Source organism: Actinoplanes awajinensis subsp. mycoplanecinus, assembly GCF_001509495.1.
Classification (GTDB): Bacteria; Actinomycetota; Actinomycetes; order Mycobacteriales; family Micromonosporaceae; genus Actinoplanes; species Actinoplanes palleronii.
Map to the genome: position 1 here is coordinate 1 of NZ_LLZH01000333.1, position 42907 is coordinate 42907.

A 42907-nucleotide genomic window follows, 5' to 3' on the forward strand; every position below is an offset into this window, starting at 1 on the left:
CAGAAGTTGACGAACGCGGTCTGCAAATGCCGCAGCGCTTGCTGCAACGGCACACACGACACCTCACGCAGGAACGCAAGGTCCTCGGACTTCTTCCACACGGTCAGCATCGCGCTGGTAGCCGGATAGTTGACCCGTTCCTGGCGCACCGTCCACGCCTCGGTCCGCGCCTGCAACGCCATGTTGTACACCAGCCGGACACACCCGAACGTCCGGCACAGCTCAGCGGCTTGCTCCGGACTCGGGTAGAAGCGGTACCGGAACGCCCGCTTCACCACCCTGGCCATAGCAGAAATCTATCAACCCCGGTAGTGGATCTTCCGACCACCCGCAGCGGCTGGATGCCCATCCGCCTCGACGACGGATCGGCTTTCCCTGCCCTGCTCCGCAGGCGTTCCGTTTCCTCTCCCGCCTGAAGGCCGGAGTATCCACGAAAGGAATCCGATGACCGAGATGGTACGGAGCCGGTGGGATCCTAATTAGGAGAGCGCGCGAGCGAAGCGTCCGTCTCCGTCGGGTCATGTGGGCCGCTATTGGGCGGCCAGTACCGGTACACGCGAACAGGCCCTCCCTGCGGGGAGGGGCCTGAGCTGCGCTTCGGCCGTCAGTCCGAGGTCCGGATCTGCTCCAGGTAGGTCAGAGGCTCCTGGCGGAACTCCATGAGCTCCCGCAGCGCGTCCTTCTCCGCCGTGGTGATCCCGCCGTGGTGATCACGACGTCCTCCTCCGACAGGGCACCGACGAGCTCCGGGATCGCCAGGGCCCAGGCCCCGGCGCCGCCGGCCTCCAGGATGAACGACCGGTGATTCGGGCTGATCCTGGGTGCGAGCTGGTCGGTGATCTGGCGGCTGTACCAGTAGAAATCGTTGACTTCCATGGGTCTCCCACAGATGCGGTGGCTAGGCCGCCGGCCCCGGTTGCCCGGGGCCGGCGTTGTCGAGGAGAGCGCGGGAGCTAAATGTGATCCGTGATAGTTACGGATAGAAGGAAGCTCCCGCATGACCTCGACGGTCGCTACGCCGGGATCAGCTCACTGAGCCGATCCAGCGCATAGATCTCCGAACCTTCCGGCAGCCCGTCCGGCGCCTCGATGCCGACGAACGTCACCGGCTCGTCCGGCAGCGTCCCGTCCCACACCCGCACCTCGCCGCGCTCACGCCACCGGTCGACGAGGTAGGACATGGTCAGGTACTGCCGCTCGACCAGCGCCCGCACCCGGTCGGCCGTGGAGAACGCGTTGCCCTCCACCCGGTTGAACGACACCCGGCCCCGCAGGTACAGGTGCAGCCAGATCGCCTCCCAGCCGTCCGGGCCCATGGCGAACACCATCGGCAGCGCGACCCGGCCCGGCCCGCGCATCTGCGAGCGCGCCCGGACGGTCCGGGCGTCGAACGGGGCGCCGCGCTGCTTCTTCGTCCGGGTCTGGTAGCCGAACATCGACTCGGCCACCTCGTCGAACGACTCACCGGAGTAGATGTTGACCTGCGGGACCACGTACCGCCCGGCGATCGTCAGCGGCACGTCGATGAACTCGGTCGCGCCGTCCGGGGCGTCGGTGATGTCACCGGAGTGCACCGCCCCGCCGTGGTGGTAGTTGGTCCAGGACACCTGGCCGGCACTGCGGAACTCGTCGTCGAGCAGCAGCACCGACAGGTCGAAGTCGGTGGTCCGAGCGGTCTGCCGCCAGTACGTGAAGAAGCGCAGCAGCTCACCGGAGACCACGGCGCGCGACCCCCGCGGCAGCACCGCGAACCCGCCCTCGGCCGCCTTGCCGGACAGCGGCAGCGCGACGTCGAGCACGTCCGGATCCACGAGCAGCGGGCGGTCCCACACCGGCAGCCGGGCACCGATCTCGGCGTCCAGCCGTGCCGACAGGCCGGCGACGAGCTCCGGCGGCAGCGGCGGTCGCTGGTCCGGGCCGATCCAGGCGTTCCGCGAGCGGCTCGCGTACATCCGGGCCGACCCGCGCGTCAGCCGGTTGCCGACGTGCTCCCGCAGCGAGCACAGCACCCGGCCGGACGCGGTGCCGAGCGCACCGGTGACCGCGTCGACCACCGCGTCCCGCTCGGCCGCCGACGCGAGGCGCAGCAGCCGGTCCGCGGACCGCAGCAGCAGACCCGGCGCGGCCGACAGCACCGCCGCGGCCGGCGCGATCTCCCCGGCCCGGACGGCGGCTTCGGCCCGACCAGCCAGGGTGGACACCTTGCGTTCGCCGCGCGCGACGGTGAAGACCTCCTGCGCGTGCGGCCACTGGGCGTATTCGTGCGGGTGCAGCCGTTCGCCGAGCCGCTTCCAGCGTTCCGCGTAGCGCGCGACGTCACCGAGCTTGGCCGGGCTCGCGCCGACGACCTCGTTCAGCGCGGTCAGCAGGATCCGGCGTTCCCGGCGCGGGAACGCCCGGAACTTCGTCGGCGTGAGCAGCGCCGGGTCGCCGCCGGAGACCTGACAGGCCAGGCGCAGCAGGTCGGTCGTGGTGTCCACGGCGACCAGCGGCCGGCCCTGCACGAGCCGGACCCCGTTGAGCACGGCACGGTTCTCCCGCACCGGGATCTCGCCGGGCTGCGCACCGTCCACACAGGCCTGCGCCAGCTCGCCGAGGATGACCAGGTCCGCCTCGCCGAGCGGCGTCGAGCTGCCGGCCATGGCCAGGTAGAGCCGCTGCGCCTCCACCTCGGCGGTGTCACCGAGGTGCAGCACGGTCAGCCGGTCACCGGCCGAGGCGATCAGGTCGTCGTGCGCGGCCAGCAGGTCGGCGTAGGTGTGCTGGTACCTGCCGTACCCCGGCAGCTCCAGCAGGTTCACCCCACCGGTCAGGACCGCGTCGCGCAGCCGCTCGTCGCTGGCCCTGCCGCCGCCGGTGAGCACGGCCGCCCGCAGGCAGTCGGTCCAGAACTCGACGGTGTCCGGCACGTCGTGCGGGAAACCCAGGAAGTACGCGTTGTGCTGCACGTGGTCGCCGACCAGCTCGCGGACCGCGGCCACCGTGGTGACGGCGAGGTCCATGGCCGCGCCGGGCGCCAGCGCGCCGACGTGCTCCAGCAGCGCCCGCGACGCCGAGAACCCGGCGTCGAGCAGCGCCGCGTCGAGCTGCCGGGCCACCGGAGCACCGTCGCCGGCCGCACCCGTGCTCGTCGGCACGCGGAGCGTCTTCTGAATGATCAGCTTGTCGAGCACGTGCTCCCCCGTCCCGATGAAAGGTGTGAGTGGGCCGCCGGGGACTCGAACCCCGAACCTTCCGATCCCTAATGAGAAGGAAGCGCACCCATGCCCGCACGACGGCGGAGGGCGAGTGCACTACATCCCGGATGCTCTACCAGCTGAGCTAGCGGCCCTCAGGACGAGATCCTCGCACGCCCCCGACCACCCCAGCCATCGAGTTTCCCCAACCCCAAAACCCTTTTTGGGTACGACGAAAGCCGCCGACAACCGCCCCCGGCTGGCTCGCGGGGGTCCCTCCCGGCCCGCGAGACACCCCTGTGGACCAGCCGCCTCGGCCGGCTGTGGGGGCTACCCGACGGTCAGCGTGTATGTCGCGTCGACGGTGAACGTTCCGGAGGTGCCGTGCACGACGACGGTGTGCTTGCCGGGGGACGGGGCGTCGATCCGGCCCCACAGCCCGCAGCCCACGCCGGTGGTCTCGCCGGCGGTGCCGCTCACCGGGTTGTCCGGGCCGGCCGTGTACGTGACCTGCTCGTGGTCGATCAGGTCCATCGGCACGTCGGCGCCGTCGAGGGTGATGCTGCCCTTGGCGCCGGCCATGAAGTCGGCGCAGTCCGCCTCGGAGTCGCCGACCCGGTTGATCGCGGGCACGACCAGCGGCCGACCGGCCGGTACGTTGCACGCCCGCCGCACCTTGCCACCGAACGTGCCGGCCAGGAACCAGACGTCGTCGGGCTGGTTGCGCGCGCACTGCTCGCCGGTGGTGTCGGCGACCGGGTTGGTGGCCTCCGGCTCGGCGCTGGCCCACTCCCACCAGCGGGCCTGCATCGGGCGGGGTGCGGCCGCGGTGCTGGCTTTCGCCTCAGGTGCGCTGTCGGTGCTGGTGGTGGTGCCGGCGTCGCAACCGGTGAGGACGAGCCCACACAACACCATGGTGATGATCTGCCGCTGCATGACCGGCAGGATATCGATCACGGTGCCGGTGGGGTGAAGCCCTCCCACAGGTACGCGGTCAGCGCCTGCCCCGCCGCCGGCTCGTCGTCCGGGGCGGACGGTGGCGGGAAGCGCAGCGCCTCGTAGAGCGCGAACCGCTGGGTGTCGAAGGCCGCCTCGACCAGGTCGGCGTAGATCGCGGCGGCCGGTAACGCCGACGCGCGGTAGATCGCCACCGCGGCCAGCAGCGCCGGGAACACCAGCCACCAGACCAGGGTCGCCCAGACCGTGGCCGCGACCGCCCACAGCACGGCCCGCCCGGCCGCGTCGAGCTGGGCCCGGGCGCCGGTGATGTCCTGCCGGGCCGTTTCGGACAGCAGGGGCCACAGTCGTGGCCAGGCGACGACCGGGTCGAGGCCGTACCGGCGGGCGGTGCGCAGCTCGGCGGCGCGCAGCGTGTTGCCGAGCAGGGTCGGCATCAGCGCGTCCTCCGGCGGCATCCGGTGCAGCCGTCCGGCCAGCACTCCCTCCCGGGTGCGGTCGTGCGCGGTCCGTTCGCCGGTGCGCCGCAGCCGGCCCCACTGGTCGCGCCAGCGGCGGCGGCGACGGCGGGCGAGTGCGACCAGCCGGTTCCACAGCCAGCGCGGGCGACCGGCCGGCCAGTACCCCTCCAGCCAGCTGAGGAACGTCGGGGTGACCCGTTCGGCGACCGCCGTGCTCGCCGCGACCAGCAGCAGCCCGCCGACCAGGCAGAGCACCTGCTCGGTGCCGGTGAGCCGGGTGAACGCGTGCCCGCGGGCTCGCAGCGTGCCGGCGTCACCGGCCCAGGCCAGCGCACCGGCCAGCCAGAACACCAGGGCCGGGGTGAGCAGTCGGGCCGCCCACTGGTCGGCCAGCTTGCCGCCGAGGCCGCTGACGAACCCGGACAGCATCCTCAGGCCCGCAGCATCGTCACGCCGTGCACCGGGCAGCGCGGCACCGGCTCGCTGTCGTCGAGCCGGTCGCCGGTCTCCGGGCAGCTGATCCGCGGGCAGACGTAGCGGCCGCCGACGTCGAGTGCGGCGCCGAGCAGCGGCCGGTAGGCGGCGGCCCGTTCGCCGCGCAGCAACGACAGCGCGGCCACCCGGGTCGGCTCCCGGCGGCGCAGGACCGCCAGCAGATCCGGGCCGGTCGCCTCGCCGCGGTCGGTGCGGCGCAGGACCGCGTCGAGCTCGGTCGCGGCGGCCGCGGCCTGGTCGGCGGGCAAGAGCCGGTCGAGCTGGGACCGGACGGCCCGGGCGGCGTCGGCCACCGGGTCAGGCCCGGACATGGGATCCCCACCAGGTGAAGGCCGCCCAGTCGGCGGGCGCGGCGAACGAACGCTCGCCCGGTGACTCGATCCCGAGCGGGCCGGCCAGCGCCTCGGTCACCGCGTGCGGCCAGCCTTCGGCGGCCAATTGTCGTACCCAGAAAAGCTTTTCGGTGTTGGTGGTGTCCCGGACGAAACAGGCGGCCTCGCGCAGCGCCTGCGGCCCGGTCGTCCCGGGCCGCCACCGGTCGTAGAAGCGGGTGGTGAGCAGGAACGCGGTCAGGTCGTCGACCGCGAACCCGCTGGCCAGCACCGCGTCGGCCCCCGCGTAGAGCAGCCCGGCGGACAGGCTGACCACCTCGTCCGGCACCCGCGGATGCACGAACGCGCTCTCGCACGCGCTGGCCACCACCAGGCGCACCGGCATACCGGCCGCGAGCAGGGCGGCGACCGTCAGGACCCGGTCGCCGGCCAGGACCAGACCGCTGCCGAGCGGAGAATCCATTTCGGTACGACCATGGCAGGCGAAATGCACGACATCCGCGTCCACGGCCCGGGCCAGCACCCGCTCGGGGGTGGCGTCGGCGTCCCGCAACGGGACAGTGGTGCCGAACGCGGTGCCCGCGGCCACGGTCTCCACCGCGGCCCAGCGCAACGGCGGCTCCGATGTGGGTGCCGGGTCGGCCACGGTGAGCAGGCGCTGCCCGCGGGTCCGGTCCGTGCGCAGCACCGAGGCGCCGGGCAGCAGGGTCAGGACGGCCTCGTCGCACGCATACCGGCGGCCGGTCGCCCGGGTCGGGTCGGGCGTCCACGCGGCGTGCAGCGGGAGCGTGCCGAGCAGGCCACCGGGCAGCAGTTGCAGCACGCCACCGGCGGGTGCCCGGTCGAGCAGCGGGCCCATCGCGGCCGTCCACAGCCAGCGGGCCACCTCGTCGAACGCGTCCCGCCAGCCGTCCGGGTCGGCCCGCCGGTGGAAGTAGCCGCGGTAGAGCCGCTGCATCGCGGACGTGACGGCGTCCTCGGTCAGCTCCGGCAGCGGCAGCGCCCGGACCCCGTCGCCGTCGACGACCAGGCCGAGCGGGTCGCGGTCGGCGGGCACGAGATAGGCGAACGGGCCCACCCGGCGGGCCAGGTCGTGCAGCGCCGGCATGTCCGGCGTCCCGGCCGCGGAGCGGTGCAGCTGCTGGGCGAACAGCGACGCCCGGGACCGTTCGACGGCCAGCACGGCGCGCTCCGGATCACCGGCGCCGAGGTGGGCCTGCGCCGCCCAGCCCGGCAGCCGGCGGGCGGTGCTGAGCCAGTCCTCCTGCCCGCGCCGGTCGTCCTGCGCCGCGACCAGCCGGCCCAGCGCGTCCTGGGCGTGGCCGGCGGCCTCGACGGCGTCGCCGTGCGCGTCCCGGCGCAGCGCCGACGGCAGCCAGTTCAGCGCGCCGTTGAGGACCAGCGCGGGGTCGCGTTCGGCGGCGTCGGCGGAACCCTCGCGCCAGAGCATGACCGCTTTGCGCCAGCTGTCGTCGATCCGGGCCGTGGACCTGGCCAGGCCGTTCGCGGCGTTGAAGAGCAGCATCGCGCGCTCGGGACGACCGGCCGGTACCGCGTCGAGGGCTTCGGCGTCCAGCCGCAGCGACCGGTCCAGGTCGGCGCGGTCACCGTGCCGGGCGTACCGGATGCGCAGGTTCCGCGACACCGCGGAGATGCAGCCGGCCCGCTCCGGGTCGCCGGCCGGGAACCGGCCGATCGCCTGCTCGAGCACGCGCAGGCCCTCGGTCAGCAGCAGCTCCCGGCCGGTCAGCTCGTACAGCTGGGTCAACGCGTTGCCGAGGTTCATCGACCGGCCGGCCTGCTCCGGGTCGCCGGGCGGGGAGCGCCGCACCGCGGTGCGCAACGCCTCCACGGCCCGCCAGAGGTCGGCCGGCTCGGCTCGGTGCTGGAACCGCTCGCGCAGCAGCATGCCCAGGTCGCTGGCCCGGGGCGGGTATTCGGCGGCGTTCGCCGGGGTGGCCCGCAACGCCGTCTCCATCAGGGCCGCCGCGCGATCGAGCAGGTCGAGGCGGCCGTCACCCTCGTACCGTCGGAACGCGGCCCTGGCGAGCCGCTGCAGTGCGCCGGCCGCGGTCTCGCGCCCCTCCTTGTCCTGCTGCGCCTCGCGCACCGCCTCCTGCAGGGTCACGGCCGCGGCTTCGAGATCTTCGGTACGACCGTCCGCCGCGAACCGCAGCCGGTGCACGTCACCGAGATGGACCAGCGCCCCGGTACGCCGCACCGGGCCGATGGCCTGCTCGACCGCGGTCCGGGCGGCCGTGACGTCGTCGCCGGGTGGTCCCTGCTCGGTGCGATCACGGATCCGTAGCCGCACCTCCACCGCGTTGAACCGGAACTCGCTCGCGTCCTCACCGGACGCCTCGGCCAGCGCGACCGCCTGCTCGAAAGCGGACAGCGCGGCGGGTTCGTGCTCGTCGGCCGGCGGCACCCGGGCGTGCGCGATGCCGAGCTGGTTGAAGATCTGCACCCGGGCCTGCGGCGGCAGCGCGGACAGTCCCGGGTTCGCGGTCACCCGCTGCCACAGCAGCAGGGCGGTCCCGGGGTCCTCGGCGGCGCGGCGCCCGGCCCGGACGGCGATCCGGCACAGCTGCTGGACGGTGGGCAGGCCGGTGTCCTCGCGCAGCATCCGCAGCAGGGCACGGCGCTGGACCAGCGCGCTGAGCTGCGCCGACTCCGCCTTGTTGATCAGGTCGTCGAGGGCGTGGTCGTAGGCGCCGGCGAGCAGGCCGGCGTCGGAGGCCATCGCCTGCTCGGCCTCGTCGGGTGACATCGCCCGGACGAACCCGACGAGCGCCGGCGCCTGCCGGTCGAGCTGCCGCGCGATCGCGTTGGGCCCGGTCATGGCGCCCGGTGGCGTGCCGCGAGCATCATCCGTTGGACGTGCGGCAGCGCCGGATGGTGGGGTGGCAGGTGTCCGGCGGCGTGTTCCAGCAGCTCCAGGCCGCGCCGGCGGTCGTCCTCCGCGCCGGTGACCCGCGAGCGCAGGGTGCGGAACCGGCCGAGGTTCGCCATCACCAGCAGCGCGTCGGTCGCGTCCGCGGGATAGCGGGAGAGCAGCTCGGTGTAGTCGTCGATCGCCTGATCCAAATCGGCCGGGTCCTCGTCGAACGTGTACCGCAGGGCGATCCAGTTCGCCGAGTGCTGCCGGATCAGCAGGTCGGTGTCCGAGCCCGGGATGACGTGCGCGGCCGCCTGCCGCAGGAGCTGGAACGCCCGCTGCAGGCTCTCCGGCCGCTGGTCGATCTCGTACAGGCGGCCGTGCAGCATGGCCACGGTGACGTGCACGTCGACCAGCGACACCGGTGGCTCCCCGGCCAGCAGGTCCTGGGCGACCATCTGGTCCCAGATCGCCACACCCTGCCGGATCTCGTCGGCGTCACCGGTGCGCAGCCACGTCTGATCCGCGTTGATCGCGGCGACCACGAAGCTGTCCAGCATCGCCCGCGTCCCCTTCTCGGCCGGCCCCGCGGGCGCGGGCTCCGCCGGGGCACGGGCGCCGTCGGCCAGCCACGACCGCAGCTCGCGCAGCTCCGGGGTGATCAGGGTCAGCTGGGTCATCTCGGCGAACAGGATCAGCATCTCCAGCGCCGCGGTGCCACGCTCACCGGCAAGGTCCGGATTCTTCTGTACGACGGCGTACCGGGCGGCCGGCCCGTCCGCGGCGACCAGCTCAGCGACGGCGTGGAACAGCGGGTCGACACGGACCTGACCGTCCAGCAGCTCACGCAGCGACTTCTGCTCGTACGCGCGCATCTGCGCCACCGGATCCGCCGGCTGACGCCTGCCCCACCTCGGCATGCCGCTCACCTCCTGCGCCTAACCTCAGTGATACGCCCCTTTCCCCGGCGACACCGTCCTGAGGTCGGCAAACAGACATCGGTGCCGGGCTAGCGTTTCCCGTGGTAGCCGGCGACGTCGGACTCCGCGGTGCCGGCCCGCCGGCACACCTCCCGGACCAGATCGTCGATCCGCGCGCGGTCCGCCCGGCCGGCGTCCTCGACCAGCGGCACGGCCCAGGCGCAGCCGGCCAGCTCGAAGTGCCGCTGCCAGCCCGGCCGGGCGAGCAGCCCGGTCAGGTCGACGGCGGCCGAGCCACCCATCTCGGCGTGCCCGCCGTTGATGGACTCACCGATCACCAGCGGTCTCGCGGCGAACGGCGCGACGTAGACGAAATACACGTGGTGCGTCGGGTGCTCCGGCGTCGGCGCCTGGTTGCGGTAGGCGACCCGCAACTGCTGGCGCTCGAGTTCCGATCCGCTCACCTCCCGAGACCCGGCGAACAGGTAGTCGGCCTCGAGTGCCGGCCCGCCCGGCCACCGGACGCCGTCCCCGCCGAACGTGAGGTGCTTGAACGTCTCCGGAGAGGCGAGCTCCGCCGCGTCGAAGCCGGGCCGGTCCCGCCGCCCGGCCGAACAGTCGAACAGCCGCACCGCGCCGGAGTCGAACTCCAGAACGAGCTGCCACGTCTCGGTAGGAACAACCCGCAGCAATCTCGGCACCCGGCCACCTCCACCTGGACCACCCACCCCGAACCACCAGGCTAAACGACCACCCACCCGGCACTTCGCGCGCAACGCCCCGGCTGGTGCTGAGGGCCGTCTCGCGCCGCCCGAGACAACCCTCAGCACCAGCCGGGCGGCCTGACGCTGTTGCCCGGGCGAGGCGCGGTTCGGTCCGGTGTGGACGGCGGGGGAGCGGGCGGTGGTCGGGGTCACATGCGGTCGGTGGTTCCGGAACCGGGGCGCTACCAGCGATTTCAGGACTTCTGACGGGTTCGCCCGGAAGACGGGGTTGTGGGACGCGCGCGCCGCCGATTAGGTTCGACCGCGCCATGATCGATTGGCTGCGATGAATTGCCGAACGGGCTGTTCACCGGCTGTTTCTGTGCCCTTTTCCCGTACCGGGTGAAAGACGGGAGTGAATCAGTGACCGACGCGAGGGACGACCGTCGCCGGGTCTGCCTGGTGGTGCCGACCAACCGGGAGTGCGCCGCGACGCTCACCGAGGTGGTCGCCGAGGCCGAGTACGCCACCCGGCACTTCGACGTGGACGTGTGCCTGCTGGTGCTCGACTCCTCGGACGAGTACGAGGCGCACGCGAAGGTCCTCGCCCTCGCGCCGCTCGTCTGGCACCTCGACGAGCCGGCCCAGCGCGAGTTCCTGCAGCGCGTCGTGCACCGGGCCGCCGCCGACCGCCCCGATCTGCTGCTCGATCTGCTGCTGCCGGCCGGCGTCTCGTACGGGGCCTGCACCAACCGGGCGTTCCTGATCGCGGCGGCACTGGGCTGCGACTCGGTGCACCGGCGGGACTCCGACCTGTACTTCCAGACGTACGAGGGAAAGAAGATCTTCCCGATCCACGCGGAACTCTCCGCGCTGGGGAAGGCCGCCCGCGATGTCGTCGCGACCGAGAACCGGCTCGACGAGAGCCGCGCGGACCTGCCGGTGGCCATGGCCGGCGCGTCGTTCGTCGGTGACATGTCGGTCGACGTCGAGGACATCCGCGACCACGAGGCCTACTACGACCTGGTCAGCCTGTGGGCCGCGCCCGGCAGCACCGAGGACGAGAAGCGCGAACTGGTCGCGGAGTCGTTCACCGGCAGCGCGCCGTTCGACGGCGACCACTGGACACTTTCGGTCGTCGACCCGATGCGCGTCGACATGCACAACATCAGTTTCTCCGGGCTGCAGGAGAACGTGCCGCTGCCGCCGGCCACCGACACGATCGGCAGCGACTACTTCCTGATCCACGTCGCCGACCGGGCCGGGCTGCCCGGCCTGCTGCACAACCGGCACATCGTCAATTTCCACACCGCGGAACGCAAGAGCGACGCGGGTTTCCTCGCCTACCAGCTGCGGTTCGCCAAGTTCATCCTGTCGATGTACTACTTCCACTTCATCTACCAGCGGATGACCAACGCCAGCCCGGGTGACATCGCCGCGATCGTGCGGGCCAGCACGTGGCAGCCGCGCGAGCCGAACGAGGCCACCGCCGAGCTGATGGAGCAGGCGTACCGGCGGCTCGGCGGCCGGTTCACCGCGGTCGCCGACCGGATCGGCGCGAACCGCGACGCGCTGCTGATCGAGGCGCGCCGCGACATCGAGGACTTCGCACTGCTGATCGAAGCGTGGGCCGCGCTGATCGCGGCCGCCCGCGAGACGCCCCTGCGGCATGACTGAGATCGGTCATCTGTGGGCCGCTCTGCGCGCGGCCGACACCGACCGGATCGTCTACGACCTGACCGGCATCGAGAGCCGGTACCGGGAGCTCGGCGACGAGCTGCCCGGCGTCCGGGTCCGCTTCGCGATGAAGGCGTGCCCGGTCGACGAGGTGCTGACCGGCTTCGCCGACCTGGGCGCGGGTTTCGACGCGGCCAGTCCCGGCGAGATCCGGCAGGCGTTGCGCACCGGTGCCGAGCCGGAGCGGGTGCACTACGGCAACACCGTGAAGTCCGACGAGGACATCGCCACCGCGTACCGGCTCGGGATCACCACGTACGCCACCGACAGCGCCGAGGACGTGCGGGCGATCGCGCGGCACGCGCCGGGCAGCCGGGTGTTCTGCCGGGTCAGCACGAGCGGCGAGGGCGCGGTGTGGGGCCTGACCGGCAAGTACGGCAGCGACGACCCGGTCGCCGTGCTCGACCTGGCCCGGTCGCTCGGCCTGGTGCCCGCCGGGCTGTCGCTGCACGTCGGCTCGCAGCAGATGACCGAGAGCGGCTGGCATGACGGCCTGGCGGCCGTGGCGGGCGTGATGCGGAAACTGCTGCGGCGCGGCATCCGCCCGGACCACGTGAACCTCGGCGGTGGTCTGCCCGCCTCCGGTCATCCCGGCCTGACCCCGCCGACCGGCGAGATCTTCGCGGCGATCCGCTCCGGGATGCGCCAGCTGCGCGAGGCCGCCGGCGGCGACCTCGACTTCGTCGTCGAACCGGGCCGCTTCCTGGTCGCCGATCATGGGGTGGTCCGGGCCGAGGTCGTCCGATTGACCGTACGGCGGGAAGCGTGGCTCTACCTGACCTGCGGACGGTTCAACGGCCTCTACGAGGGTGACCGGCTGCCCTACCGGCTGGAGTTCCCCACCCACCCGGCCGGCCCGACGGTGCCCGCGATCGTGGCCGGGCCCAGTTGCGACAGCGACGACGTGCTCGCCGGGGGAGTGCCGGTGCCGGTCCCGGCCGGGCTGGCCTCCGGTGATCCGGTGTGGATCCACACCGCCGGGGCGTACGCGACCAGTTACACCACGGCCGGGTTCAACGGGTTCGCGCCGTTGCCCTGTCACACCGTGCGCGCCGAACGGGTCCGGCCCATCGACGTGCACGACTGGCCGGCGATCGGCTCGCTGGAGTCCACCGCGTACACCAAAGGGGGTCTCTCCGAAGGGCCGGAGGCCCTGCGCTCCCGCGCCCAACCGGAGACCTCGTTCGTGCTGGACACCGGTGACCGGGTCGGTGGTTACCTGCTCGCGCTGCCCTACCCGGAGTTCCGCTACCCCGACCTGCACCGGCCCGAGGAGTCCGCGGTCCGCTCGTCGAACCTGCACCTGCACGACATCGTGATCGACCCGGGCCTGCGCGGGCGCGGCTGGGGCAAGCGCCTGGTACGTCACCTGACCGAAACTGCCCGTAGCCTGTCCTATCGACGGATCTCGCTGGTCTCGGTCGACGGGACAGCCGGCTTCTGGTCGTCCCGCGGCTTCCGTCCCCACCCGCAGGTCCCCCTGCCCGGCGCCTACGGACCGGACGCCGTGTACATGTCGCATGAACTGAGGTAGGCCCGGTATGTCGTTCCGCCGCTCGCAGCTGTCGATCGCCGCGTTGTTCGCCGCGCTCGGCTTCCAGTACTCGACCTGGGCGTCGCGGATCCCCGCGCTCGCCGACCGGCTGCACCTGTCGTCGGGCGAGGTCGGCGTGCTGCTGCTGGCCGCGGGTGTCGGCGCGGTGCTGTCGTTCCCGCTGGTGCCGAGGCTGATGGCGGCGTTCGGCTCGGGCCGGCTGGCGCTCGGCGCCGGGCTGGTGCTCGTCGGCGCGCTGGCCGGGCTGGCCGTCGCGCCGGCCTATCCGGTGGCGCTGGCCGTGCTGCTCGTCGACGGGGTGGCGGTCGGCTGCCTGAACGTCGCGATGAACGCGCAGGGCGCGGTGCTGGAGAAGACGTCCGGCCGCACCACGATGGCGAAACTGCACGCCACGTTCAGCGCGGGCATCTTCGGCGCCGCGCTGCTGGCCTCGGGGGTCTCCTCGCTGACCGATTCGGTGCTGCTGCACTTCACGGTGGCCGGTGTGGTGCTGCTCGCGCTGCTGACGGCCGCCCGGCCCGGGCTGCTGCACGAGGACCTGCCGGCCACGCCGGCCACGACTGGCGGCCGGGCCCGGATCCGGCCGTCCGGCATCGTCCTCTGGCTGGGCGTGACCATGTTCCTGGCCACCATCGCGGAGGGTGCGGTGAACGACTGGTCGGCGCTCTACCTCAAGGACGTCGCGCACGCCGCCGAGCACCTGCTCCCGCTCGGCATCGCGGTCACCTCCGGCATGATGATCATCGCCCGGATGTTCGCCGACGGCTGGCGGGACCGTTTCGGGGACAAAACCGTTGTCGCGTACGGCTGCGGCGTCGCGGGCCTGGGCCTGGCGGCGGCGTTGCTCGCCGGCGGGGCCTATCCGGCGCTGGCCGGGTTCGCACTGGTGGGCCTGGGGATGGCGGCGGTGAGCCCGTGCCTGTACGTGGCGGCGGCCCACCACGGCTCGGCGGCGCTGACCGCGGCCGCCACGATGAGCACGACGGGCCTGCTGGTGGGCCCACCGGTGATCGGTTTCCTGGCCGAGGGTGTCGGCCTGCGCTGGGCCCTGGCGGCAGTGGTCCTGACCGCTTGGCTGATCATCCCGTGCGTCCTGCCGATCAAGTGGCCGGTCCGCACCCCGGAACCCGCCGTCAGCTGAGTCCGGTACCGGTGATGATCTCTTCGCCCTCGTCCATCGGCTCGTCGAAGCGGGCGTAAAACTCGTCGAGCGCGCGCGGGCTGACGGTCGCGGCGTTCGCGCCGTCACGCTGATGACGCTCGGCCAGGCGGCGCTGCAGCTCCGCCTTGTCGACCTTGAAGTAGAGCAGCCGCCACTGGGCGCCGTGCGCCTCGACCAGGTGCTTGTAGGTGTCCCGATCGGCCCGCCGCCACAGGCCGTGATCGAAGACGACGTCGCGGCCGCGTCCGATCAACCGGACGAGGCGGCCGCGGATCTCGTCGATGATCGGGGCCTCCAGCTCGAAATAGCGGCTCTCGCGGTAGTCGATGCCGAATCGGCCGTGCCGGCTGTGCATCATCTCGTCGACCGACAACCGCACCACGCCCTCCTCGACCAGCTTCCGGGCGTAGGTGGTCTTGCCGGAACCGGTCAGACCGCTCAGGAGGTAAACGACTCCCACGGAACCCCTCCCACTCGTGCTTTTGGGCCCGACGGTACTCACCTCTGATCATTGCAGCCGGGGCTCAGGCGGTCGCCGGATGTGCCGATGACCGGATTGTGCCGATAAGCAGATGGCGTGGCATACCGGCCTGGCAACTCTGCGTGATCGCAGGGGTCGTCGCCACCGCCGTGTACGCGTTACTGCCCACCGGAGAGCGGTGTCATGCCACCGGCCACGACCACACCGCCGCGGCGTGAATCACGTTGCGGCGGTGTGCGGTGCCGCGCGAGGATCACGACCATGACCTACGGAAAGGGCGCCCCGCGCCCCACACGGTGAACGCCTCGGCCCCGGACCTCTGGGGCTGGCTGGAGAAGAGCGTCGCGGCTGGCGACGTCCTGACACCCGGCGATGACGCGCGCGACCACGTCGTCCACTTCGTCCGGCTCGACCGGGACGGGCCGATGACCCGGCGCCTGCTGATCTTCACGACCGACCGCCGGGCACCGATCCGCCGGACGATCTTCGAGTTGCTCGTTCAACTGCACGTCCGGGGCTCCGGCTGGCCGCTCGTCGCCGACGCCGCCGAGACGGCCCTGAGCGACCCGGATCCGTCGGTGCGGCGCACCGCGGCGACCCTGCTGGTACACACCGCCGGCCCGGGTCGCGCGCTGGCGGCGCTGGACACCTTGACCGATCCCGCCGTCCGGATCGCCCTGATGAACGCCATTCCCTGGCACCGGCATCCAAGGCATCAGGCCACCGTGGAACGCCTGCGCTCGGATACCGTCCCGGCCATCCGGCTGCTGGCCAACTGCGCCGCGCCCGGCGTGGACGACACCGTGATCCGCGCGGACCTGGACGCCGCCGTCCCCGACCTGACCGCGCTGGGAAAGGCATCCGCGGGCGAGCTGTGGGCGCACGCGCTGACCGGTTCCGACCGTGACGATGACTGCTACACCTGGGTGCGACGCCTGACCGGCTCTGCCGAGACCCCCGAGGTCCGGCTCGAAGGTGTCCGGATGGCGGCCATCGCGATCCGTTTCTGGCGGGCCGCGCCGGTCCGGCTGACCCCGGCGCTCACGGCTCTCCTGCGGGAAAACCCCTCTCCGGTACGGTCGGCAGCGCTCCGGACGCTCACCGCCTCGATGACCGCGTCCCGCCTGGCCGCCGAGGATCTCGCGGCCCTGCTCGACGACCCGGACCTCGGCGCACCGGCCGCCGTCGCGCTGGGCGGCATCGGCGACCACCGCGCGATGCCGCACCTGGTCCGGCAGATGCTGGCCGGCGGCACCCAGCCCGGCCTCCTCGCGGCGTTCCGCACACTCGCCCGAGCCGGCGCTGACCCGGCCGACCCGGTGGCCGCCGCCCGGCACCTGCTCGCCACCACTCCCGGCTCGGATGCCCCGGAACTCCCGATGTGGGTGCTGGCCGCCTTCGGCCCGGCCGCGGCACCTGCCCTCCCGGAACTCCTCGCCACACTCACCGGCGCCGTGAACGACACCCCGAACCTCACGTGGCACGTCCTGGGCCGGATCGGCCCGGCCGCCGCGGCCGCCGTTCCGCACCTACGGGACCACGGCGCGCTCTTCGCCCTCGTACAGATCACGTCGGACCGCGCCCCGGTCGATCAGCACCTCGCCGGACTTCCGGAAGAGCTTCGTCGTGGCCGCCTCGCGGCCGTGCTGCTGGCCTGGCTCGCCGACCACGGTGGGCTGACCGTCCGCCAGCACCGGCAGCTGCGCAGTCTGTTCGGCACGCCCGGCCCGGCATCGGTGGACGTGGCCGCGACCCTGTGGCGCCACGAGGGTCCTGCAGCGGCCGCCGACCTGCTCGCGGTCCTGTCCGAACACCTCGCCGACGACCTGCTCGGTCCGAAGGCGCTGGAGGTGTTCGCGGCGATGGGCCCGCACGCCCGCCCGATCCTCGGCCGCTTGGACGAGTTCATCACCCGCCGGCACCGGGCCGGCTTCAACGTCGGCGGCCCGGACGCCGAGCTGCACGCGGACGAGACCCTGCTGACCGCCATGATCGCCGCCCGGGAGCGGATCGCGGGATGAGACACGAACGAACCGGCCCGGCGCGTCGGGGGAACGCGCCGGGCCGGTTCGGCCTCACCAGATCGGGATCAGCAGGTCGGTTCGCCGGACTGGGCCGGCAGGCTCACCGCGTTCCAGGCGGCCTTGACCGTGTTGAAGTTGGTGCAGCTGCCCGGGTACAGGTTCTTCGCGGCCTGCAGCGTCCACACCCGGTACTTGGCGTACGAGGAGCTGGACGTCTTCAGCAGCATCGCGTTGTACATGATCTTCGTGGCGACCTGGATGCCCAGGCCGGTCACCGTGGTGCCGTTGCAGGTGGAGCTGGCCGGCTGGCCGTTGCCGCTGCTGCCCTGGGCCAGCAGGTAGAACCAGTGGTTGCCCGGACCGGCCGCGGCGTGCACCTCGGAGCCCGGCGTGCTGCTCGAGTAGCAGTTGCTGTCACCGGCGAGCGACGGGTTGTACATGTAGCGGATCGGGCCGCTGCCGACCAGGTTGACCTCTTCGCCGACCTGGTAGTCGAACGGGTCGTTGGCGTTCGCGGCGTACGCCTCGGTGGCCGCGCCGATGGTGTCGGCGACGAACTCCTGGGTGCCGCCCTTCGAGATGCCACCCGGGGTCTTGTCGTCGATGCCGTGACCCAGCTCGTGGCCGACCACGTCGAGCGAGGAGATCCACTTGCCGGCGGTGTTCTTGCCGATCTGGATCTGGGTGCCGTCGTAGTAGGCGTTCTGGTCGTTCAGGCCGACCCGGATCGGCCACGCGCCGCCAGAACCGTTCTGACCGTTACGGCCCAGCCACGCCGACAGCATGGCCTTCTGCTTCTGCGCCACGTAGAGCGCGTCCACGCAGCCGGTCTCCTTGCTGGTGCCGACGCCGTTGCCCCACGCGTTGTCGGTGCCGCTGAAGACCGTGTTGGTCGCGGCGTCCTGGCAGCTCAGGTTCGTCGTCGACGGGTCCTTGAGCGAGTAGGTCGAACCGGACAGCGTGGTGTTCAGCGAGACCGAGCCGTTGATCCAGCCGGTGCCGGTTCCGGTCGCCTCGGTGACGTTCTCGTGCGTGGAGAGCACCGCGCCGGTCGCCGCGTCGACGTCGACGGTGAGCCGGCTGACACCCTCGGCGCTGGTGCCGTTGACCGTGGTCTCGTAGGCGAGCTTCGCCGCCTGGCCCTCGGCCGCGACCACGATCAGCTGGGTCGCCTCGACACCGGTGACCGTCTTGAACTGCTTCTTCGCGGTGGCGATCGCCGCGCTCTGCGACACCGCGGGGGTGGTCGAGAGCTCACCGATCGGGCTGCTCTGCGCCACCGAGGTGTACCGGGTCGCGCCGGCGGTGTCGGTGACGACGACCAGGTCGCCGCCCTTGACCGACAGGCCCTTGTAGGTGCGGTCGTAGGCCGCGTAGGTCAGGCCCTGGGAGTTGTAGACCTGCTTGCGCTGGAACGCGTCGTAGGCGCCGGCTCGCAGTGCCGCCGGGCGAGCGGCGACGACGGCGTCGGCCACGGCGACCGCGTCCACGGACGGGCTGATCGGCTGCGCGGCTGCCGGACCGGACACGCCGACCAGCGCCGAAGCGGCCACCGTGCCGACGGCCACCGCGATGCTCAAGGGGGTTCGCACCATGTTGCGTACTCCTCTCCCGCCCACGGGGGTGGTGGGCGGGCTCGACCTCCGGCGCGGCGGGGTGGCCGCTACCGGGTGAAACAGGAGTGACGCTATCTATACAGATCTATTTTCCGAAATAGGGAAAACCCTCGCATTGCCTGCGGTCCGCTCGCGGTCACCCCCTTTTTTCGGTACGGATGAAGGAGCGCCCGCCGCAGGCTACGAGCCGAGTCCCGCGGTGGCCTCGCGCGACGCCGCCGCCGCGCCGACCCCAGCCGCGCCCACCGGACCGCGCCACTCACCACGCGAGCCCGCGACCACTCCGGACCGCCGCGCGCCTCCCGGCCCTGGCTGGCTCTCGGGGGTGTCTCACTCCGTTCGACACACCCCTGAGAGCCAGCCCGGTAACCGGAACCGCGGCCGGGCCGCGAGGTGGCTGCGGTGTCGCGCGAGACCATCACGGGACGTGGCTCGTAACCTGCGGGCGGGCGCTCGGTAGTCGTACCGAATGGGGTTTATGCGAAGGCGGCGTTGCGGGCGTCGGTGCGGATGCGCTGCAGGTCGCTTGCGGACAGACCGGCCTGGGGTGCGGCGATCTGGTACTCGCCGGAGAGGGTGATCGCCGAGGTGCGCGGGTCGTCGGTGCAGAGTGCGACCGGCACGCCGGCGGCGAGCAGGCGGCGCACCGGATGCTCCGGGTAACTCGGTGCGGTGCTGGTGTGCAGGTTGCTGGTCAGGCTGACTTCGAGGGTGATCCGGTGGGCGGCGAGGTGGTCGAGCAGGGCCGGGTCCTCGACCGCGCGGATGCCGTGGCCGATGCGCTCGGCGCCCAGGTGGTTAACCGCGTCCCAGACGCTGAACGGCCCGGCGGCCTCACCGGCGTGCACCGTGACGTGCAGGCCGGCGTCGCGGGCGAGCGCGAACGCCGGGGCGAACGCGGCGGCCGGCACCCCGGCCTCGTTGCCGGCGATGTCCACGCCGCAGAGCAGGTCACGCCGGGTGAGCAGCGTGCGCATCTGTGCGTCACCGCGCTCCGGGCCGAGGTCACGCAGGACGATGCCGATCAACCCGACCGGCAGTCCGGTCTCCCGCGACGCGCTACGGGTGCCGTCCGCGACGGCGTCGATCACGGCGGTGGCGTCGAGACCCGTCTCCTGGGCGATGAACGCTGGGCTGAATCGGACCTCGAGATAGTCCAGGCCGTCGGCGGCCGCGTCCTGGACGGCTTCGCGGGCGGCCCGGCGCCAGTCGTCGAGACTGCGGAACGCGGAGGGTGCGGCGTCGACCTTGTCGAGGTAGGGGAGCAGGCCGCCGAGCGGGCCGTGCGCCACGAGCAGATCCTCGGGGTCCTCGGCGGTGGCGAGGGGGTGGCCGTAGCGGTGGGCGAGCTCGAGGGTGGTGGACACCCGCAGGGAACCTTCGAGGTGGCGGTGCAGATCGATGAGAGACATGGGTGCTCCAGGAGATCAGTTTCGGCCAAGGACGACAGCGACGCGCGGTCGCTTACTGGTAGAAGTCCTGGCGGAACGAGTGATCCCCGAAGACGGCGCCGTGGCGCGTGGCGCGCTGGCCGCTCGTCATCATCACGAGTGGAAGATTAGCAGGTGGGGGTGGTCAGGCCCGTTCCGCGGAGGGCCAGTACCAGTCCGCGATCTGGTAGTCCGGCCGGCCGGTGGTGCGCGCGTTGAGCAGCACCATGCCGCCCTCGCGGAAGAAGCGGTCGACAAGTGCCGGCATGCGGTCGCGCTGGGTCGGGTGGCGGTCGAGCCGCTGCCAGTTGGTGACCGATCGAAGCATCTCGGCATACATCATCGCGATCGGTGTCCTCGCCGTCGGCAGCGACCGTCGTTCGGCCGTCAGAGGAGACGCTCGCACCCCACCGGTGATAACACTTTCCACCGCGGCGGGTTTGGCATGATCGCGGGAGCTTCACCGCGCCGAGCGTGGGGACTTTGGGTGCGCTCCGCGCCGAAACTTCACACGCTCGGGGGTTGCGGCCGTTGTGTGGGGAGTTTGGGTGCGCTCCGCGCCCAAACTTCACACGCTGGGAGTGCTGCGGGCGGTGGTGACATCGGGGTGACGCGGGCATCGGTATCTATGTGTGCATGACGCGACACAAGCGAATGACAGCGGGGATCGGGGCGCTCGCCGTCGCGGCCGGTGCGCTCGGCCTGGCCGTGCCGGCGAGCGGGGCAGCACCGAGCGGCGGGTCGGGCCGGGTGACGTGGGGGGACTGCGTGGCCTACTCGGATGCGACGCTCGAGGCGATGGGTGTGCCGCCGGACGAGGTGCCCAGGATCCGGGCGCTGCTCGCCCGCACCGACTGCGGCACCGTGCAGGTGCCGCTCGACTACGCCCACCCGGCCGGCCGGAAGATCACCGTCGCGATCAGCCGGCTGCGGGCCACCGACCAGAAGCACAAGCGGGGCAGCATCGCGGTGAACCCGGGCGGGCCGGGTGGCAGCGGCTACCTGATGCCGCACCAGCTGACCCTGACCAGCCCGCAGTTCGCGGCGCTGAACGACCGCTACGATCTGATCGGCTTCGACCCGCGCGGCGTCGGCTACAGCACCCGCGCCGCGTGCGCGCGCCCCGGCGACGACGTCGTCCCGCCCGAGATCCCGGCCGGTCCGCTGACCGAGGCGACCGCGAAGAAGATCTACGACTTCCAGGTCGCGCAGAACCAGGCCTGCTGGGCGAGCGACCCCACGTTCCTGCGTCATCTCACCACCACCGACGTGGCCCGCGATCTCGACCGGGTGCGGGCGGCGCTGGGACTGCAGAAGATCAGCTACTTCGGCGTCTCCTGGGGCACCCTGCTCGGCCAGGTGTTCCGCAGTCTGTACCCGGGCTCGGTGGACCGGATGTGGCTGGACAGCGTGGTCGGCCCGACCGCGAACCGGCTTGACTCGCGGTTCCACGACGTGACCGCCGCCGAGGAGCGCAAGGTGCCCCGATGGGCCGCCTGGGCCGCGCAGCGGGACGCGACCTACCACCTCGGTGACACCGCCGACGAGGTGATCGCCGTGGTCAAACGGCTGAAGGCCCAGCTCGACGCGGCGCCGATCGTGTTCAGCGACCTGGATCGGGAGCTCGACGGCAACCTCGCCGCGTTCCTGGCCGTGGCGCCCAGCCCGGTGTGGCCGGACGCCACCGCGGGCCTGGCGGCGCTGTCCACGGCGACGACCGGCGATCCGGTGCCGGACGCCCTGAAATCGATCATCGGCGCGGAGCCGAACGACCCGGGAGAACCCACCGAGCCTCCCGCTGACCTGCCCGAACAGTTCAACGAGACGGCCGGCACCGCGATCCTCTGCAACGACGACACCAGCGCGCACGACTTCCCCGCGTTCTGGCGGACGTACCGGGGCTGGCAGCAGGAGTTCCCGATCGCCGGGAGCCTCGGTGTGATCACCCAGCGCTGTGCGGGCTGGCCGATTCCGGCCACCGAACCCTTCCACTTGCGGAAGTCGTCCGGCTCGCTGCAGCTGTCCGGTCACCGATGGGAGAGCCCGACACCGTACGCGTGGATAGCCCAGGTCCAGTCGACGATCGGCGGCACGGTGTTCACGGTCGAGGACGACATCCACGGCTCGGTCGCGCGGGTCCCGGAGTGCACGGAGCACCTCGAGGCGTACTTCCTCACCGGCCGCCCGGACGCCGGCGGCTGCACCGGCGTGACCCCGCCCGACACGTCGGCGTCGGTGGCCTCGGTGACGGCCGGCGACGCGCCGGTCAGCACCCGCTGGGCGCCCACCGGCACCCACTGGACCTGGCGCTGATCCGTCCCGGCCACGGTCACGAGCCACGCTTGGTGGTGATGCCGATGCCGTGCTTGCGCGGGTCGGTGCCGGACAGCGTGGTCGTGCCGGGCCGGCGGGGTGGCCTCGGCACGGTCAGCACGAACGTCGAGCCGTGCGGCTGGTGCGGGCGGTAGGCGACGCTGATCCCGCCCGCCTCGGCGAGCTGCCGGACCAGGTAGAGGCCCAGCCCGGTGCCCGGCTTGGTGATCGCGACCCCGGAGTCGGCCCGGGCGAAGCGGTCGAACAGGTGCGGTACGAACGCGGCCGGCACCCCCTCGCCGTTGTCGGTGACGTGGATGTCGACGTGCCCGGGATGCCCCATGATCCGGATGGTGACCGGCGGCGCGCCGTACTTGACCGCGTTGCCGATCAGGTTGCCGAGGATCAGGTGCAGGTGGGCCGGGTCGGCCAGGGCGATGCTCTGGTCCGGCGCCAGTACCGCGACCGTCTGGCCCGGGGCCAGTCCCTGCGCGGCGACCGCCTCCGGTACGACCTGCGACAGGTCCAGCACCACCGGCCGGGCCACGATCGCCCCCGCGTCGAGCTGGGCCAGGGTGAGGATCTCCTCGACCAGCTGATCGGCGCGGTGGCCGGTCGCGGTCATCTGTCGTACGTACCGTTGGCGGTCGTCGTCGCCGAGCTCGTGCCATTCGTCGATCAGCAGCTCGCCACGGGCCACGATGCCGGTCAACGGCTGACGGACGTCGTGGGTGAGCATGGTCAGGAAATCCGCCATCTGCGCGTTCGCCTCCTGCAGCTGCTCGGCCCGCTGCGCGAGCTCGGCCTGCTGCTGGACCCGGGTGCGTTCCAGGGCGTTGCGCTCGGTCATGTCGAGCACCTGGGTGGTGAAGAACTGCGGCTGGCCGTTCGGGTCGCGCAGCAGCGCGCTGGTCACGATCGCCTCGATGTAGTGCCCGGCACCGTGCAGGTACCGCTTGTGCACCTCGAAACCGTCGCGCCGGCCGGTCAGGCAGCTCTGCACCGCGGCGATGCAGGCGGCCAGGTCGTCGGGGTGGGTGAGCTCGGCGAACGGCCGGCCGACCAGCTCGTCGGGCGAGCAGCCGAGCATCTGCCCGAGCGCCGGGTTGACCCGCAGGAACCGTCCCCCCGGGTCGGTGATCAGCATCCCGATCCGGGAGTTGTCGAACACCTTCCGGAACCGCTGTTCGCTGGCCTGCAGCTCACCCCGGTGCCGGCGGGCCCGGCCGGCCGCCACCACGACCAGCAGCCCGACGGCGGCGGCGGTGCCCACGGCCACCCGCCCGGCCGTCTCGTTACTGTGCACCGAGGCGAAAAGAGCGTCCTCCGGTACGGCCGCGGACAGCTGCCACGGCGCCCCGGAGATGCGCATCGACACGTACCGCCACCACCGGCCACCGGAGGAGTACCGGCCCTGGTCGTGCGCGGTCAGCGCCTCGGCCAGGTCGGGGTTGGCGCTGCTCAGGGTGGGTGCGGCGCGGTCCGCCGCGTGGTTGTCGGCGGCGATCATCCCGGAGTCGTCGGTGAGCTGCACCCGGATGCCGGGCAGCGTCCACGCGGTGGCCAGGTACGCCGACAGCGGACTCCGTGCGACCGCGATCCCCCCGGAGAACACCCGCCGCCCGGACGGCGTGGTGAACGGCACCGCGAACGCGACCACCGGCTCCCTGCGGACGGCGGACGGCACCACCGGCGACACCGCCGGCTGACCGTCGCGCACCGCGGTCCGCAGGTGCGGGTACCCGATCGTCAGGTCCTGCCCGATCATGGTGCTGTCGGCCGGCACGGCGCGCAGCAGCCGCCCCTGTGCGTCCAGCAGCACCGCGGCCGGATACCCGAAGCTGCTCACCGACCGCAGGAAGTCCCGGCCGCTGACCACCGGATCGGACAGCAGCGCGGTCGCCTGCAGCCGTTCGCGCTCGATCAGGTCCGCGACGTAGCTGGTGACGAAGTCGCCCACCAGGCGCATCCGCAGGTCGAACCGCTCCAGCATCCCGGCCCGGCTCTGCGTCTGCGCCCACAGCAGCGCCGCCGTCCCGCCCGCGGTCAGCATCAGCCAGATCGCCAGGGGGACGGCCAGGAACTGCCACCACCTTCGTGGTCGCCCACCGGCCCGCACCCGTCCACCATCGTCCGGCGGCGGCGCGCCCGCAGCCCGTTCCCGTTATCGCCGTAAGAGAACGAGCCGGCCTATTCTCGACGGCGAGTACCGGCGTCAATGCGGAACGTGATCCGGCCGACCGGCCCCCGGACTGTGACTTTCCTGTGTGGATCGATTACCGAACCGGCAAAAGCTTCGTGTTTTCCCGGTCGTGTGACAGATTGATGGGGCGCATTGGCCGGTACGGGGAGGTCCGACAGCAGATGGCAGTGGATCAGAGCAGGAGCGTGCTTTTCCGTTTCGGATCCAGTGCCACCAGGAGATGGCTGCTCGCGCTGACGCTTGCCGGAGGCACGGTCATGCTGCCGTCGCCGGCCATGGCCAAGGTGCCCGACGTCCCGTCGCCGTCGACCTCGTGCGCCGGCGGTTCCGGCACCTCGACCGACCGGCAGATCGCCGGCCAGTTGCGTTCGTCGATGACCGGCCAGCGGATCGGCTCGTCGCTGACCGCCGCCCGGATCGCCTGCGCCCGCGGCATCGTCCGCGCCGTGCAGCAGCGCGGGCTGGGCCAGCGGGCCGCGGTCCTCGCGCTGACCACGGCGATCACCGAGAGCAGCCTGAACAACCACCTGTTCGCCGTCGACCACGACAGTCTCGGCCTGTTCCAGCAGCGGCCGTCGATGGGCTGGGGCAGCCCCGACGAGTTGGTCGACGTCACGTATGCGACGAACGCGTTCCTGAACGCGATGATCCGCAAGTACCCCGGCGGCAGCTGGCAGAGCGGCGAGATCGGCCCGATCTGCCAGCGGGTGCAGACCTCGGCACACCCGGCGGCGTACGCACGGGAGGCGCCCGACGCCCAGCTGATCGTGTCCGCGCTCTGGGCCGACGCGTCAACGGTGACCGAGTCGGGCACCACGACGGCGGCCCGCCCGCCCGTGGTGCCGGCCGCCTCACCGGTGCCCACCGGCCCGTTCCAGAAGGCGCTGGCCGCCGCGGCGACCTCGCTCGGCCCGCTGGACGGGCACCACGCCCTCGCGATGGCCGACTGGAACGGCGACAAGCACCCCGATCTGCTCTCGGTCAGCGGTGCGGGTGTGGCCACCGGCAAGACCGAGGTGCGCATCATCAACGGTGCGACGAACTTCGGGTCGCTGCTGTTGACCACGGCCACGGTGCTCGGCCCCACCGACGAGCGTTCGGCGTACGCGGTGGCCGACTGGAACGCCGACGGCCGCCCCGACCTGGTCGTGGTGCAGAAGTCCGGCACGGCCAGTGGCAAGACCGAGGTGCGGATCGTCGACGGCGCGTCGAACTTCCAGCAGCTGCTGGTCGACACCGCCACCGTGCTCGGCCCGACCGACGACCGCTACCAGTTCTCCGTGGCCGACGGGAACGCCGACGGCCGCCTCGACCTGGTGGCCGCGCAGACCACCGGCACGGCGAGCAAGAAGGTCGAGGTGCAGGTCGTCGACGGCGCCTCGAGTTTCCAGAAGCTCGTGGGGCCGGCCGTGATCAGCGCCGAACCGGCCCGCGACGGCCTGGAGGTCTCGGCGGCCGACTGGAACGCCGACAAGCGCCCCGACCTGGTCACCGTGCAGAAATCCGGCACGGCCAGCGGCAAGACCGAGGTCCGGGTGCTGGACGGCGCGTCCGGTCTGACCCGTTCCCTGGCCAAGGTCAGCACCGCCCAGCCCGCCACTGACGACCGCCACGAGGTGCTGCTCACCGACTGGAACGCCGACGGCCACCCCGACCTCGCGGTGGTCCAGAAGACCGGCACCGCGAGCGGCTGGGCCGAGGTCACCATCCTCGGCGGTTGACCGGTCAGTCGTTGTCGGCGGTCTTGGCCACCACCGCGAAGGCGGTGTCCAGCTGCACGTCCCACTCCTGGCCGGCCGCGTCGCGGACCTCGGCCTCGTAGGCGACACCCTGGTCGTCGGAGGCTTCCACGTCCAGGATCGTGCCGCTGCCGACCGCGGCGAGGGCGGCCTTCTCGGCCGAGGAGCGCTCGGCGGCGGTCAGCACCCGGTCGTCGGCGTCGGCGCCGTCCTTCTGCTGGGAGAGGACCTTGAGGTCCTTGTCCAGGCCGACCGACACCTCACTGCCGTCGGCCTGGCGGACCTCCACCTCGTACGCCTCGCCGCGGTCGTCGCTCTCCTCGACGTCGACGACGGTGCCGGGCACGGCCTGGGTCGCGGCCGACCCGATGCGGTCACGGTCGCTTCCGGACACGTCGGCGTTCGCGGCGGTCGCCCAGAAGCCACCGGCGCCGAGGGCGGCCACCACGGCGGCGGAGGCGACGAGGACGCGCTTGCTGCGGAGCTTGGCGGTGTTCATCAGTGGGTGCCTTCCTGAAAGGAACTGGTGGAATCGAGTACGGCCCCAGCCTGCGCCCGGCACCCTGAACCTCACCTGAACGCGGCTGAAGATCCTTTCAGGAAGCCGGCAAGCGGACCGTGAAACACGCCCCACCCAGGGCGGACTCCGTGATCGTCACGGTGCCCTGGTGCCCGGTGACGATTTCCCGGACGATCGCCAGCCCGAGCCCGCTGCCACCGGCATCCCGGTCCCGGGCCTCGTCGAGCCGCACGAACCGCTCGAACACCCGTTCCCGCTGCCCGGCCGGAATCCCGTCGCCGTCGTCCTCGACCACCAGTTCCACCGCGCCGCCGTCATCCGTCGACCGGACGGCGATCCGCACCGTGCTCCGCGCGTGCCGGGCGGCATTGTCGGTCAGATTCCGTACGACCTGGGCCAGCGCCGTCTGATCCCCGTGCACCCGCCCGGCCCCGACCCCGGCCGAGTCCACCTCCCGGCCGGACCGGCGCACCCGCCGCACCTCGGCGAGGGCCAGGTCGTCCAGGTCGACGTCCTGCTCCGGCCGGGCCGCCGCCCCGCCGGTACGGGTGAGCAGCAACAACTGCTCGACCAGCCGTTCCATCCGGGCAGACTCCTCGAGCACCGCCCCGGCCAGCTCACCCTCCGGCAGCGCACCGGGGTGCAGCCGGGACACCTCGGCCGCCTGCCGGATGCTGGACAGCGGCGAGCGCAGCTCGTGCGAGGCGTCCCCGACGAACTGCTGCTGGCGGTCCCGGGACTCCTGCAGCCGGCCGAGCATCCGGTTCATGGTCTGCGCCAGCCGGTGGATCTCGTCGCGGGACGCCGGCTCGGGCACCCGCCGGTCCAACCGTTCGCCGGTGATCTCCTCGACCTCGCGGCGGATCCGTTCGACCGGGGCGAGCGCGCGGCCCACCACCAGCCAGGTGATGCCACCGGCCACCAGCAGCACGAGCGGCACCCCGATCAGCAGGGGAGTGGCGAGCGCGCCGGTCGAGTCGCCGACCTCCTCCAGCGACGCGGCGACGATGACCGTGTAGGGGCCCGCGTCCTCGGTCGTCACGACGTACCCCTGATCGGAACCGGAAATCCGGACCTGATCGGCCTCCTCGACCGGCAGCGGCGCCGGCAGTGACCGCGAGGAGCGGACCACGGTACCGGCGGCGTCGCGCACCTGCCAGAGCACGGCGTCGTCCTCGAGATCGTCCTCGTCGTCGACGTCCGTCGCGGGCAGGCCGGACGTCGTGATCTGCGCGGCCAGCGCGGACGCGCGGTCCTCGGCCGCGGTCGCGATGCCGCCGCGCAACGATCCGCGGACCAGGAACAGCAACGCGAACGCCGCGGTGACCAGCGCGACCGCCATGACCAGCACCGCGAGCGCGGTGGTGCGCAGCCGGACCGACGCGTGCTCACCCACCGTCGCTGCCCAGCCGGTACCCGGCGCCGCGCAGGGTCTGTATCGCCTCCCGGCCGAACGGGCGGTCGATCTTGTTGCGCAGGTGCCGGACGTAGACCTCGACGATGTTCGGATCGCCGTCGAAGTCGGCGTCCCACACCGCTTCGAGGATCTGCCGCTTCGACACGACGTCGCCGGCGTTGCGGGCCAGGAACGCCAGCAGCGCGAACTCGCGGGCGGTCAGATCGATAACGGTCTCACCGCGGTGCACCCGCCGCGCGGCCGGGTCGATCCGCAGGTCACCCGCGGTCAGCTCGGTGGGCCGCTCGCGGGCGCCGCGCCGGGCCACCGCGCGCAGCCGGGCGACGAGCACCGGGAACGAGAACGGCTTGGTCAAGTAGTCGTCGGCGCCGGTGTCGAGGCCCTCCACCTGATCCCACTCGCCGTCCTTGGCGGTGAGCATCACGATCGGCGTCCAGTTCTCCTCCGCGCGCAGCGTCGCGCAGACCTGGTAACCGTTGAGGCCGGGCAGCATCAGGTCGAGCACGATCACCGCGTACGCGTTCTCCCGGGCTCGCCACAGGCCGTCGGTGCCGTCGTGGGCGACGTCGACGGCGAACCCCTCGGCTTCCAATCCGGCCCGCAGCGACCAGGCGAGCCGTTTCTCGTCCTCGACCACGAGCACACGCATCCGGCCATCCTCGCGCACGCCGCCTGAACGCCCGCTGAACGCCGCGCGGTTCCGGCCAGACCCGGTCGCTGGTGAACGGCCGGGCGGCTCAGGCCCTGGTCGCTTGTCGATAGGCGGCCGGCTCAGACCTGGTCGCGCCAGCTGTGCCAGGGCTCGAAACCGAGCAGACGGCGGGCCTTGTCGATGGAGAGCAGCGTCTCGTGGCCGCTGAGTTCCCGGGTCACCGGCACGTCCGGGAAGAACTCGGCGGCCAGTTCCGCGCTGCTCCGGTTCATCACGGTGTCGGCGTTGGCGATCACGAAGATCTCGCTGCCGGGGCGGTCGTAGCCGAGCGCGAGCCGCACCGCCTGCGCGCCGTCGCGGGCGTCGATGTAGCCCCACAGGTTCCAGATCCGCTCGCGCGGGTCGGCGTCAAACGCCGGGAACGCGGCGTAGTCGGCCGGCTCCATCACGTTGGAGAACCGCAGCCCGACCATGGTCAGCGCCGGGTTCCACCGGCAGAACTGCTCGGCCATCTGCTCGTCGAGGTGCTTCGCCAGCGAATACGACGTCTCCGGCCGCGCCTGGTACTCCTCGTCGACCGGCAGGTACGGCGGCGGCGCGTCGAACGGCAACCCGAGCAGCGTCTCGCTCGACGCCCACACCACCCGGGTGATCCCGGCCGCCCGCGCCGCCGCGAACACGTTGTAGCTGGCGGTGATGTTGTTGGCGAAGGTGGCCGCGTTCGGCGCCACCCCGGGCCCCGGGATCGCGGCGAGGTGCACCACCGCGTCCACCCCGGTGTACCGGCTGTCGATCGCGGTGAGCGCCTCGACGACCTGGCCATAATCGGTCAGGTCGACGCGGGTGTGTGGGCAGAGCGGCTCGCGCGGCGCGGCCAGGTCGAGGTTGACGACCTCGTAGTCGTGTGTCAGCAACTCCTGTACGACGGCGCGGCCCAGCTTGCCGCTGCCGCCGGTCACAGCGATACGAGGCACGTCAGCTCCCAGTGGTGTCAGTGCGTGCCGGCGCTCCACTGGTAGGGCGTGGTGGTGTCCAACGCGGTGAAGCCGAGCCGGTGCAGAATCGGACGGCTCTGGTCGGAGGCGTCCACCTGAAGGTACTCGTACCCGAGATCGGCGGCGATTCGGGCGCGGTATGCGACGAGCGCCCTGTAGATCCCCTTGCCCCGCCACGCGGCCACCGTGCCGCCGCCCCACAGGCTGGCGAAGACGGTGCCCTCCTCCAGATCCATCCGGGCGCCGGAGACCGGCTCGTCACCGGCCATCGCCACGAAGATCCGTACCCGCTCCGGCGCGGTCGTGAGCTGAGCGACCAGCCGGTTGCGCAGCGACCCGCTCGGATGCCCGAACGCCGCGTCAGCGGCCCGGATCAGCAGGTCCACACCGGCCTCGTCGACCACCGGCACCAGCCGGACCCCCTCCGGCGGCTCCGCGTCCAGCCGCAACTCCTTGATCGCCGCGACCATCAAAGTCTCCGGCTCCTCCGGCACGAACCCGGCAGCCACCAGCCGTTCGCCGAGGTCAGCAGGCTGGTCATGCCCGTAGAGCTTCCACTCGAACTCCAGGCCGCGCTCACCGAAATACCGCACCTGCTCCGCGATCGCCGCGTCCGCGGTGTCCGCGTCGAGCCCGGACCACATCACGGCGTTCCAGTCCTCGGCCGTGCCGACGTGCCGCACGACCCCACCGTCCCGCTCGATCCGGGTGGTCGGCCCGCTGGGCCGGACGTCGTGCCGCATCTGACGGTCGAAGAGCGCAAGTACCGCTTGGTGTTCCATGCGCAGAACCGAAACACCACACGCCCGACTCAGCAACATATTTATTCGGTACGACTACGGAGCGCTCGTCCGCAGGCTACGAGCCGAGTCCCGCCCGTGAGGCCGCCGCGAGACCGCTCCCTGCCCGGACTCCGGCCGCGCCTTGCGGCTCGCTCGTCGCCGCGAGACCGGCGCCGGTCGACGCCGCAGCGCGCCTTGCGGCCCGTTCGTTGCGCGAGACCGAGGCCACTCACGGCTGCGGCCGCGGCTTGCGGGGGTTGGCTGGGCTCTCAGGGGTGTCTCCCCCTCGCGGCGACACCCCTGAGAGCCCAGCCGGGAACCGGGAGGCGCGCTGCGGTCCGGAGTGGTCACGGGTGTCGCGTCGCCTCACGGGCGGGACTCGGCTTGTAGCCTGCGGACGAGCGCTCCGTAGTCGTACCACATCGGGGTTGACCGGAAGTGAACAGCTGCCTTGCGCCGGCCGGGTGGGCGTGCGCGGCTTGGGTAGATTGCGCGCCGGGGGCGAATGATCACGGGGTGGCACTGGTGGTTCGGCGCGATCAGCGGGGTGGTGGTGCTGACGGTGGCCGCGTTCCCGCTGGCTGCGCTCGTGGTGTGGGGGCTGGCGCGGCGCCGGGGCGGTGCGGCGTGGCGGAGGTCGGTGGCCGAGGTCGGGATCGTCTACGGGACGGTGCCGTGGATCTGGATGATCATGTTGCCGGGTCCGCGGGCCGGAGAGGTGTCCGGCCGGGTGAGTCTGGTGCCGGTGCGGGACCTGCTGGCGGTGCTCGATTCCCCGCCGCTGACCGTTGTGGTGCAGGTCGTCGGGAACCTGCTGGTCTTCGCGGCGCTCGGGTTCTTCGGGCCGATCCGGTTCGCGGCGCTGGCCTCGGTGCCGCGGATCCTGGCGCTGGCGGCGCTGTGTTCGGCGCTGGTCGAGATCCTGCAGCACGTGCTGCGGCTGGACCGGGTGACCTCGGTCGACGACGTGCTGCTCAACGCGGCCGGGGCGGGACTCGCCGCGCTGCTGTCCCGGCGCTGGTGGCGCGCCGGGTGACCGGTTCCGCTCAACTCCGCGCGCCGGCGGCCGATGGGCATCGACGGATGCGAAGGAGCGTCGGATGCGAGCCGCACTGGTCACGGTGTACGTCGCCGCGGCCCTGCTCGCGGCGGCCTACGCCGTGCTGTCCTGGCGCCGGCGGCACCTGAGCCCGCTGGCGACGTCACTGTCGGTCATCACGGCCGGTGGCGCTCTGTGGTCGCTGGCCCAGTCGGTCGCCATCACCGCCGCCTCGCCGGCCGTGGCGCGGGTGGGCACCTACGCGATGTTCCCGGGCGTCGCGATGATCATCGCCGGGTTCCTCTGGCACACCTCGGTCTTCACCGGACGCCGGCCCGGTCGGCTGGCCCTGCTGCTCGTGCACCCGGTGCTGCTGGTCGCCGTGGTGCTGACCGATCCGTGGCACCACGCGTTCTTCAGCTCGATCACCAGCCATCCGGACGGGGGCGTCACCCCGCACCCCGGTTGGGCCTACTGGCTGCACGCCGCGTACTGCTACGCGATGCTCGCCCTCGGCACCGCGCGCGCGACGGGTGCGATGCGCCGGGCGGTCCACGGCCACCGGCGGGTCTTCGTCATCTTCCTGGGCGGTGCGCTCGTCCCCGCGGTCGGCAACCTGGTGAGCCTCTTCGTCGCCGTGGGTGACCGGCAGGCGGATCTGACCCCGGTGCTGTTCCTGGTCACCGCGACGATGTGGTGGTGGGCCGAGCGCTCCGGCGTGCCCGCCCGGCGGCTGCCGGTGGCGTACAAGCAGGTGATCGCCGCGCTCAGTGACGCGGTGATGGTGCTGGACCCGGACGGGCAGTTCCTCGACGTCAACCCGGCGGCCGCCGAGATGCTCGCCGCGCTGAACCCCGCCTCCACCGGCGCCGTGGTGGGCCGGCCGTGGTCGGAGATCGCCGGACGGCAGCTCGCGTCCGTTCTGACCGGCACCGACGAGCAGACCGTCGCCGCGAACGGCCGGATGTACGACGTGCGGGTGGTCCGGATGCACGCCGCGGACGGCGGCAGCCCGGGCACGGTGGTCGTGGTCCGTGACGTCACGGAGCTGGAACGACTCCGCGCCGAGCTGACCGACCACGCCGTCCGGGACGGTCTGACCGGTGTCTTCAACCGCCGGCACCTGACCGCCGTGCTGCGCGATCAGGTGCACGAGGCCGGCCCGCTCTCCGCCGTCATGATCGACGTCGACCACTTCAAGGCGGTGAACGACACCTACGGCCACGCGGTCGGCGACGAGGTGCTGACCCGGCTGGCCCAGGAGATCAGCGACGCGGCCGGCCCCGCCGCCGTAGTGGCCCGCTACGGCGGTGAGGAGTTCGCGGTCATCCTGCCCGGTGTCGCCGGGAAGGCCGCGGCGGACCTGGTCGAACAGTGGCGCCTGCGGTGTGCGCAGCTCTCGGTCGCGACCCGGCTGGGCCCGCTGCGAGTGACCTTCAGCGCCGGTGTCGCCCAGTTGGCGTCCACAGCAGACGCCGAGGATCTGCTGCGGCGGGCAGACCGGGCGTTGTACGCGGCCAAGGAGCAGGGCCGCAACCGGGTGGTCTGCGACACTGCCGCCAGATCATCCCCGCCATCCCGCGTCCCGGCCGCCTCCTGACAGCACCTCGGCAAGCCGCCGCTCATCCTCGATCGACACTTATGAGCAGTCGGTCGCGCCGGGGTTGATGCAGACGTACGACTACGCGAAAGAAGTAATCGCGCCGATCCGCTCGCAATTTTCTGCCGATCAAGTAACGGCGACGGTGGAGTCCAGGCTCCAGCGCCAGCGGATCCTGACGGGTGACAAACCCTTTGCTGTTCCACGTTGTGATCGACGAGGCGGTTCTGCACAGAGTCGTCGGGAGCCGCGCAATCCTGCGGGAACAATTGGTCGTATCAAGCAACTCGCTGTGGATCTGCCCCATGTCACCGTGCAGATCCTGCCGTTCTCGGTGGGTGTCAGCCCGGGACTTGACGGATCCTTCTCGGTCCTCAGTTTCGTGTCCAAGAAGCTCGCTGGGCATGATCGACGAACGAATCCGCACCCTATCCTAATTCAGGGAAGAACCATGAGCGTCTCTAAGTTCGACCGTAACGCGCTTGCCTGGCGTATCGCCACTCGCAGCACCGGTGGCAATTGTGTCGAGGTCGCCAAGACCGACAACCTGATCGCCGTGCGTAACTCGCGGCGTCCGGAAGCTGAGATCATCCTTTATACGCAGCCGGAGTTCGCTGCCTTCTTGGACGGAGCCAAGAAGGGCGAATTCGACGACCTGTTGGATTAGACCTAGTCATCAGATATGAAGCGTCGATCAGCTCAGCGGACCGGGCGGCAACTGTCGAGGTTGCCGCCCGTTCGCGTGCGTCACGGAGATCGCGGACAGAACCTAGGCTGGGCGCATGTACTCGACGCAGATCAGCCGCCGGATCAATGCTGCACGTGGGGTCGTCTATCGGGCTCTGCTCGACGCGGAGGCGGTCGCGCGATGGCGGGTGCCCAGTGACATGACCAGCGTCGTGCACGATTTCGACGCGCGGGAGGGTGGGGCGTTCCGGGTCTCGCTGACCTACGACGCCCCGGACGGCGCCGGCAAGACGGCCGGATCCACCGACACCTATCACGGTCGATTCCTGCGCCTCGTTCCGGACGAGCAGGTCGTCGAGGAGCTGGAGTTTGAGACCGCCGATCCGGCGCTCGGCGGCACGATGACGGTCACCACCACGCTCACCGACGCGCCCGGCGGGACCGACGTCACGATCCGCCACGAGGGCATCCCGGACGTCATCCCGGCCGCCGACAACGAGGCGGGCACCCGCATGGCTCTCACCGCCCTGGCCGACCTGGTCGAGCCGGCTCAAAGCCCGGCGGGCGACTGAGGCGAGAAGCGGTGGCGAGTTGCCGCTCCAGCGGTCACCAGGACGACCCTGTCCCGGGACCGTTGAGCGACGACCAGGCAGCGGCGGCCTGCAAGGACGGTCTCGACCAGCTCAACCCGGATCACCCTCTTCGGCGACCTGGATGCTGTGCTGAAGGCGAAGCTGCTCGTCGGGCAGATGCTGGCCAAGGCGACCACGATCACGGCGACGCTGCAGGGACGGTGCGGGTACGCGGTGCCTGTTTGCGGACGTCTGCCGCCCCCAGGTGGGCGATAGAAGTCCGCAGTGCGCGATCGCGTGCTGACACCGCCCCGAACCCCGCCGATCGCGGAGCCCTACCGCCCCGTCGGCACCGATCGCGGACCCCCACCGCCCCGCAGGCGTCGATTGCGGAGCCCCGCCGCCCCGGGGGCTGAGCACAGGCAGTCGCTCCCCGCCGCGGCACGCGCGACAACTGGACTGCCTCCGGGCGCTCGGTGTGCGTACCGGAAATTCAGTTCACGCCGGCGGTCAGTTCGCTGAAGAGGCGGTTGGCGGTGGGGGAGGTGAACTGGCGCTGCAGCTCGGCGCGGGCGACCTGTTTGCGGAACTCGCCGGCGTGGGAAGGGTCGCCGGCGTTGTGCATCAGGTCGGTGATCCAGGTGGCGAAGGCCTGGTAGTTCCAGATGTGGCGCAGGCACGTCTCGGAGTATTCGTCGAGCAGGGACGGGTCGTTGCGCCGGTAGCGGCCGATGACGGCGCGGGCGAGGACCTCGGCGTCGTGCAGGGCCAGGTGGATGCCCTTGGCGCTCATCGGCGGGACGATGTGGGCGGCGTCGCCGAGCAGGTAGAGGCGGCCGTGGTGCATCGGGGTGTAGACCACGCTGCGGAGCGGGACGAGTTGCTTCGAGACGATCGGGCCGGACGCCACCGGGGTGCCGAAACGGGCCGCCAGCTCGGACCAGATGCGGTCGTCCGGCCACTGTTCCAGGGTGTCGTCGACGCGGCACTGCAGGTAGAGGCGGCTGGCGGTGGCGCCGCGGGGGATCACGCCGGCCAGGCCACGGGAGTGGATCGCCATGCCGGAGGGCTGGGCCGGCACCTCGGCGAGGACGCTGAGCCAGGCGTAGCCGTACTCGTGGGAGTGGCGGGTGAGAGCGGCCTGGGGAATCGCGGCCCGGCTGACCCCGCGGTCGCCGTCGCAGCCGGCGACGACGTCGGCGACGACCGCACGGGTGCCGTCCTGATAACGGACCACGGGACGGGCACCGTCGATGCCGTCCAGGGTGACGTCCGCGGCCTCGAACCGCAGGTCGCCGCCGGCGCGGAGAAAGACGTCGGTGAGATTCCGGACCAGGACCTGCTGCGGGCAGAAGACACTGTCGTCGTTGTCGTCGCCGACCTCGATCGGCATCTGGTCCCCGTCGATCCAGAAACCGCCCTCGGCCTCCGGGATCGGGTCGCCCTCGAGGACTTCGGCGAGGCCCCATTCGCGGAACATCCGCACGCCGAAACTGTCGATGGTGCCGGCGCGCTGGCGCTGTTCGACGTATTCGCGGCGGTGTTTCTCCAGGATGACGCAGTCGATGCCGTTGCGGAGCAGGAAATTGCCGAGAGTGAGCCCGGCGACGCCCGCGCCGATGATGACCACAGTCGTGCTTGTTTCGTTCATGACACGACTATCGGTGCGGCCGGGAACGACGACTACCGGTGAATGACCTCCGGATGCCGTAAACCCGCCACATAGCGGCCCGGGGTCTGCCCGACCACCTCGGTGAACGCCTCGATGAAGCTGGACGGATTCGACCAGCCGCACTCGACCGCGGTGTCGGTGACCGACCGGCCGTCGGCCAGGTGCACCAGGGCGTGGTGGATCCGCAGGGTGGTCCGCCAGCGATGGAAGCTCATGCCCAGCTCGCTGTGGAACAACCTGCTCAGCGTACGTTCGCTGGCCCCGGCCGCCCGCCCCAGCTCGGTCAGGGTCGCCGCCCGGCCGGGATCGGCGTGCAGCAGATCGGTGACCGTGCGCAACCGGTCGTCGCGGGGCTCGGGCAGGTGCAGCGACTGCGCCGGGGTGTCGGCGAGCTCGTCGACCACCACGGCGCGCAGCCGGGCGAACGCGCCGGGCCGGGCCTCCGGCCGATCGGTCAGCGCCAGCAGCACCTCGCGCAGCAGCGGGCTGACCGCGAACACGCTGGGGTGGCCCACCAGATCACCGCAGGACGCGGCCGGGATGGTGACGAGCCGGGTGTCGGTACGGCCGTAGAACCGGTGCGAGTGATCGAACCCGGGCGGCGTCCAGGTCACCCGGTTGGCCGGCGCGACCCAGGTCCCGTGCGCGGTCGTGGTGGCCACCGCCCCGGCGGCCGCGTAGACCAGCTGGCCGTCGGCGTGCGTGTGCGTGTCGAGGCGGAACCCGTGCGGCAGCCAGCCCGCACCCTGTAGCGGCGGTGGCGTCGGCTCCGCGGTCCGGGCCCGGACCGCGAAACCCCGCGGGGTCGAGGGCATCGAGGGCCAGCATAGGGTTCCGTGATGGACTTCCGCAGCGTGCCGGACCCCGCGTGGACGTGGATCGCCGAGGAGAACGGCCGGGTGCTGGCCCGGGCCGGGTGGTGGGGCCGGCCAGGGAGCGCGCAGCCGGTCCTGCTCGACTCGCTGTGGGTGGACGACACGGTCACCGATCGCGCGGAGCTGGCCGGCCGGCTGCTCGTCGCCGCGTACCGGAGCTTTTCGCCGTCGCCCGAAGCCTTCCGGATCACCTTGCCGAACGGCTGGCGCGACGACCCGGCCGCGCGGGCCGCGGTGGCCTGGCAGCGGGACGCCGCCGCCGCGATCGGGTTCACCCACGAGGTGGAGCGGCTGCAGCTCACGTGGACACCGGACGCCGGGGTGGCTGCCGACGACGGGCGGCTCGTCTTCACGGCCGAGCCCGACGACCGGGCGATCCTGGAGATCTTCCGCCGGATCGGGGACGGCAGTCTGGACGACGAGACACGCAGGAACCGGGCGCGGATGTCGGCGGAGGAGACCGCTCGCCGGGAACTGGACTTCTACCTGAACGCTCCCGGTGAGCGGGACTGGTGGCGGACCGTGCGCACGCCCGGCGGCGCGCTGGCCGGGCTGGCCATCCCGTCGGCGACGGCGTCGAACCCGAACGTGGGCTTCCTCGGCGTCGTGCCCGAACTGCGCGGGCGCGGCTACGTCCGGTCGATCCTCGACGCGATCACGCGCAGCCACGCGGGCCGGGGCGCCGAGCGGATCACCGCCAGCACGGACGTCGGCAACGTGCCGATGGCCGCCGCGTTCCGGGCCGCCGGGTATCGCACCGAGTCGGTCCGGTTGATGCTGTCGGCGTCATGACGATGGGGCGACCAGCTTGCGGCACAGGGCGAGCAGGCGCTCGTCCTCGCTGATCTGGGCGGCCGGCAGGACGTGGTGCTTGCTCGCGTTGTGCCGGAGCACCGTGTCCAGCTCGGCCCGGGCGTAGCGGAAGGCGTACCGCGCGTCGCCGGTCTCCGCCCACAACCGGGCGATGCGGGGGCGGACCGCCGGGGTCGACTCCCACACCCGGCCCAGCGAACGGGCCGCCTCGCGGTCGCCGGCCACCCGCCACAACGCGTCCGCGGCGGCGACCACGACGGTCGGGTCGACGCCCCGGCGGCGGGTCAGGCGGGTCAGCCGGCGGGCGCGGCTCTTGGCCCGGATGCCCAGCCGGCCGAGGCCGTCGATCGCGGCGACCGCGTCCTGCGGCGTCGAGGCCCGCTCGTCGAAGTGCCGGTCGAAGACCTCGGCGGCCGCGTCGGTGTCCCCGGCGACCAGCCAGATCGCGTGCGCGGCGGCCAGCTCCACGGCCGGTTCGCCGACGGTCAGGGCGGCGCGGATGCCCGGGATCCGGCCGGTGGCGGTACGACCGGCGCGGGCCAGCAGCCCGAGCGTGACCACGTCGATCGGTTCCTGGTTCAGGTGGTCGATGGCGTCGTTCGGCGCGACGGCGGTCAGCGCGTCCAGCAGGCCGGCGCGGTGCGCTTCGTAGTGGTCCGGGTCGGTGAAGGACTCCGGGCGCAGCGCGCGCAACCGCCGGCGCAACGTGCGGCTCAGCGCGCGAGCCCGCGGACCGTACCCGGCGATGTGCCGGTGCAGGTCGTCGGCTTCGGGGGCCTCGTCGAGCAGCCGGTCCAGCATCGGCAGCACCCGCTCGTCGCGCAGCTCGGCGAGCATCTGCGCGGCCGGGCCCAGCTCGGGGCCCTGCACGCCCCAGGTGAGCCAGCCGACCTGGCCGTTGTCGTCGGCGTGCGGGCGCCGGGCCGGTTTGGTCCTGGACAACGCGGACCACACCGCGTCGGCGGCCGGGCGGGCGATCTCGCCGATGCCGTGCAGCAGTCGCAGGGCTGCCGCCCGTACCTGCGGCTCTTGATCTTGAAGAAGTTCGGCGGCCCGGAGGGTCAGCGGCAGGTAGGGGCCCCGCAACCGCTGGATCAGCGACGGCGCCTCGTTCAGCGCGTCCTGCCGGGCGTCCCAGCGGTCCAGCGCCACCATCTGCTCGAGCAGGTCGACCTGCGGGGCGACGTCGTTGCCGAACGCGGCCCGCACCGCGGTGACCACCTTGGGGTAGCCGGGCGTCCACTGCCGCGCCGCCATCCGCCGCCCGGTCAGCAGCGGCGTGCCGTCGTCCTCCAGCGACGCCGGCTCCTGATTCAGGCCGTCCCGGTACGCGCCCAGCAGCGTGTCCCGGGCGATCGGGGCGTCGAACGGCGACGGGTCGAGCAGCGCCACCAGCTCGGTCAGCGCGGTGATCCGCACCCGCAGGTCGGCGTCACTGTCGGCGACCCAGGCCAGCCAGACCTTGGTCAGCTCGTAGCCGCTGCCGACCGCGCCGGTGATCACGCTGGAGTGCAGCAGGGTGACCCGCACGGCCGGGTCGGGCTCCTCGACGTAGCGTTCCCACAGCAGTCCGGGCAGCACCGAGGTCAGCCGGTTCACCGCCCGGATCGTGTAGGCGGCCGCCTCCCGCACCTGCGGATCGTCGTCGGTCAGCCACGCGGTCAGCCCGGCGTACCCGGCCAGCAACCGCTTGGCGCGCAACGTCTCGCCGGACATCTGCCACGTCCGGTCCGCGCCGGCCAGGTCACCGACCAGTCGCAACAGCGGACCGCGGTCCGGCCGCGCGGTGTCGGCGACCATCGCCAGCAGCTCCGGCAGGGCCGCCACCGCCCACGGCTTGACGTCCTCCCAGGCCGGCGCGGCCCGATAGAGATCCCGCAATGCGGTGGTCCGGGCCGCTTCGTCGCCGCCGGCGAGGTCGTCGAGCATTTTTCGTACGACGGAGCCGCGCTCCAGCGAGGGCCAGTAGACGCTGTGCGTCACGCTGAGCGGAAGGTGGGTCTCCGTCATGCCGTAGATCATGGGCTGTTCGTGGTGCGGCTGGCTACCGGAGTCGCCCGGTCGTGCTTCATCCGAGACCGACGTGTCTCCTTTACATGATCTGCGCGGTCAACGGGTGACCGAGCGTCGGTGGCGCAGGCCACGGAGAGTGCGGATCGCACCGGTCGCGCCCAGGGCCCAGGCGACCAGCGCGGGCTGGAAGGCGAGCCGGACCGCGCGCTTGGTGTCGGTGTCCAGCCCGAAACCGTCCTTGTGCTCGACGTACTGGGCGATGTTGCCCGGGAACACGGCGACGAAGAACGCGGCAGCGGTGGCGCCGACGATGCCCCGGGCCGGCTGCTTCCAGACCGAGAGCAGGGCGACGCCGAGACCGATCTCGACCGCTCCGGAGGCCAGCACCACAAAGTCGGTGTCGAGGGGGAACCAGGAGGGAACCTGGGCCTGGAACTCCTCACGGGCGACGGTCAGGTGGCTGACGCCGGCGAACGTCAGGAACGCGCCCAGGGTGGCCTGGCCGGCGGCGGCGACGATCCGGCGAGCGGGGGAGGAAGTCATGAGGGGACGCTATCAGTTCTGATGAATTCATCAACGTGGGCGGCCGTTTAGGATCGGGGCATGACGGCCAACCGACTCGACCGGCGCAAGGCCCGGACCCGGGCGGCGCTGATCGCGGCGGGCCGGGAGCTGCTGACCGGGCGGGATCCGGCCGCGGTGAGCATCCAGGAGATCACCGACGCGGCGGACGTGGGTTTCGGCAGCTTCTACAACCACTTCACGTCCAAGCAGGCGCTGTTCGAGCGGGCGTTCACCGAGGTGGTGCGCGAGCACACCGCCCTGCTGCGGATGAGCACTTCCGGACTCACGGATCCGGCCGAGGTGCTTGCTGTGGTCGTACGGAAAACGGCTCTTCTTCCGGTGACCCACCCGGACCTGGCGCGGATCATCGATCGTGCCGGGCTGCGGTATGTGACGCCACCGACCGGGATCGGACCGCTCGCACGGCGCTTCCTGCGGCACGCCAAGGACGTCGGGCGGCTGTGTTACGACGATGTGGACGTTGCGCTGGCCTGCGCCGGGGGAGCGGCGCTCGGGGTGCTGCGGCTCGGGCTCGCCGCGCCGGACCCGGTCGCGGCGGAGCGGGCCGGGCAGGCGGCCGCGGTGGCGTTGCTGCGGATGTTCACGCTGGTGGAGGGCGATGCGCGCCGGGTGGCGGCGCGACCGTTTGCGATCGGCGATATTCCCGAGGCGACTGCCCGGTGACGCGTTTGAAGGCGTTGCTCAGGGCGCTCTCCGAGCGGTAACCGACCCCGCGCGCGATCACGGCGACCGTGCCGTCGTCGCGGCGCAGGCGGTCGGCGGCGAGCTCGATGCGCCAGTCGGTCAGGTAGTCCAGCGGGGCGCGGCCGACCACCTGCCGGAACCGCGCGGCGAGGGTGGACCGGGAGACCGCCGCGGTGCGGGCCAGGTCGGCGACCGTCCACGGGTCGGCCGGGCGGGCGTGCATCACCCGCAGCGCCGGGGCGACGACCGGATCGCTCAGGCCGGCCAGCCAGCCGGTGGGCGGCGCGTCGACCAGGCGCAGGATGTGGATCAGCATGACCATCGCGAGGTGCTCGGTGACCAGGGCGGATCCCATCGGGCGGTCGCGCATCTCGGTGTCGATCAGGTCGAGGGCCCAGCGCAGCGCGTCGGCTGCGGGCGTGTCGCCGGGGACGTGGATCACCGGGGGGAGGGCGGCGAGGAGGATCTCACCGGCACGGTGACCGAAATCGAACCGCCCACCGATGATGAACACGTCATCGTCGCCTTCGGCGTCGCTCTTGGTGGCTTCGTCCATACCCGGGTCCGCGGTGGGGCGCATTCCTGCGCGGGCGATGCCGTCCCGCGCCGCGCGGAACAACGGCCCGGCCGGGATCGTCGCCACACCCGGTCCGCTGGCCAGGGTGAACGCGCGCGGTTCGATCAGCAGGAAGCAGTCGCCGGGTGCGAGCGCGATCGGCTCCAGCCCGTCCACGCTGAGCAGGCACCGCCCGCTGCGCACCGCATTGAACTTGACCCCGTCCGGCGGCTCGAACGCCACCGCCCACTCCCCGCGCCCCGCCAGCGCGACCGACATCCGGCCGGTCGTGCCGACCAGAGCGAGGACATCTTCCAACGGGTCGATCCCCTGGACGCTCACGCAAGTATTCTGGATCCTTCGGCATAGGAAGTCCAGATCGGGGTGCCTACCGTTGGGTGATGACACGCTTCACCACTCCGTTCACCGTCCGCACCACCGCCGCCGAGATCCTCGCGGGAGTCGACCTCACCGGCCGCCGCATGATCGTCACCGGGGGCGCTTCCGGGCTCGGCGCGGCGACCGTCCGGGCCCTGGCCGGCGCGGGCGCCGAGGTCACCGTCGCGATCCGCAACCCCGCCACGGCCGCCGCGCTGGTCGCCGAGATCCCCGGCCTGCAGGTCGCGGCCCTCGACCTGTCCGACCTCGTTTCGGTACGACGATTCGCCGCAACCTGGAACGGCCCCCTGCACGCGCTGGTCGCCAACGCCGGGGTGATGGCGGTCCCGGCCCGGCAGCTCACCGCGGCCGGCTGGGAGATGCAGCTCGCGGTGAACTATCTCGGTCACTTCGGGCTGGCACTGGGCTTGCACCCGGCCCTGCGAACGGCCGGCGACGCCCGGGTGGTGGTGGTTTCCTCCGGCGCGCAGCTGCGCTCCGGCGTGGACTTCGACGACCCGCACTTCGCGCAGCGCCCGTATGACCCGTGGACCGCTTATGCCCAGTCGAAGACCGCCGACGTGCTGCTGGCCGTCGGCATCGCCCAGCGCTGGGCAGCCGACGGCATCACCGCCAACGCCTCCGCCCCCGGCCGCATCCACACCGCCCTGCAGCGCCACCTGGACGCCGCGACCATGCAGGCGATGGGCGCCATGACCTCGACCGGCGCCTTGATCCACCCAGCGAACTTCAAAACCCCGGCCCAGGGCGCCGCCCCGGCCGTCCTGCTCGCCGCTTCTCCGCTGGCAGTGGCGGTGACCGGCCGCTACGTCGACGAGGACAACCAGGAGGCGGAGACGGTGCCGGGCGGCCCGGACGCGCAG

Annotated in this window: 36 protein-coding genes and 1 tRNA gene; 13 read left to right on the forward strand and 24 right to left on the reverse strand. The window is 72.0% G+C overall.

The genetic code is table 11. The features are described 5' to 3' along the window. The 9 genes from ADL15_RS46655 to ADL15_RS52325 all read right to left on the reverse strand — a co-directional run. On the reverse strand, positions 1-287 hold a 287-nt coding region (locus ADL15_RS46655), incomplete at its 3' end, for a helix-turn-helix domain-containing protein (protein ID WP_157442037.1). A gap of 726 nt (positions 288-1013) precedes the next feature. After that, on the reverse strand, positions 1014-3173 hold the full coding sequence (locus ADL15_RS46665) for a TerD family protein (RefSeq protein ID WP_067706545.1): 2160 nt from the start codon (positions 3171-3173) through the stop codon (positions 1014-1016). 30 nt (positions 3174-3203) lie between these two features. Then, a tRNA-OTHER gene (locus ADL15_RS53720) sits at positions 3204-3331 on the reverse strand. Between the two features lie 175 nt (positions 3332-3506). Continuing rightward, positions 3507-4112 carry a hypothetical protein gene (locus tag ADL15_RS46670; RefSeq protein ID WP_198171310.1) on the reverse strand — a complete coding sequence of 202 codons (606 nt, stop codon included), beginning with the start codon at positions 4110-4112 and terminating at the stop codon, positions 3507-3509. A gap of 17 nt (positions 4113-4129) precedes the next feature. Beyond that, on the reverse strand, positions 4130-5023 hold the full coding sequence (locus ADL15_RS46675) for a hypothetical protein (RefSeq protein ID WP_067706547.1): 894 nt from the start codon (positions 5021-5023) through the stop codon (positions 4130-4132). Between the two features lie 2 nt (positions 5024-5025). After that, complete coding sequence (locus ADL15_RS46680; protein ID WP_067706550.1) at positions 5026-5400, reverse strand: hypothetical protein; 375 nt, start codon at positions 5398-5400, stop codon at positions 5026-5028. Beyond that, a complete protein-coding gene (locus ADL15_RS56740) occupies positions 5387-8263 on the reverse strand; it encodes a CHAT domain-containing protein (RefSeq protein ID WP_067706553.1) in 2877 nt (958 codons plus the stop codon). The genes ADL15_RS46680 and ADL15_RS56740 overlap by 14 nt, the downstream gene beginning before the upstream one ends. Next, positions 8260-9219 carry a hypothetical protein gene (locus tag ADL15_RS46690; RefSeq protein ID WP_157442038.1) on the reverse strand — a complete coding sequence of 320 codons (960 nt, stop codon included), beginning with the start codon at positions 9217-9219 and terminating at the stop codon, positions 8260-8262. The genes ADL15_RS56740 and ADL15_RS46690 overlap by 4 nt, the downstream gene beginning before the upstream one ends. A gap of 89 nt (positions 9220-9308) precedes the next feature. Beyond that, entirely contained in the window at positions 9309-9920 is a 612-nt protein-coding gene (locus ADL15_RS52325) for a DUF2442 domain-containing protein (protein ID WP_157442039.1), read from the reverse strand. A gap of 426 nt (positions 9921-10346) precedes the next feature. Here ADL15_RS52325 and ADL15_RS46700 point away from each other — a divergent pair, with 426 nt between their 5' ends. The 3 genes from ADL15_RS46700 to ADL15_RS46710 are packed head-to-tail and all read left to right on the forward strand — an operon-like array spanning position 10347 to position 14356. Continuing rightward, positions 10347-11600: a DUF6271 family protein gene (locus ADL15_RS46700; protein WP_067706631.1), complete on the forward strand. Its 1254-nt coding sequence runs from the start codon at positions 10347-10349 to the stop codon at positions 11598-11600. Then, entirely contained in the window at positions 11593-13194 is a 1602-nt protein-coding gene (locus tag ADL15_RS46705) for a GNAT family N-acetyltransferase (protein WP_083972584.1), read from the forward strand. The genes ADL15_RS46700 and ADL15_RS46705 overlap by 8 nt, the downstream gene beginning before the upstream one ends. A gap of 7 nt (positions 13195-13201) precedes the next feature. Then, positions 13202-14356, forward strand: a complete 1155-nt coding sequence (locus tag ADL15_RS46710; protein WP_067706558.1) for an MFS transporter — start codon at positions 13202-13204, stop codon at positions 14354-14356. Here the strand turns inward: ADL15_RS46710 and ADL15_RS46715 are convergent. Next, the gene (locus tag ADL15_RS46715) at positions 14349-14837 is read right to left on the reverse strand and encodes an AAA family ATPase (protein ID WP_067706561.1); all 489 of its coding nucleotides are present in this window, start codon (positions 14835-14837) and stop codon (positions 14349-14351) included. The two genes, ADL15_RS46710 and ADL15_RS46715, sit on opposite strands and share 8 nt — an antisense overlap. A gap of 317 nt (positions 14838-15154) precedes the next feature. Between ADL15_RS46715 and ADL15_RS46720 the strand changes: the two genes are divergently transcribed. Continuing rightward, positions 15155-16879 carry a hypothetical protein gene (locus tag ADL15_RS46720; RefSeq protein WP_067706564.1) on the forward strand — a complete coding sequence of 575 codons (1725 nt, stop codon included), beginning with the start codon at positions 15155-15157 and terminating at the stop codon, positions 16877-16879. 68 nt (positions 16880-16947) lie between these two features. On the opposite strand, the gene ADL15_RS46725 is transcribed toward ADL15_RS46720, so the two are convergent. The 3 genes from ADL15_RS46725 to ADL15_RS46735 form a co-directional block, all read right to left on the reverse strand. Further along, the gene (locus ADL15_RS46725; RefSeq protein ID WP_067706566.1) at positions 16948-18477 is read right to left on the reverse strand and encodes a M4 family metallopeptidase; all 1530 of its coding nucleotides are present in this window, start codon (positions 18475-18477) and stop codon (positions 16948-16950) included. Between the two features lie 497 nt (positions 18478-18974). Next, positions 18975-19910, reverse strand: a complete 936-nt coding sequence (add, locus tag ADL15_RS46730) for an adenosine deaminase (RefSeq protein WP_067706569.1) — start codon at positions 19908-19910, stop codon at positions 18975-18977. 163 nt (positions 19911-20073) lie between these two features. Beyond that, a complete protein-coding gene (locus ADL15_RS46735; protein WP_157442040.1) occupies positions 20074-20334 on the reverse strand; it encodes a hypothetical protein in 261 nt (86 codons plus the stop codon). A 230-nt stretch (positions 20335-20564) separates the two neighbouring features. On the opposite strand from ADL15_RS46735, the gene ADL15_RS46740 reads away from it, so the two are divergent. Further along, a complete protein-coding gene (locus ADL15_RS46740; protein WP_067706574.1) occupies positions 20565-22241 on the forward strand; it encodes an alpha/beta fold hydrolase in 1677 nt (558 codons plus the stop codon). 16 nt (positions 22242-22257) lie between these two features. On the opposite strand, the gene ADL15_RS46745 is transcribed toward ADL15_RS46740, so the two are convergent. Continuing rightward, positions 22258-24360 (reverse strand): sensor histidine kinase, encoded by a 2103-nt coding sequence (locus tag ADL15_RS46745; RefSeq protein WP_067706577.1) that lies wholly within the window; start codon positions 24358-24360, stop codon positions 22258-22260. A 269-nt stretch (positions 24361-24629) separates the two neighbouring features. On the opposite strand from ADL15_RS46745, the gene ADL15_RS46750 reads away from it, so the two are divergent. Next, the gene (locus ADL15_RS46750) at positions 24630-26165 is read left to right on the forward strand and encodes an FG-GAP repeat domain-containing protein (protein WP_232345007.1); all 1536 of its coding nucleotides are present in this window, start codon (positions 24630-24632) and stop codon (positions 26163-26165) included. 4 nt (positions 26166-26169) lie between these two features. Here the strand turns inward: ADL15_RS46750 and ADL15_RS46755 are convergent, their stop codons facing one another. From ADL15_RS46755 to ADL15_RS46775, 5 genes are all read right to left on the reverse strand, one after another. After that, positions 26170-26682 carry a PepSY domain-containing protein gene (locus ADL15_RS46755; RefSeq protein WP_067706583.1) on the reverse strand — a complete coding sequence of 171 codons (513 nt, stop codon included), beginning with the start codon at positions 26680-26682 and terminating at the stop codon, positions 26170-26172. A gap of 97 nt (positions 26683-26779) precedes the next feature. Next, entirely contained in the window at positions 26780-28099 is a 1320-nt protein-coding gene (locus tag ADL15_RS46760; protein ID WP_198171311.1) for a sensor histidine kinase, read from the reverse strand. Then, the gene (locus ADL15_RS46765) at positions 28092-28769 is read right to left on the reverse strand and encodes a response regulator transcription factor (RefSeq protein WP_067706586.1); all 678 of its coding nucleotides are present in this window, start codon (positions 28767-28769) and stop codon (positions 28092-28094) included. The genes ADL15_RS46760 and ADL15_RS46765 overlap by 8 nt, the downstream gene beginning before the upstream one ends. Before the next feature lie 122 nt (positions 28770-28891). Beyond that, positions 28892-29746: an NAD-dependent epimerase/dehydratase family protein gene (locus ADL15_RS46770; protein WP_067706589.1), complete on the reverse strand. Its 855-nt coding sequence runs from the start codon at positions 29744-29746 to the stop codon at positions 28892-28894. Between the two features lie 17 nt (positions 29747-29763). Further along, the gene (locus tag ADL15_RS46775; protein WP_067706592.1) at positions 29764-30549 is read right to left on the reverse strand and encodes a GNAT family N-acetyltransferase; all 786 of its coding nucleotides are present in this window, start codon (positions 30547-30549) and stop codon (positions 29764-29766) included. 505 nt (positions 30550-31054) lie between these two features. On the opposite strand from ADL15_RS46775, the gene ADL15_RS46780 reads away from it, so the two are divergent. The 4 genes from ADL15_RS46780 (at position 31055) to ADL15_RS46795 (ending at position 34447) form a co-directional block, all read left to right on the forward strand. Then, positions 31055-31585: a VanZ family protein gene (locus ADL15_RS46780; protein WP_067706596.1), complete on the forward strand. Its 531-nt coding sequence runs from the start codon at positions 31055-31057 to the stop codon at positions 31583-31585. Positions 31586-31649: 64 nt separating this feature from the next. Continuing rightward, a complete protein-coding gene (locus ADL15_RS46785; RefSeq protein WP_067706599.1) occupies positions 31650-33188 on the forward strand; it encodes a histidine kinase N-terminal 7TM domain-containing diguanylate cyclase in 1539 nt (512 codons plus the stop codon). Further along, positions 33142-33855 (forward strand): DUF397 domain-containing protein, encoded by a 714-nt coding sequence (locus ADL15_RS57440; protein ID WP_269748441.1) that lies wholly within the window; start codon positions 33142-33144, stop codon positions 33853-33855. Before ADL15_RS46785 ends, ADL15_RS57440 begins: the two co-directional genes overlap by 47 nt. Positions 33856-33970: 115 nt before the next feature. Further along, positions 33971-34447: an SRPBCC domain-containing protein gene (locus ADL15_RS46795; RefSeq protein WP_067706604.1), complete on the forward strand. Its 477-nt coding sequence runs from the start codon at positions 33971-33973 to the stop codon at positions 34445-34447. 493 nt (positions 34448-34940) lie between these two features. On the opposite strand, the gene ADL15_RS46800 is transcribed toward ADL15_RS46795, so the two are convergent. Further along, complete coding sequence (locus ADL15_RS46800; protein WP_067706607.1) at positions 34941-36098, reverse strand: 4-hydroxybenzoate 3-monooxygenase; 1158 nt, start codon at positions 36096-36098, stop codon at positions 34941-34943. A gap of 32 nt (positions 36099-36130) precedes the next feature. Further along, positions 36131-36934 (reverse strand): helix-turn-helix transcriptional regulator, encoded by an 804-nt coding sequence (locus ADL15_RS46805; RefSeq protein ID WP_067706609.1) that lies wholly within the window; start codon positions 36932-36934, stop codon positions 36131-36133. 24 nt (positions 36935-36958) lie between these two features. Between ADL15_RS46805 and ADL15_RS46810 the strand changes: the two genes are divergently transcribed. Continuing rightward, a complete protein-coding gene (locus tag ADL15_RS46810) occupies positions 36959-37786 on the forward strand; it encodes a GNAT family N-acetyltransferase (protein WP_067706612.1) in 828 nt (275 codons plus the stop codon). Here ADL15_RS46810 and ADL15_RS46815 read toward each other — a convergent pair. Both ADL15_RS46815 and ADL15_RS46820 read right to left on the reverse strand, forming a co-directional pair. Next, the gene (locus tag ADL15_RS46815; protein WP_198171312.1) at positions 37781-39817 is read right to left on the reverse strand and encodes a hypothetical protein; all 2037 of its coding nucleotides are present in this window, start codon (positions 39815-39817) and stop codon (positions 37781-37783) included. The two genes, ADL15_RS46810 and ADL15_RS46815, sit on opposite strands and share 6 nt — an antisense overlap. A 99-nt stretch (positions 39818-39916) precedes the next feature. Next, the gene (locus ADL15_RS46820) at positions 39917-40363 is read right to left on the reverse strand and encodes a DoxX family protein (protein ID WP_067706617.1); all 447 of its coding nucleotides are present in this window, start codon (positions 40361-40363) and stop codon (positions 39917-39919) included. A 60-nt stretch (positions 40364-40423) separates the two neighbouring features. Between ADL15_RS46820 and ADL15_RS46825 the strand changes: the two genes are divergently transcribed. Beyond that, complete coding sequence (locus tag ADL15_RS46825) at positions 40424-41068, forward strand: TetR/AcrR family transcriptional regulator (RefSeq protein ID WP_067706620.1); 645 nt, start codon at positions 40424-40426, stop codon at positions 41066-41068. Here the strand turns inward: ADL15_RS46825 and ADL15_RS46830 are convergent. Then, complete coding sequence (locus tag ADL15_RS46830; RefSeq protein WP_232345010.1) at positions 40986-41987, reverse strand: AraC family transcriptional regulator; 1002 nt, start codon at positions 41985-41987, stop codon at positions 40986-40988. The genes ADL15_RS46825 and ADL15_RS46830 overlap by 83 nt on opposite strands. Positions 41988-42046: 59 nt before the next feature. Here ADL15_RS46830 and ADL15_RS46835 point away from each other — a divergent pair. Continuing rightward, a partial coding sequence (locus ADL15_RS46835) for an SDR family NAD(P)-dependent oxidoreductase (RefSeq protein ID WP_067706622.1) occupies positions 42047-42907 on the forward strand: 861 nt, incomplete at its 3' end.

Excerpts from the sequence above, each read along its gene's own strand:
- ADL15_RS46675 (WP_067706547.1), bottom strand. The coding sequence starts at position 5,023 with ATGCTGTCCGGGTTCGTCAGCGGCCTCGGCGGCAAGCTGGCCGACCAG.
- ADL15_RS46800 (WP_067706607.1), bottom strand. The coding sequence starts at position 36,098 with ATGAACGAAACAAGCACGACTGTGGTCATCATCGGCGCGGGCGTCGCC.
- ADL15_RS46815 (WP_198171312.1), bottom strand. The coding sequence starts at position 39,817 with ATGACGGAGACCCACCTTCCGCTCAGCGTGACGCACAGCGTCTACTGG.
- ADL15_RS56740 (WP_067706553.1), bottom strand. The coding sequence starts at position 8,263 with ATGACCGGGCCCAACGCGATCGCGCGGCAGCTCGACCGGCAGGCGCCG.
- ADL15_RS46705 (WP_083972584.1), top strand. The coding sequence starts at position 11,593 with ATGACTGAGATCGGTCATCTGTGGGCCGCTCTGCGCGCGGCCGACACC.
- ADL15_RS46740 (WP_067706574.1), top strand. The coding sequence starts at position 20,565 with ATGACGCGACACAAGCGAATGACAGCGGGGATCGGGGCGCTCGCCGTC.
- ADL15_RS46785 (WP_067706599.1), top strand. The coding sequence starts at position 31,650 with ATGCGAGCCGCACTGGTCACGGTGTACGTCGCCGCGGCCCTGCTCGCG.
- ADL15_RS46690 (WP_157442038.1), bottom strand. The coding sequence starts at position 9,219 with ATGCCGAGGTGGGGCAGGCGTCAGCCGGCGGATCCGGTGGCGCAGATG.
- ADL15_RS46755 (WP_067706583.1), bottom strand. The coding sequence starts at position 26,682 with ATGAACACCGCCAAGCTCCGCAGCAAGCGCGTCCTCGTCGCCTCCGCC.
- ADL15_RS46805 (WP_067706609.1), bottom strand. The coding sequence starts at position 36,934 with ATGCCCTCGACCCCGCGGGGTTTCGCGGTCCGGGCCCGGACCGCGGAG.
- ADL15_RS46680 (WP_067706550.1), bottom strand. The coding sequence starts at position 5,400 with ATGTCCGGGCCTGACCCGGTGGCCGACGCCGCCCGGGCCGTCCGGTCC.
- ADL15_RS46765 (WP_067706586.1), bottom strand. The coding sequence starts at position 28,769 with ATGCGTGTGCTCGTGGTCGAGGACGAGAAACGGCTCGCCTGGTCGCTG.
- ADL15_RS46725 (WP_067706566.1), bottom strand. The coding sequence starts at position 18,477 with ATGGTGCGAACCCCCTTGAGCATCGCGGTGGCCGTCGGCACGGTGGCC.
- ADL15_RS46775 (WP_067706592.1), bottom strand. The coding sequence starts at position 30,549 with ATGGAACACCAAGCGGTACTTGCGCTCTTCGACCGTCAGATGCGGCAC.
- ADL15_RS46670 (WP_198171310.1), bottom strand. The coding sequence starts at position 4,112 with ATGCAGCGGCAGATCATCACCATGGTGTTGTGTGGGCTCGTCCTCACC.
- ADL15_RS46795 (WP_067706604.1), top strand. The coding sequence starts at position 33,971 with ATGTACTCGACGCAGATCAGCCGCCGGATCAATGCTGCACGTGGGGTC.
- add (WP_067706569.1), bottom strand. The coding sequence starts at position 19,910 with ATGTCTCTCATCGATCTGCACCGCCACCTCGAAGGTTCCCTGCGGGTG.
- ADL15_RS46820 (WP_067706617.1), bottom strand. The coding sequence starts at position 40,363 with ATGACTTCCTCCCCCGCTCGCCGGATCGTCGCCGCCGCCGGCCAGGCC.
- ADL15_RS46780 (WP_067706596.1), top strand. The coding sequence starts at position 31,055 with ATGATCACGGGGTGGCACTGGTGGTTCGGCGCGATCAGCGGGGTGGTG.
- ADL15_RS46710 (WP_067706558.1), top strand. The coding sequence starts at position 13,202 with ATGTCGTTCCGCCGCTCGCAGCTGTCGATCGCCGCGTTGTTCGCCGCG.
- ADL15_RS46810 (WP_067706612.1), top strand. The coding sequence starts at position 36,959 with ATGGACTTCCGCAGCGTGCCGGACCCCGCGTGGACGTGGATCGCCGAG.
- ADL15_RS46825 (WP_067706620.1), top strand. The coding sequence starts at position 40,424 with ATGACGGCCAACCGACTCGACCGGCGCAAGGCCCGGACCCGGGCGGCG.